55 protein-coding genes (2 of these 55 cut by a window edge) are annotated in these 57,671 nt (G+C 50.6%); 14 read left to right on the top strand and 41 right to left on the bottom strand.

The features are described 5' to 3' along the window. The 11 genes from AB8809_RS12445 to AB8809_RS12395 form a co-directional block, all read right to left on the bottom strand. Positions 1 to 1,208, bottom strand: partial view of an aminotransferase class V-fold PLP-dependent enzyme gene (locus AB8809_RS12445; RefSeq protein WP_369986517.1) — the start only. Its footprint begins 1,255 nt before the window's first position; only the first 1,208 of its 2,463 coding nucleotides appear in the window; the start codon lies at positions 1,206 to 1,208; its stop codon lies off the left edge, out of view. Between the two features lie 348 nt (positions 1,209 to 1,556). After that, positions 1,557 to 2,192: an endonuclease III gene (nth, locus tag AB8809_RS12440; RefSeq protein WP_349856691.1), complete on the bottom strand. Its 636-nt coding sequence runs from the start codon at positions 2,190 to 2,192 to the stop codon at positions 1,557 to 1,559. Next, positions 2,189 to 2,896 (bottom strand): electron transport complex subunit E, encoded by a 708-nt coding sequence (locus AB8809_RS12435; protein ID WP_182099699.1) that lies wholly within the window; start codon positions 2,894 to 2,896, stop codon positions 2,189 to 2,191. The genes nth and AB8809_RS12435 overlap by 4 nt, the downstream gene beginning before the upstream one ends. Then, positions 2,893 to 3,522 (bottom strand): electron transport complex subunit RsxG, encoded by a 630-nt coding sequence (gene rsxG, locus AB8809_RS12430; protein WP_349856690.1) that lies wholly within the window; start codon positions 3,520 to 3,522, stop codon positions 2,893 to 2,895. Before rsxG ends, AB8809_RS12435 begins: the two co-directional genes overlap by 4 nt. A 10-nt stretch (positions 3,523 to 3,532) precedes the next feature. Beyond that, positions 3,533 to 4,588 (bottom strand): electron transport complex subunit RsxD, encoded by a 1,056-nt coding sequence (gene rsxD, locus AB8809_RS12425; RefSeq protein WP_349856689.1) that lies wholly within the window; start codon positions 4,586 to 4,588, stop codon positions 3,533 to 3,535. Next, positions 4,589 to 6,988, bottom strand: coding sequence for an electron transport complex subunit RsxC (rsxC, locus tag AB8809_RS12420; protein WP_369986516.1), 2,400 nt, complete (start codon positions 6,986 to 6,988; stop codon positions 4,589 to 4,591). It abuts the gene before it with no gap. Beyond that, the gene (gene rsxB / locus AB8809_RS12415) at positions 6,981 to 7,559 is read right to left on the bottom strand and encodes an electron transport complex subunit RsxB (RefSeq protein ID WP_015840258.1); all 579 of its coding nucleotides are present in this window, start codon (positions 7,557 to 7,559) and stop codon (positions 6,981 to 6,983) included. The genes rsxC and rsxB overlap by 8 nt, the downstream gene beginning before the upstream one ends. After that, positions 7,559 to 8,140 carry an electron transport complex subunit RsxA gene (gene rsxA, locus AB8809_RS12410; protein ID WP_015840259.1) on the bottom strand — a complete coding sequence of 194 codons (582 nt, stop codon included), beginning with the start codon at positions 8,138 to 8,140 and terminating at the stop codon, positions 7,559 to 7,561. The genes rsxB and rsxA overlap by 1 nt, the downstream gene beginning before the upstream one ends. Before the next feature lie 226 nt (positions 8,141 to 8,366). After that, positions 8,367 to 8,582, bottom strand: coding sequence for a transcription modulator YdgT (ydgT, locus tag AB8809_RS12405; protein WP_015840260.1), 216 nt, complete (start codon positions 8,580 to 8,582; stop codon positions 8,367 to 8,369). Between the two features lie 252 nt (positions 8,583 to 8,834). Next, on the bottom strand, positions 8,835 to 10,340 hold the full coding sequence (gene araA, locus AB8809_RS12400; RefSeq protein ID WP_349855951.1) for an L-arabinose isomerase: 1,506 nt from the start codon (positions 10,338 to 10,340) through the stop codon (positions 8,835 to 8,837). A gap of 36 nt (positions 10,341 to 10,376) precedes the next feature. Beyond that, a complete protein-coding gene (locus tag AB8809_RS12395; RefSeq protein ID WP_182099703.1) occupies positions 10,377 to 12,077 on the bottom strand; it encodes a ribulokinase in 1,701 nt (566 codons plus the stop codon). A 372-nt stretch (positions 12,078 to 12,449) separates the two neighbouring features. Here AB8809_RS12395 and AB8809_RS12390 point away from each other — a divergent pair, with 372 nt between their 5' ends. The 7 genes from AB8809_RS12390 to AB8809_RS12360 all read left to right on the top strand — a co-directional run bounded on the left by AB8809_RS12390 (position 12,450) and on the right by AB8809_RS12360 (position 20,077). Then, complete coding sequence (locus tag AB8809_RS12390) at positions 12,450 to 13,433, top strand: arabinose ABC transporter substrate-binding protein (RefSeq protein WP_015840263.1); 984 nt, start codon at positions 12,450 to 12,452, stop codon at positions 13,431 to 13,433. Positions 13,434 to 13,543: 110 nt separating this feature from the next. After that, entirely contained in the window at positions 13,544 to 15,067 is a 1,524-nt protein-coding gene (gene araG, locus AB8809_RS12385; protein WP_349855950.1) for an L-arabinose ABC transporter ATP-binding protein AraG, read from the top strand. 18 nt (positions 15,068 to 15,085) lie between these two features. Beyond that, on the top strand, positions 15,086 to 16,072 hold the full coding sequence (gene araH / locus AB8809_RS12380) for an L-arabinose ABC transporter permease AraH (protein WP_015840265.1): 987 nt from the start codon (positions 15,086 to 15,088) through the stop codon (positions 16,070 to 16,072). A gap of 62 nt (positions 16,073 to 16,134) precedes the next feature. Then, a complete protein-coding gene (araC, locus tag AB8809_RS12375) occupies positions 16,135 to 17,067 on the top strand; it encodes an arabinose operon transcriptional regulator AraC (RefSeq protein WP_015840266.1) in 933 nt (310 codons plus the stop codon). A gap of 114 nt (positions 17,068 to 17,181) precedes the next feature. Then, complete coding sequence (locus tag AB8809_RS12370) at positions 17,182 to 18,228, top strand: oxidoreductase (RefSeq protein WP_320702238.1); 1,047 nt, start codon at positions 17,182 to 17,184, stop codon at positions 18,226 to 18,228. A 151-nt stretch (positions 18,229 to 18,379) separates the two neighbouring features. After that, positions 18,380 to 19,372 (top strand): bile acid:sodium symporter family protein, encoded by a 993-nt coding sequence (locus AB8809_RS12365; protein WP_015840268.1) that lies wholly within the window; start codon positions 18,380 to 18,382, stop codon positions 19,370 to 19,372. Positions 19,373 to 19,612: 240 nt separating this feature from the next. Continuing rightward, positions 19,613 to 20,077, top strand: a complete 465-nt coding sequence (locus tag AB8809_RS12360; RefSeq protein ID WP_349855955.1) for an SgcJ/EcaC family oxidoreductase — start codon at positions 19,613 to 19,615, stop codon at positions 20,075 to 20,077. Between the two features lie 96 nt (positions 20,078 to 20,173). On the opposite strand, the gene add is transcribed toward AB8809_RS12360, so the two are convergent. The 4 genes from add to manA form a co-directional block, all read right to left on the bottom strand. Beyond that, positions 20,174 to 21,187, bottom strand: coding sequence for an adenosine deaminase (add, locus tag AB8809_RS12355; RefSeq protein WP_015840270.1), 1,014 nt, complete (start codon positions 21,185 to 21,187; stop codon positions 20,174 to 20,176). Positions 21,188 to 21,307: 120 nt separating this feature from the next. Further along, positions 21,308 to 22,285 carry a bile acid:sodium symporter gene (locus AB8809_RS12350; RefSeq protein ID WP_349855949.1) on the bottom strand — a complete coding sequence of 326 codons (978 nt, stop codon included), beginning with the start codon at positions 22,283 to 22,285 and terminating at the stop codon, positions 21,308 to 21,310. Positions 22,286 to 22,385: 100 nt separating this feature from the next. Then, complete coding sequence (locus AB8809_RS12345) at positions 22,386 to 23,936, bottom strand: YdgA family protein (protein WP_349855948.1); 1,551 nt, start codon at positions 23,934 to 23,936, stop codon at positions 22,386 to 22,388. A gap of 88 nt (positions 23,937 to 24,024) precedes the next feature. Next, positions 24,025 to 25,197 (bottom strand): mannose-6-phosphate isomerase, encoded by a 1,173-nt coding sequence (gene manA, locus AB8809_RS12340; RefSeq protein WP_349855947.1) that lies wholly within the window; start codon positions 25,195 to 25,197, stop codon positions 24,025 to 24,027. Between the two features lie 239 nt (positions 25,198 to 25,436). Here manA and fumC point away from each other — a divergent pair, with 239 nt between their 5' ends. After that, complete coding sequence (fumC, locus tag AB8809_RS12335; protein WP_349855946.1) at positions 25,437 to 26,834, top strand: class II fumarate hydratase; 1,398 nt, start codon at positions 25,437 to 25,439, stop codon at positions 26,832 to 26,834. Positions 26,835 to 26,891: 57 nt separating this feature from the next. Here the strand turns inward: fumC and tus are convergent, their stop codons facing one another. Both tus and AB8809_RS12325 read right to left on the bottom strand, forming a co-directional pair. Next, complete coding sequence (gene tus / locus AB8809_RS12330; RefSeq protein ID WP_256553323.1) at positions 26,892 to 27,827, bottom strand: DNA replication terminus site-binding protein; 936 nt, start codon at positions 27,825 to 27,827, stop codon at positions 26,892 to 26,894. Positions 27,828 to 27,997: 170 nt separating this feature from the next. Beyond that, positions 27,998 to 29,266, bottom strand: a complete 1,269-nt coding sequence (locus tag AB8809_RS12325) for an MFS transporter (RefSeq protein ID WP_349855945.1) — start codon at positions 29,264 to 29,266, stop codon at positions 27,998 to 28,000. A 114-nt stretch (positions 29,267 to 29,380) separates the two neighbouring features. Here AB8809_RS12325 and AB8809_RS12320 point away from each other — a divergent pair, with 114 nt between their 5' ends. The 4 genes from AB8809_RS12320 to AB8809_RS12305 all read left to right on the top strand — a co-directional run bounded on the left by AB8809_RS12320 (position 29,381) and on the right by AB8809_RS12305 (position 34,065). Continuing rightward, positions 29,381 to 30,277 (top strand): LysR family transcriptional regulator, encoded by an 897-nt coding sequence (locus AB8809_RS12320; RefSeq protein WP_015840277.1) that lies wholly within the window; start codon positions 29,381 to 29,383, stop codon positions 30,275 to 30,277. 181 nt (positions 30,278 to 30,458) lie between these two features. Next, positions 30,459 to 31,676, top strand: a complete 1,218-nt coding sequence (locus tag AB8809_RS12315; protein ID WP_015840278.1) for an ROK family transcriptional regulator — start codon at positions 30,459 to 30,461, stop codon at positions 31,674 to 31,676. Between the two features lie 133 nt (positions 31,677 to 31,809). Further along, positions 31,810 to 32,475 (top strand): dethiobiotin synthase, encoded by a 666-nt coding sequence (gene bioD, locus AB8809_RS12310; RefSeq protein ID WP_015840279.1) that lies wholly within the window; start codon positions 31,810 to 31,812, stop codon positions 32,473 to 32,475. A gap of 102 nt (positions 32,476 to 32,577) precedes the next feature. Continuing rightward, on the top strand, positions 32,578 to 34,065 hold the full coding sequence (locus tag AB8809_RS12305; RefSeq protein WP_180776804.1) for an MDR family MFS transporter: 1,488 nt from the start codon (positions 32,578 to 32,580) through the stop codon (positions 34,063 to 34,065). Between the two features lie 63 nt (positions 34,066 to 34,128). Here AB8809_RS12305 and AB8809_RS12300 read toward each other — a convergent pair whose 3' ends face one another. The 10 genes from AB8809_RS12300 to AB8809_RS12255 all read right to left on the bottom strand — a co-directional run bounded on the left by AB8809_RS12300 (position 34,129) and on the right by AB8809_RS12255 (position 43,878). Beyond that, positions 34,129 to 34,428, bottom strand: coding sequence for a DUF1161 domain-containing protein (locus AB8809_RS12300; protein ID WP_181828530.1), 300 nt, complete (start codon positions 34,426 to 34,428; stop codon positions 34,129 to 34,131). Positions 34,429 to 34,531: 103 nt separating this feature from the next. Then, a complete protein-coding gene (locus AB8809_RS12295) occupies positions 34,532 to 35,149 on the bottom strand; it encodes a hypothetical protein (RefSeq protein WP_180776802.1) in 618 nt (205 codons plus the stop codon). Positions 35,150 to 35,306: 157 nt separating this feature from the next. Continuing rightward, the gene (locus AB8809_RS12290; protein WP_180776801.1) at positions 35,307 to 35,657 is read right to left on the bottom strand and encodes a DUF1283 family protein; all 351 of its coding nucleotides are present in this window, start codon (positions 35,655 to 35,657) and stop codon (positions 35,307 to 35,309) included. A gap of 272 nt (positions 35,658 to 35,929) precedes the next feature. Continuing rightward, positions 35,930 to 36,679 carry a bifunctional NADP-dependent 3-hydroxy acid dehydrogenase/3-hydroxypropionate dehydrogenase YdfG gene (gene ydfG, locus AB8809_RS12285; protein ID WP_015840284.1) on the bottom strand — a complete coding sequence of 250 codons (750 nt, stop codon included), beginning with the start codon at positions 36,677 to 36,679 and terminating at the stop codon, positions 35,930 to 35,932. A 208-nt stretch (positions 36,680 to 36,887) separates the two neighbouring features. Next, positions 36,888 to 38,072 (bottom strand): histidinol-phosphate transaminase, encoded by a 1,185-nt coding sequence (locus AB8809_RS12280; protein ID WP_349855944.1) that lies wholly within the window; start codon positions 38,070 to 38,072, stop codon positions 36,888 to 36,890. Positions 38,073 to 38,372: 300 nt separating this feature from the next. Further along, positions 38,373 to 39,590: a glycosyl transferase gene (locus tag AB8809_RS12275; RefSeq protein WP_349855943.1), complete on the bottom strand. Its 1,218-nt coding sequence runs from the start codon at positions 39,588 to 39,590 to the stop codon at positions 38,373 to 38,375. Positions 39,591 to 39,620: 30 nt separating this feature from the next. Further along, positions 39,621 to 40,445, bottom strand: coding sequence for a mannosyl-3-phosphoglycerate phosphatase-related protein (locus AB8809_RS12270; protein ID WP_349855942.1), 825 nt, complete (start codon positions 40,443 to 40,445; stop codon positions 39,621 to 39,623). A 348-nt stretch (positions 40,446 to 40,793) separates the two neighbouring features. Beyond that, positions 40,794 to 41,054: a hypothetical protein gene (locus tag AB8809_RS12265; protein ID WP_015840288.1), complete on the bottom strand. Its 261-nt coding sequence runs from the start codon at positions 41,052 to 41,054 to the stop codon at positions 40,794 to 40,796. A gap of 66 nt (positions 41,055 to 41,120) precedes the next feature. Further along, a complete protein-coding gene (locus tag AB8809_RS12260; RefSeq protein ID WP_349855941.1) occupies positions 41,121 to 42,959 on the bottom strand; it encodes a tyrosyl-tRNA deacylase in 1,839 nt (612 codons plus the stop codon). Positions 42,960 to 42,987: 28 nt separating this feature from the next. Further along, positions 42,988 to 43,878 (bottom strand): hypothetical protein, encoded by an 891-nt coding sequence (locus AB8809_RS12255; RefSeq protein WP_349855940.1) that lies wholly within the window; start codon positions 43,876 to 43,878, stop codon positions 42,988 to 42,990. Positions 43,879 to 44,103: 225 nt separating this feature from the next. On the opposite strand from AB8809_RS12255, the gene pptA reads away from it, so the two are divergent. Then, a complete protein-coding gene (gene pptA / locus AB8809_RS12250) occupies positions 44,104 to 44,334 on the top strand; it encodes a tautomerase PptA (RefSeq protein WP_015840291.1) in 231 nt (76 codons plus the stop codon). A 21-nt stretch (positions 44,335 to 44,355) separates the two neighbouring features. Here the strand turns inward: pptA and yddG are convergent, their stop codons facing one another. The 6 genes from yddG to AB8809_RS12220 form a co-directional block, all read right to left on the bottom strand. Next, the gene (gene yddG / locus AB8809_RS12245) at positions 44,356 to 45,267 is read right to left on the bottom strand and encodes an aromatic amino acid DMT transporter YddG (RefSeq protein ID WP_181828538.1); all 912 of its coding nucleotides are present in this window, start codon (positions 45,265 to 45,267) and stop codon (positions 44,356 to 44,358) included. Between the two features lie 298 nt (positions 45,268 to 45,565). Beyond that, complete coding sequence (locus tag AB8809_RS12240; RefSeq protein ID WP_181846761.1) at positions 45,566 to 47,062, bottom strand: aspartate aminotransferase family protein; 1,497 nt, start codon at positions 47,060 to 47,062, stop codon at positions 45,566 to 45,568. Between the two features lie 9 nt (positions 47,063 to 47,071). Continuing rightward, the gene (locus AB8809_RS12235; RefSeq protein WP_181828540.1) at positions 47,072 to 48,457 is read right to left on the bottom strand and encodes a diaminobutyrate--2-oxoglutarate transaminase; all 1,386 of its coding nucleotides are present in this window, start codon (positions 48,455 to 48,457) and stop codon (positions 47,072 to 47,074) included. Positions 48,458 to 48,852: 395 nt separating this feature from the next. Next, positions 48,853 to 50,148 carry a glycoside hydrolase family 10 protein gene (locus tag AB8809_RS12230; RefSeq protein ID WP_349855939.1) on the bottom strand — a complete coding sequence of 432 codons (1,296 nt, stop codon included), beginning with the start codon at positions 50,146 to 50,148 and terminating at the stop codon, positions 48,853 to 48,855. A 5-nt stretch (positions 50,149 to 50,153) separates the two neighbouring features. Beyond that, on the bottom strand, positions 50,154 to 50,441 hold the full coding sequence (locus AB8809_RS12225; RefSeq protein ID WP_181846763.1) for a VF530 family DNA-binding protein: 288 nt from the start codon (positions 50,439 to 50,441) through the stop codon (positions 50,154 to 50,156). Positions 50,442 to 50,746: 305 nt separating this feature from the next. Beyond that, a complete protein-coding gene (locus AB8809_RS12220) occupies positions 50,747 to 51,697 on the bottom strand; it encodes a hypothetical protein (protein ID WP_349855938.1) in 951 nt (316 codons plus the stop codon). Positions 51,698 to 52,117: 420 nt separating this feature from the next. Between AB8809_RS12220 and AB8809_RS12215 the strand changes: the two genes are divergently transcribed. Further along, positions 52,118 to 52,303 carry a hypothetical protein gene (locus AB8809_RS12215; protein WP_349855937.1) on the top strand — a complete coding sequence of 62 codons (186 nt, stop codon included), beginning with the start codon at positions 52,118 to 52,120 and terminating at the stop codon, positions 52,301 to 52,303. A 234-nt stretch (positions 52,304 to 52,537) separates the two neighbouring features. Here AB8809_RS12215 and AB8809_RS12210 read toward each other — a convergent pair whose 3' ends face one another. The 8 genes from AB8809_RS12210 to AB8809_RS12175 form a co-directional block, all read right to left on the bottom strand. After that, on the bottom strand, positions 52,538 to 53,794 hold the full coding sequence (locus AB8809_RS12210; protein WP_349855936.1) for a secretin N-terminal domain-containing protein: 1,257 nt from the start codon (positions 53,792 to 53,794) through the stop codon (positions 52,538 to 52,540). Between the two features lie 5 nt (positions 53,795 to 53,799). Beyond that, positions 53,800 to 54,879 (bottom strand): zonular occludens toxin domain-containing protein, encoded by a 1,080-nt coding sequence (locus AB8809_RS12205; protein WP_349855935.1) that lies wholly within the window; start codon positions 54,877 to 54,879, stop codon positions 53,800 to 53,802. Continuing rightward, positions 54,880 to 55,221: a DUF5455 family protein gene (locus AB8809_RS12200; RefSeq protein WP_104209363.1), complete on the bottom strand. Its 342-nt coding sequence runs from the start codon at positions 55,219 to 55,221 to the stop codon at positions 54,880 to 54,882. A gap of 3 nt (positions 55,222 to 55,224) precedes the next feature. Beyond that, positions 55,225 to 56,382, bottom strand: coding sequence for a hypothetical protein (locus tag AB8809_RS12195; protein WP_349855934.1), 1,158 nt, complete (start codon positions 56,380 to 56,382; stop codon positions 55,225 to 55,227). Between the two features lie 56 nt (positions 56,383 to 56,438). Continuing rightward, on the bottom strand, positions 56,439 to 56,672 hold the full coding sequence (locus AB8809_RS12190) for a major coat protein (protein WP_104209361.1): 234 nt from the start codon (positions 56,670 to 56,672) through the stop codon (positions 56,439 to 56,441). Positions 56,673 to 56,785: 113 nt separating this feature from the next. Next, positions 56,786 to 56,872 carry a tail virion protein G7P-2 gene (locus AB8809_RS12185; RefSeq protein ID WP_349855954.1) on the bottom strand — a complete coding sequence of 29 codons (87 nt, stop codon included), beginning with the start codon at positions 56,870 to 56,872 and terminating at the stop codon, positions 56,786 to 56,788. 9 nt (positions 56,873 to 56,881) lie between these two features. Then, positions 56,882 to 57,160 carry a single-stranded DNA-binding protein gene (locus AB8809_RS12180; protein WP_349855933.1) on the bottom strand — a complete coding sequence of 93 codons (279 nt, stop codon included), beginning with the start codon at positions 57,158 to 57,160 and terminating at the stop codon, positions 56,882 to 56,884. A gap of 19 nt (positions 57,161 to 57,179) precedes the next feature. Further along, positions 57,180 to 57,671, bottom strand: the end of a protein-coding gene (locus AB8809_RS12175) for a phage/plasmid replication protein, II/X family (RefSeq protein ID WP_349855932.1). It continues 561 nt past the right edge of the window; only the last 492 of its 1,053 coding nucleotides appear in the window; its start codon lies beyond the right edge, outside the window; the stop codon is at positions 57,180 to 57,182.

Here is a 57,671-nt window from a genome sequence, read left to right as displayed (position 1 = left end):
CCACTGTGTGGATTGCCCAGGATAGTGTTCCTGAGCATCTGGTAATTCCCTTCAATAAGACACAGTGGTGCCAGCGTGCCACCTACATGGTCCAGATAGGTCACCTTGCGAGAGTCCATACGTGAAAAGTTGCGTGCCCGAAGCGCTTCAACCTTGGCTTCAGGGTATGTGGGATATTCGGACAAGAATGCCTGCTTCATTGCCAGATACTGCTGTAGTGGTTGAGAATTTTGCAGCAAGGGCGGTAATGTCTTTCTCTTCCTGAATGCTTCTGGCGTTAGTTGATAAAACGCGGCCAACTCTGCAAATTCAGGACCCGGAGCCTTTTTAACAGACGTGTTGCCCGTTTTATCGACCTGTCCGCGTATCAGCCAGGCTTCGACCTGATAGTGTCGGTCCGGAACCTGCGCATTAAAAGCGCGGAGCATGGTATCCAGATGTTGCTCTCGCATGACGCTGTCACACTGGTTGAACTCTTCCAGAAGAATGCAGGCATTAAAGAGGAATTCACGCGTATCATCGTCACTAAGCTGAAAACTCATGGGGTACAGGGTCACGCTCTCATCGGTATTCTGACACAGTCCCTCAAGGGAGAAGGCCCGGGTGATGGGAGAGTGATCGCTCAGGCTAAGCGCTGCGTCCATAATTGCAGAGGGGATACCAAAATATTTCTGCGATTCACTCCGCGCCAGATCGAATAACTCGTTGTAATGAAAAACCGTGCCGTAAATTTTTCCACCGGAACGTAGCACCCGTTTAAACTCACGGGCGATCCGAACTTTGTCCGGCGGGAACATCAGCCCAAAGCCACACACGATAATGTCAAAACTGTTGTCTGCAAAAGGCATATCGGCCATGTCCACATCCGCCATGAAGGTGACATCCCGCCTCATCTCATCACTGACCACACGCTGTGCCATGTCAATTGCGATCTTCGACAAATCGGTCGCGGTGAGTTGGATATTTAGTGGCTTTGCCAGCCCCTCATAGATTGCAGTGGTGATTCGGCCTGTTCCACAAGCTACCTCCAGGATGCGGGTGGGCGGCGTCCTGGTATCAATATCTTTTCGAATCTCGTTGACAAGCAGTTCTCCATAGGGTTTGTAGAGTCTGGATCCTAGGACTCGCTCATAGAATTCCGTGAACGTACTCAATGACCATTGTTGATCTGACACAACCTTGCAGTGATGCTGTGCTGAATTATTCATTGTCGGGTATCCAAAATTATCGTGGTCAACGATAACAGACCACAGTTTTAGCATTGTTTCGGAATCTTTTTCCGATTCATCGGGCGTCACTCCGCTGGGGCCTGTGCATAATTTCAGGGTTCTATGAACCGTCTGATTCATACAGGCCTGTATACCGCTTCAAAACGTAGTTCATACTATTCTTTGTGCAAATCCCGTGAAAATGGACGGCTGAACGTTATGTCCATAATGAAAATAAACGAGGAAATGACAGGGTCATTCTGACTGTAGGATAACTAAAGACGAGGCGGAGTGAGGAATAACGGAGAAGGCGGTCTGGTGAGTGGGTTTCTACCAGACCACAAGAGATTAGGCGTCGATCTTCTCACCAAATTCGCACAAATCTTCAATCAGGCAGGAACCACAGCGTGGTTTGCGTGCGATGCAGGTGTAACGACCATGCAGAATTAGCCAGTGATGGCAGTCGACTTTAAATTCTGCTGGAACGACTTTCAGCAGTTTTTCCTCTACCTGCTCAACGTTTTTACCCAGCGCAAACCCTGTGCGGTTGCTGACACGAAATATGTGGGTATCAACAGCAATGGTCGGCCAGCCAAACGCGGTATTCAGAACCACGTTTGCGGTTTTCCGTCCAACACCCGGTAAGGCTTCCAGTGCCGCGCGATCTTCAGGAACCTGTCCCTGATGCTTTTCCAGCAATAGACGGCAGGTTTTGATGACGTTCTCCGCCTTGCTGTTAAACAGACCGATGGTCTTGATGTAGTCTTTCACGCCGTCCACACCGAGTGCGAGCAGGGTTTCCGGCGTATTCGCGACAGGGTAGAGTTTTGCCGTTGCCTTGTTGACGCTGACATCGGTTGCCTGCGCAGAAAGCAGAACGGCGATGAGCAGCTCAAACGGTGTACTGAACTGCAATTCAGTCGTGGGATGAGGATTGTTAGCGCGTAAACGCGTCAAGATCTCAATCCGTTTGGCTTTGTTCACAGCGATTCCCCTACGGTGCCGGTTGCCGGCGCGGCTTTCTCTTCGGTGACAGCAGCGCGAGCTCGACGTTGTTTCATTTTCTCATCGATCAAATATTTCGCAGCCAGCAACAGTCCCAGACCAATAAAGGCGCCCGGTGGTAGCATCGCCAGCAGGAACGGGGAGTCAAGGTGTACAACCTCGATACGGAGAGATTTAGCCCAACTACCCAACAGCAAATCCGCGCCGTCGAACAGCGTGCCGTTACCCAGAATTTCGCGTAAAGAACCGAGCACTACCAGCGCGCTGGTGGCTCCCAGCCCCATCGCCAGGCCGTCAATAGCCGAAGGGAAGACGGCATTCTTGGACGCGAAGGCTTCGGCGCGACCGATAACGATACAGTTCGTCACAATCAGAGGAATAAAGATCCCCAGCGACTGATATAAGCCGTAGGCATAGGCGTTGATCAACATCTGCACGGTGCTGACCACCGAGGCGATGATCATGACGTAAATAGGAATACGAATTTCCGCTGGCACCCAGCGGCGTAGCGCAGAGACGGCCATGTTGGTACAGGTGAGTACCAGCGTGGTTGCCAGTCCGAGCCCCAACGCGTTCGTTGCGGTGGATGACACGGCGAGCAGGGGGCAGAGACCCAACAATTGAACCAGTGCCGAGTTGTTCTTCCATAACCCTTCAATAAAAAGTGCTTTGGTCTGACTCATTGGTTCTCTCCACAGGCGGATAGCGTGTTGATTTGTGACGGCAGCGTTTGCAGGTAAAGCGCGCTGCGTTTTACGCTATTAATGACGGCGCGTGGCGTAATCGTAGCCCCGGTAAATTGATCAAACATTCCGCCTTCTTTCTTCACTGCCCAGCGGGCATCTTGCTCGCTCTGTACCGTTTGTCCGCTGAATCGGGTGATCCAGTCAGAGATGCGTACTTCGATTTTATCACCCAGCCCCGGCGTTTCATGATGCTCGGTTACACGAACGCCGAGTACCTTGCCATGAAAATCGGCGCCAACCAGCAGCTGAATAGCACCAGAATAGCCATCTGGCGCGGTACTTTCTAGTGCTGCGGCAACAGGTTCACCGTTTTGACGGGCAATAAACACGCGGTGCGGCGCTGACGATCCTAACGCTGGATTAGTGACAATGTAACACTCTTTTTGCATGTCACTGTTGTATAGCTCTGCCGGAACTACCTGATCCAACAGCATCTTTTGCTGCAACATTGCCTGATGCGAGATCGTGGGTTCCGTCAGCATATTCACCACGGCAGTGACTGCGGTAGTGAAGGCGGCAAACAGGGCCAGTGTTGTCGCGTGGCGACGCATTGTTGTTATCATGAACGTCCCCTCAGCGACGGTGGCCGTAAGCGCGCGGCTTGGTGTAATAGTCGATCAGCGGCACGGTGATATTCGCCAGCAAAACGGCAAACGCGACGCCGTCCGGATAGCCACCGTAAGTCCGAATTAACCAGACCAGTAACCCAATCAGCGCGCCAAAAATTAGACGGCCACGGTTTGTGGTCGAGGCGGTAACGGGATCGGTCGCAATGAAAAAGGCACCGAGCATGGTGGCACCGGACAGTAAATGCAGCATCGGCGGAGCGAATTTCTCCGGTGCGATAACCCAGCTTAGCGAAGCGCAGAACATCAGTGACAGCAGGAAACTGACCGGAATATGCCAGCGAATGGTGCCGCGCATTAGCAAAAACAGCCCGCCGATGAGAAAACCGATATTCACCCACTGCCAGCCAATGCCAGACAGCGATTGCGCAAACATCGGCTGTTGCAGAATGCTCTGCGGCGTTTGGCCGGATCGCAGACTGGTTTTAAAGGTATCCAGTGGGGTAGCCTGACTGATGCCGTCAACGTTATGCATCAGCTGCTGCATGGTGTATCCGTCAGGCGTATGTCCGGTAAAAATAATGATTAACGCATCATGGAAACCGACGGGGATGGTTTGCAGTGGCACAGGTGGCAGCCAGCTTGTCATCTGCACCGGGAAAGAGATCAGTAGCACCACATAGCCAATCATCGCGGGGTTAAAGGGGTTTTGCCCCAGTCCGCCATACAGCTGTTTGGCGATAATGATAGCGAAGACGGTTGCCATGACCACCATCCACCAGGGGGCAAGCGGCGGCAGGCTGATGCCGAGCAGCACGGCAGTCAATAGTGCAGAATTATCCGCCAGCGTCGTACGTACGGCAAACTTTCTGAGTGACAGTGTCACGCCTTCTGCGATGAGTGCCGTGGCTGACGCTAGCCCGACCTGAATCAGATTGCCGTAACCAAAGAAATAGACCTGTGCCAGCATGCCGGGCAGACAGGCCAGAATCACCAACAGCATGATGCGCTGTGTGCGCTGCTGGTTATGTGTAAACGGTGAACTCGCAATTCTAAAAGCCATTTATTCCTCTTGATGTGACGATGCCTGCGCGGCTTTACGGGCTTTAACGCGAGCGATAGCGGCAGCAACAGCAGCCTTGCGGGGATCTTCCGGCTCTTGTGTTTCAACGACCGCAACAGGTTCTGCAACTATGTCAGGGGCAACCGATGAAACGGATCCCTCGACGTTTGTCGCCGTCTGCTGGGCAGCCTTACGGGCTTTAACGCGAGCGATGGCAGCGGCAACAGCAGCCTTGCGGGGATCTTCCGGCTCTTGTGTCTCAACGACCGCAACAGGTTCTGCAACTACGTCAGAGGCAACCGATGAAACGGGAGCTTCTGCGTTTGTCGCCATCTGCTGTGCAGCCTTACGCGCTTTAACGCGAGCGATGGCGGCAGCAACAGCAGCTTTGCGCGGATCGTCCGGCTCTTGTGTTTCAGCGGCCGCGACAGGTTCTGCAACTACGTCAGAGGTAACCGATGACACGGGAGCTTCTGCGTTTGTCGCCATCTGCTGTGCAGCCTTACGCGCTTTAACGCGAGCGATGGCGGCAGCAACAGCAGCTTTGCGCGGATCGTCCGGCTCTTGTGTTTCAGCGGCCGCGACAGGTTCTGCAACTACGTCAGAGGTAACCGATGACACGGGAGCTTCTGCGTTTGTCGCCGTCTGCTGTGCAGCCTTACGCGCTTTAACGCGTGCAAGAGCGGCGGCGACTGCTGCTTTGCGAGGATCATCAAGCTCGGTGGAAGGCACGTCGACCGTTGGTGTTTCCTGTTGCGCCTGGTTTTCACGCGCTCGCTCTTCACGAACTAATGCCTTCCGTGCCGCGCGTGCGGCGATGGCTGCACTGTTATCCGGCTGCGCATCAGGCATAACCGCGATTGGTGCCCCAATCTCTGTTGTGGCGCTTTGCTTGCGACGCACGCGTTCCAGTGCTGCCTGGACGGCATCTTTATCGCTAGTGGATACGCCAGCCGCTGCCTGTTTATGGCGCAGTTCGCGCGCGGCTTTTTCCCGTTCCAGACGCGCCTGTTTAGCATCAAAGCGCACTTTAGCCTGCGCGGCACGCTGTGCGTCTTCGTCGATTGCCCGAATTTCGGCTTTTTCCTGACGGTAATACTGAACAAGTGGGATGTTGCTGGGGCAGACGTAAGCGCAGGCACCGCATTCGATGCAGTCAAACAGATGGTGATTGCGCGCTTTTTCGTGTTCCTGCCCGCGGCTGAACCAGTAAAGCTGCTGTGGCAAAAGGCCTGCCGGACAGGCATCGGCACATTGGCTACAGCGAATACAGGACTGCTCTTCGGCAACGGGCTCCATTTCCGTATGTGACGGTGCAAGCAGGCAGTTGCTGATTTTGACGATCGGCACATCCAGTGACGGCAGGGTAAAGCCCATCAGCGGACCGCCCATCACTACCATCGGCTGCTTATTGACATGGAAGCCGCCCTGTTTAAGTAGGTGACGCACTGGCGTCCCCAGCCGCGCCCACACGTTACCGGGTTGGCGTAAGGCTTCACCAGTGAGCGTCACCACGCGTTCGGTGAGCGGCTCGCCGTCGATCACCGCACGTTTGATGGCGAAGGCCGTACCGACGTTCTGCATTAGCACGCCAATCGCGGCGGAGTGTTTCCCGAACGGGACTTCTTTGCCCGTCAGAATCTTGGTGAGCTGCTTGGCGCCGCCTGATGGATACTTGGTGGGGATGACGCGCAACTGCATATCGCTGCGTTTACCCAACGCCAGCCGCAGGGCGCTGATGGCTTCCGGTTTGTTATCTTCGATCCCGATCAGAATACGTTTCGGCTGCAACAGGAATGACAGAATCTCGACGCCCTGAATTATCTCGTCGGCGCACTCCTGCATGAGTCGATCGTCGGCGGTGATATAGGGTTCACATTCTGCGCCGTTGATGATCAGGGTTTCAATCCCACGAATCCCACCCTGTAACTTGGCGGCGGTAGGGAACCCTGCGCCGCCCAGTCCTGCAATCCCCGCCTGATGCAGGTGGGCAAGCAGTGTGTCGGTGCTCTGTGTTTGATAATCCGCCAAAGTCTGGCGATCGCACCAGCGATCTTCACCATCCGGCACGATAATGATGCTGAGTTCGGACAAGCCAGAAGGATGTGCCGTCGTGTGCTGACGGATTGCGTTCACCGTTCCCGACGTTGGTGCGTGAACGGGCAAGGTGCGGCCTCTGCCTCGGGTGAGCGGTTGGCCGCGCAGCACTTTATCGCCGACGCTGACGCAGATCTCTCCTTCCGGCCCAAGATGCTGCTTGAGTGGAATAATGAACTGTTCTGGCAGAGGAATCTGGCGCAGTGGCGTCCGGCTGGACTGCGTCTTCATTTCCGGCGGATGGATGCCGCCGTCGAAATCCCAAATCCTGTCTTTTTTAAAGGCGGAAAACAGCTTAAGCATGTCGTTCTACTTGAATAACGCGTACTGGAATCGTATCGAGATCCCATTTCCAGTTAGCGGGAGTCGGAGCGATAGGACGTAATTCGATACAGTCCGTAGGGCAAGGGGCGACGCAGAGATCGCAGCCAGTACATAAATCGCTCACGACGGTGTGTACCGCTTTGGTACTGCCGATGATGGCATCAACCGGGCAGGCCTGAATGCACTTGGTGCAACCGATGCAGTTGCTTTCGTCGATCCAGGCAACCTGACGCGCAGGCGCTTGCACGTCGGCATCGCCTTCCAGCGGCTGAGGATCGACGTTAAGTTTTTCAGCCAGCTTCAACATCATCGCTTCGCCGCCGGGGCCGCACTTATTAATATTTTCCCCATTCAGCGCGACGGCTTCGGCGTAAGGCCGGCAGCCAGGGTAACCGCACTGGCCGCACTGGCTTTGTGGCAGCATCGCTTCCACTTCTTCTACGATCGGATCATTTTCGACTTCAAACCGACGGGAGGCGTAACCGAGCACCAGACCGAATGCCAGCGCGAGGGCGCTTAATGCCGCAATGGCAATCCAGATAGTGCTCATCAGAATTTCACCAGTCCGGTAAAGCCCATAAACGCCAATGACATGAGGCCTGCGGTGATCAGCGCGATAGAAGAACCCCTGAACGGCGCGGGAATATCCGACACGGCGAGGCGTTCGCGAATGGCGGCAAAAAGCACCATGACCAGCGAGAAGCCCGCAGCACCGCCGAAGCCATAAATCGTCGATTTCAGGAAACCGTGCGATAGATTGATGTTAAGCAGGACGACACCAAGCACCGCACAGTTGGTGGTAATCAGCGGCAGGAAAATCCCCAGCAGACGATACAACTCCGGGCTGACTTTGCGTACGAACATCTCGGAGAATTGCACCACAACGGCGAGCACCAGAATAAACGCCATGGTGCGTAGATAGAGAATATCGAGCGGAACAAGAATAAACTCGTTAACCAGCCAAGAAAACATGGAGCCGACGGTCATGACGAACGTGGTCGCCATTCCCATGCCAATCGCCGTCTCCAGCTTTTTGGACACGCCCATAAAGGGGCACAGCCCAAGAAACTTCACTAAGACGAAATTATTTACCAGAAGGATGCTAACAAAGAGCAATGCGTATTCGGTCATTACGGTGCCTACAAAACAAAACCGGACTATTATCAGGCATTGTCGGGTTTTCGACAACATACCCAAAGTAGGGTTATCGACGTCCCCTGCAAGGGACTAAAGGTTAGTTGTTCTGAATAAGAGAAACGCCGGGCTGTCAGACGGTCACGCAAGGTGCGTTCTGAGCAATAGCCCGGGAGGAAATTATTGCATAATTATTCTTTTTATCGCTGATGACTATTTATCATTACAGGACGTGGTACCAGACGGATTTCGGCACGCAGCCGATATCGAATAAGCGCCCGCCAGACACCAGTTCAGCCCGCCGATGATCCGCGGCACGATACATGTTGATGATTTCCTGACTGTCTGTCAGAGAGTAATTGAGGTGATCAAAGAGTTTTTCCAGACTTTCTGTTGAGCTGACTTTTCTGAATTTAAGCAAATAGTCATGAACGGTCATGGTGATTGGTCTAATAGTTATGTGATTGAGATGACTAAGTATATGCAAGCGAGAAAGCCTGTCTAGAGGGCGATGTAATAAAGTACGCTTATTTTTCAACAACAAACAAATGAAAATGAAAAATAATGAATTGACACGAAAAGATGCTGAATGCTAAGTCGAGATGCTAAATAGCGAGTGGGAAGGGTGAATGCCTATAAAGGGGCAGATTGTGTGGGAATCTGCCCCTGATGTTTGCTTCTAACGATGCTTCTAGCGACTACACAGCTTGTAGTACACCTCGTTCCAGCGCAGCGCATCTTTGAATTCGTGGAGTCGGGTTTCGTTGTCGATCACCAACAGTTCAATGTTCTGCATCTCGGCGTAGAGCCGCATGTGTTCGAGATCTAACGCCTGACTAAAGACGGTGTGATGCGCACCGCCAGCCAGAATCCAGGCTTCGGCCGCCACGTCCAGCGACGGTTGCGCTTTCCAGATGGCGCGGGCAACCGGCAATTTCGGCAATGGGTGCGGCTGTTCGATCGTATCGACCAGATTAACCAGCATTCTGAAACGGTCGCCCATGTCGATCACACTGGCATTCAGTGACGGCCCGGCTGGCGTGGAGAAAATCAACCGAGCAGGGTCGGCTTTTCCACCAATGCCAAGGTATTGCGCATCCAGAATCGGTTTCTGTTCTTTCGCAATGGTGGGGCAGACTTCCAGCATATGGGAGCCAACGACCAGATCGTTACCATTCTGGAAGTTATAGGTGTAATCCTCCATGAAGGACGTTCCGCCCGACAAACCGCTGGCCATCACTTTCATGATGCGCAGTAGCGCGGCGGTTTTCCAGTCGCCTTCGCCACCGAAACCATAGCCCTGTTGCATTAGACGCTGCACCGCCAGCCCCGGCAGTTGTTTCAGGCCATACAGGTTTTCAAAATCGGTAGTGAACGCATGGTAGCCGCCTTGTTCCAGAAAGCGTTTCATCCCGAGTTCGATCTGTGCTGCATCCAGCAGGTTCTGGCGGTTAGCGCCGTTGAGTTTCACCGCATCCGTTAACTGGTAGCTGGCTTCGTATTCGTCGACCAGCGCATTGATATCGCCTTTGGATACGGCATCAACCACGGTAGTTAAATCACCCAGTCCCCAGGCGCTGACGGAATAACCGAACTGGATCTGCGCGCCGACTTTATCGCCTTCGGTGACGGCGACTTCACGCATGTTGTCGCCAAAGCGCGCGACCTTCAGCTGTTTACTTTCCTGAATGGCGGCAGCTACCCGCATCCATTTTCCGATACGGGCATGGGCGTTTTTATCCTGCCAGTGGCCGACGACGACCTGATGCGCCTGCCGCATCCGGGCGCCGATAAAGCCAAATTCGCGTCCGCCGTGCGCGGTCTGGTTCAGGTTCATGAAATCCATGTCCATGGTGTCCCACGGCACTTCGGCATTGAACTGGGTGTGGAATTGCAGCAGCGGTTTACTGAGGATACTCAGGCCGCCAATCCACATTTTGGCTGGAGAGAACGTATGCAGCCAGGTCAGCAGGCCGATACAGTTATCCTGGTAGTTGGCATCGCGACACAGCGCCAGAATTTCGTCCGGTGTTTTCACCAGCGGTTTCAGCACCAGCTTAACCGGCAGGTTCGCCTGTTGATTCAACCCGGCGACGACCTTTTCCGCGTTCTCTTTTACCTGACGCAACGTTTCCGGCCCGTAGAGGTGCTGGCTACCGATGACGAACCAGACTTCAAGCTGCTTAAAATGATCCATGATGACTCCTGTAACGTGATCCCCAGAGGGATAAAATTAGTTTTTTGCCGTAGACGTTGGGCTATAGGCCGGTTCCGCGAGGCGACACCACTGCTGATAGCGCGCATAAAGCTGCTGATAACGGGCAACGCGCTGGCTGTCCGGCATTAAGGTGCGTTCGATGCCGCTGGCCATATGCTGCTGTGCTGTTGGAATATCTCCGTGAACGCCGGCGGCGACGGCGGCAAAGATTGCCGCGCCGAGCGCACAACACTGATCGGAAGCGACGATCTGCAAAGGACGATTCATCACGTCGGTACAGACTTGCATGATGACGGGAGATTTTCGCGCGATGCCGCCCAGTGCCAGCACGTTCTCGACGGGGACACCCTGATCTTCAAAGCATTCCATAATCGCGCGCGCGCCAAAGGCGGTCGCCGCAATAAAGCCGCCGAACAGCGTGGGGGCGTCGGTACCCAGATTGAGATCGGTAATCACGCCTTTTAGGCGCTGATTGGCGAACGGCGTTCTACGGCCGTTAAACCAGTCCAGCACGACAGGCAGGTGATCCAGCGTGGGATTTTCCGCCCAACAGCGGGTAAGCCGTTCCAGCAGCTTGGCTTCCATCGCCTGTAAGGACGTTTTGAGTTCGGGATGACCTTGTTCGGCATAGTCTTTTGCCGCTTCCTGCAATGACCAGCCCAGCAGTCGCCCAAACCAGGCGTACATATCGCCGAAGGCGGACTGTCCTGCTTCGAGACCGATATAGCCGGGGATGACGCTGCCGTCGACCTGCCCGCAGATACCGGCGATGGTGCGATCGGCTATGCGTGCGTCGTCGGCAATCAGAATGTCGCAGGTAGACGTACCAATCACTTTAACCAGCGTATACGGCTGTGCGCCTGCACCAACGGTACCGACGTGGCAGTCAAATGCACCGCCTGCCAGAATAACCGTCTCGGGAATGCCGAGCCGCTGCGCCCATTCGGCGGTAATCGTGCCCACCGGCTGTTCGGCGGTCCAGGTATCGGTAAACAGCGGGTACTGTAATGTCTCGGTCAGGCAGGGATCGAGTGCGTGTAGGAAGTCTTTTGGCGGCAGTCCACCCCAGCTAGGGTGCCAGAGTGATTTATGTCCGGCACTGCATCGACCACGGCGGATATCGGCAGGCGCCTGCGTACCGGAAAGCAGGGCGGGCACCCAGTCGCACAGTTCTATCCAGGAGACCGCAGCCTGACGCACGGCGGCATCTTCACGCGAGACATGCAGGATTTTGGCCCAGAACCATTCGGACGAATAAACGCCACCGATATAACGGGTGTAATCCGGAAATTGGCCGCTCCGGCACAGCGTATTAATCGCTTCCGCTTCTTCTATTGCCGTGTGGTCTTTCCACAGCACAAACATCGCATTGGGGTTGTCAGCAAATTCGGGGCGCAGCGCGAGGATCTGACCGTGTTCATCAATCGGTGCGGGGGTGGATCCGGTCGAATCCACGCCGATGCCGATGATGTGTTGTCGCTGTTCGTTCGTCAGGCGGGAAACTACCACCTTAATCGCCTGTTCCAGCGATTCGATATAGTCCAGTGGATGGTGTCGGAACTGGTTGTTGGCAGGCTGACAATATTTACCCTCGCGCCAGCGGGGGTAGTAGACCACTTCTGTTTCCAGCTCTTGCCCGCTTTGGCAGTCAACGGCTAAGGCGCGTACCGAATCACTGCCGAAGTCGAGGCCAATCGTAATAGCGCCCGCACTCATGCTTTGCTCCTCATTAATCCCAGATCGTTGGTGTTTACGATAGGCAGGGAGACGAAGAGGCGGTTAGGAGCGGTTAGCTGGAAGTATGTATTTTTCTGTCGCCAGCAGCCATTTTGTGAAGCCCGTCAAAGGTTAATGATTGGTTAAAATCGCTAAATGTATGTACAAACCTGCCATTGTTCCGGGATGTGATAAAGCTCTATATTCGGACCGAAAATAACGACTAAAACATAAAGCGTCTGAATGCTACTGAGTAAAGGATTGCGCTAAGTCTGTGTTTTTCCTTTATCCAGACCGGAAATACCTTACCCACAACGTGAACGCGTTTCGGCGTTGCTGGCGAACGAAAAGATAATTACACCGGAGAACATCATGCATAAATTCACTAAGGCGCTGGCAGCAATCGGGTTGGCTGCGGTTATGTCACAATCAGCTATGGCAGAGAACTTAAAGCTGGGATTTCTGGTTAAACAACCGGAAGAACCCTGGTTCCAGACCGAATGGAAATTCGCGGATAAAGCAGGAAAAGATCTCGGTTTTGACGTGATAAAAATTGCGGTTCCCGATGGGGAAAAGACCCTGAACGCGATTGACAGCCTAGCGGCCAGTGGAGCAAAAGGTTTCGTTATCTGTACGCCCGATCCGAAATTAGGGCCTGCCATTATGGCGAAAGCGCGCAGCTACGATCTGAAAGTGATCGCGGTTGACGATCAGTTTGTGAATGCCAAAGGCCAGCCGATGGATACCGTGCCGCTGGTGATGATGGCCGCTACCAAGATCGGTGAGCGTCAGGGGCAGGAACTGTATAAAGAAATGAACAAACGCGGCTGGAAAGTGGACGAAACGGCCGTGATGGCGATTACCGCGAACGAACTGGACACCGCGCGCCGCCGTACCTCGGGTTCTATGGATGCGCTGAAGGCCGCGGGCTTCCCGGAAAAACAGATCTATCAGGTGCCGACCAAATCTAACGATATCCCCGGTGCGTTTGATGCCGCTAACTCCATGCTGGTGCAGCACCCCGGTGTGAAAAACTGGCTGATTATCGGTATGAACGACAATACCGTGCTGGGCGGCGTGCGTGCGACGGAAGGTCAGGGCTTTAAAGCGGAAAACGTGATTGGTATCGGTATCAACGGCGTGGATGCGGTCAGCGAGCTGTCCAAAGGTCAGGCGACAGGCTTCTTTGGTTCACTGCTGCCAAGCCCAGATATTCACGGCTACAAGAGTATCCAGATGCTGAATGACTGGGTCACCAAAGGCGTAGAGCCCGAGAAATTTACCGAAGTGACCGATGTAGTGCTGATCACTCGTGACAACTTTAAGGTCGAACTGGAGAAAAAAGGCCTGATGTAATCACGCCTGATTTCGTAAAGACGCGGATAACGCCGATCGGCATACGCTGGTCGACGTTATCCTGATCGAAGTTATCCGCGCTCTACCTGCATCGTTATGAGGAAACAGACATGACAGCACAGTCACCCTATTTGTCGTTTCATGGGATTGGCAAAGAATTTCCCGGTGTTAAGGCACTTTCGGATATCAGTTTTGCCTGCCATGCCGGCCAGATCCATGCATTGATGGGGGAAAACGGGGCGGGCAAATCGACACTGTTAAAGATCCTGAGCGGCAACTATTCTCCGTCAGCGGGTGAAATCCATATTCAGGGCAAACCCGTGCAGTTTACTAACACGATGGATGCCCTGAATGCGGGTGTTGCCATCATTTATCAGGAACTGCACCTGGTGCCGGAAATGACGGTCGCCGAGAACATCTATCTGGGGCAACTGCCACATAAATACGGCATGGTGAATTATTCGCTGCTGCGCTATGAAGCCAAGCTCCAGTTACAGCATCTGGGATTGGATATCGATCCTGATACCCCGCTGAAATACCTGTCTATCGGGCAATGGCAGATGGTGGAAATCGCCAAGGCGCTGGCCCGTAACGCCAAAATTATTGCTTTTGATGAACCGACCAGTTCGCTGTCTGCCCGTGAGATCGAGCAGCTGTTCCGCGTGATTACGGAATTGCGCAGCGAAGGCCGGGTCATTTTGTACGTTTCGCACCGGATGGAAGAAATTTTTGCGCTGAGCGATGCCATTACCGTGTTTAAAGATGGCCGCTATGTGCGCACGTTTGACGATATGCTGCAGGTAAACCATGAATCGCTGGTTCAGGCGATGGTAGGGCGTAACCTGGGGGATATCTATGGCTATGCGCCGCGTCCGCACGGTGAAGAACGTTTGACGCTGAAAGACGTGAAAGCGCCGGGCGTGAAATCTACCGTTTCCCTGAACGTGAAGCAGGGGGAAATTGTCGGGCTATTTGGTCTGGTTGGCGCTGGCCGCAGCGAGCTGATGAAAGGGCTGTTTGGCGCGACCAAAATCACTGGCGGTCAGGTGCTGCTGGATGGCAAGCCGCTGGTGGTGAATTCCCCCATCGACGCGATTCGCCAGGGCGTGATGCTCTGCCCAGAAGATCGTAAAGCGGACGGTATCATTCCTGTCCACTCGGTGCGTGACAACATCAATATCAGTGCGCGGCGTAAGAGCCTGAAAGCCGGTTTTATTATTAATAACCAGTGGGAAGCGGATAACGCCTCGAAACGGATTGCGGCGCTGAATATCAAAACGCCGTCCGATGAACAGCTGATTATGAATCTTTCCGGCGGTAACCAGCAGAAAGCCATTCTTGGCCGCTGGCTGTCCGAAGAGATGAAGGTCATTTTGCTCGATGAGCCCACGCGCGGCATTGACGTCGGCGCGAAGCACGAAATTTATCATGTCATCTATGAACTGGCGAATCAGGGGATCGCGGTGCTGTTTGCTTCCAGCGATTTACCAGAAGTGCTTGGGCTGGCCGACCGGATTATCGTCATGCGCGAAGGGGCTATCTCCGGCGAGCTGCTGCATGCCGATGCCACAGAGCAGAAGGTGCTCAGTCTGGCTATGTTACGAACCCCCGATATCGAATCTGCGGTTGCCTGACCGCGAAGGAGCAAAATAATGTCAACGGTTACGTCTGCAACCTCAGAAAAGAAGACCGGCAGTTCGGGGTTGTCCCGGATTTGGGATAACTACGGCATGCTGGTGGTGTTTGCCGTGCTGTTTCTTGGCTGTGCGATTTTCGTCCCGAATTTCGCGACGTTTATCAATATGAAAGGGCTGGGGCTAGCAATCTCCATGTCCGGTATGGTGGCCTGCGGGATGCTGTTCTGTCTGGCATCTGGCGATTTTGACCTGTCGGTGGCCTCCATCATCGCTTGCGCTGGGGTGGCCACGGCAGTGGTGATCAATATCAGTGAAAGCCTGTGGATCGGTGTCAGTGCCGGGCTGTTGCTGGGCGTGGCGTTCGGTTTGCTCAACGGTTTTGTGATTGCCCGTTTGAAGATCAACGCGTTGATCACCACGCTGGCGACGATGCAGATTGCGCGTGGTCTGGCGTACATCATTTCCGATGGTAAAGCGGTAGGGATTGAAGATGAGCGCTTCTTCGCACTGGGTTATGCCAATTGGCTGGGTTTGCCCGCACCAATCTGGATCACCATCGGCTGCATGATTCTGTTTGGGCTGCTGCTGAACAAAACCACATTTGGCCGCAATACGCTGGCGATTGGGGGCAATGAAGAAGCGGCGCGTCTGGCTGGGGTGCCAGTGGTGCGTACCAAGATCATCATTTTCGCTTTGTCTGGCCTGGTGTCAGCCGCTGCGGGGATCATTTTGGCCTCGCGCATGACCAGCGGCCAGCCGATGACCTCTATCGGGTATGAGTTGATCGTGATTTCTGCCTGTGTGCTGGGTGGTGTGTCGCTGAAAGGTGGGATCGGTAAAATTTCTTACGTGGTGGCCGGCGTACTGATTTTGGGTACGGTGGAAAACGCGATGAACCTGCTGAACATCTCTCCATTTGCCCAGTATGTAGTGCGCGGTCTGATTCTGCTGGCGGCGGTTATCTTCGACCGCTACAAACAGTTGGCGAAGAAAACGGTGTAAATGCCTGTGCGGCAGGTAAGAGCCTGCCGCTTTCTTTCTTATTAGCGTGTACCGGAGGCTCGATGTATCACCGTATGGCGCATGAATCTCAGCCTAATCCGCTGCTGCCGGGATATTCGTTCAACGCTTACCTCGTGGCAGGCCTGACGCCGATTCTGGCAGAAGGACCGCTCGATTTCTTTATCGATCGTCCCGATGGTATGAAAGGCTACATCATTAACCTCACCATGAAAGGACAGGGTCAGGTCTTTGATGGCGATGAGACCTTTTTCTGCAATCCTGGCGATCTGCTGTTGTTCCCGCCGAAATCGAAACATTTTTATGGTCGTTCGCCGAGCAGCGACTGCTGGTATCACCGCTGGGTCTATTTTCGCCCGCGCGCCTACTGGGCGGATTGGTTGGAATGGCATACTAAAAGTAGCGGCATTGGCCGCATGAGCCTGCCAAATAACCAATTGCTGCTGGAGTTCGACAGGCTGTTTGCCAATATCGAGCAGACGCAGCGTTCCGGGCGGCGTTTTTCAGAAGAGTTGGGCATGAATTTGCTGGAGCGCCTGTTGCTTCGGGCGATGGAGGAAGATCCGCAGAGTCCGCAGAAGATTATGGATCCGCGCGTGATAGAAGCCTGCCAGTTCATTACCAGCAATCTGGCTGGGGAGCTGCGTATTGACGAAGTGGCGCGTCACGTTTGTCTGTCGCCGTCGCGGCTGGCGCATCTGTTCCGTGAGCAGGTGGGCATTAATATTCTGCGCTGGCGTGAAGATCAGCGCGTGATTCGCGCCAAACTGTTGTTGCAGACGACGCAGGAGTCTATCGCCAATATTGGCCGCGTGGTGGGGTATGACGATCAGCTTTATTTCTCACGCGTATTCCGTAAGCGAGTCGGCGTTAGCCCCAGTGATTTCCGCCGCCGTAGCAGTGAAATCAATTATCCGGCGGCCAAAACGCTGCCTATGGCGTGGGGAGAGCGAATGCCCAATGTCGTAAGCGGTTAATATTCCGAAACGAGTCAGATTCCCCTGACTATTATCCCTCTCTGCACTCTGGCGGATGACGGGTATATACTGAGTGAGAAATCACAAAGTCAAAATAAGTTAAGGGGAATCGTCATGAGTGAGACCGTTCGTGTTGGGTTGCTGGGCTACGGTTATGCCAGTAAGACATTCCACGCGCCGTTGATTGCAGGTACGGCTGGCATGGAACTGGTCGCGGTATCCAGCAGTAATGCTGAAAAAGTGCATGCGGATTGGGCAAATCTGCGAGTAGAGAAAGACCCTCAGGCGTTGTTTAACGATCCCGATATTGACCTCATTGTTATTCCTACCCCCAATGACACGCACTTCCCGCTGGCAAAACAGGCGCTGGAAGCGGGCAAGCATGTCGTCGTCGACAAACCTTTCACCGTGACGTTGTCACAAGCATACGACTTAGGCGCGATTGCCGAACACGTCGGAAAAGTGCTTTCTGTGTTCCATAACCGCCGCTGGGACAGCGATTTTCTGACGCTGAAACAGCTGCTGTCAGCGGGAACGTTAGGAAATGTGGTGTATATGGAATCGCATTTCGATCGCTTCCGTCCTGAAGTGCGTCAGCGCTGGCGCGAAGATGGCAGCGAAGGCAGTGGGATTTGGTACGATCTGGGGCCGCACTTGCTGGATCAAGCATTAGAGCTGTTTGGTTTGCCGGTCGCGATTCAGGTGGATATGGCGCAACTGAGGCCGGGGAGTAAGGCAACGGATTATTTCCATGCGACGCTGATTTACCCGCAGCGCCGGGTGGTCCTGCACGCCAGTATGCTGGTGGCGGCGGCTTCTGCACGCTATACCGTGCACGGCACGCGTGGCAGTTTCGTCAAATACGGGCTCGATCCACAGGAAGATCGCCTGAAAGCGGGCGAACGTCCACCGTTAGCCGACTGGGGACAGGATAAGCACGATGGTGTGCTGACGTTGTCTCGCGATGGCATAACGGCAGAGCAAACGATCGCCACGATTCCAGGTAACTATCCCGCTTACTATGCGGCGGTGCGCGATGCGCTGCTCGGTAAAGGGGAAAACCCCGTCAGCGTGCATCAGGCGATTCAGGTGATGGAGTTGATCGAGCTGGGACTGCTTTCCCATGAGCAGAAAAAAGCCGTCACGCTGAAAAATAGCTAGATTTACTGCACTTTATTCCAGATAGTTAACGGTTTGTTTATACAGGCGGTCTTAGGATCGCCGTAGACTGCCATTTTGGGCGATCTTCGGATCGCCCGTCTTGTTAGGGTGTTCATCAGATAAATAACAGGCTAGAGGAAAGGTGTCAGGCATGGGGTGGTTACAACGGTTACGCATTGATAAGTTTTTATTGGTTCTGATTCTGGTTGTGCTGACGGCGTCGATTCTTCCAGCTGAAGGCGGCGTGAAGGTCTTCTTTGAGTATCTGACAACGGCGGCGATTGCTCTCCTGTTCTTTATGCATGGCGCAAAGCTCTCGCGTGAAGCGATTACTGCAGGGATGGGACACTGGCGTTTACATCTGGTGGTGTTTGCCAGCACGTTTATTCTGTTCCCGCTGCTGGGCATCGGTATGAGCCTGCTGTCGCCGGTTGTGCTGACGCCAACATTGTATCTTGGTTTTCTCTATCTGTGTGCGCTGCCTGCGACGGTGCAGTCGGCGATTGCGTATACCTCAATGGCTGGCGGTAACGTAGCGGCTGCTATCTGTAGCGCATCGGCATCCAGTATTTTGGGCGTGTTTCTTTCGCCGATTCTGGTTGGTTTGCTGATGCACACGCAGGGCGGAGAAACGGATACGCTGCATGCTATCGGTTCCATTATTATGCAGCTGATGGTGCCTTTCGTGATTGGGCATCTGTCTCGTCCGTTGATTGCTGGCTGGGTCGATCGCCACCGTAAGCTGATTAATATCACTGACCGGTCATCGATTCTTTTAGTGGTGTACGTCGCTTTCAGCGAGGCGGTTGTGCAGGGGATCTGGGGACAAATCAACGGCTGGTCATTGCTCGCCGTCGTCGGCTGTTCGATGGTGCTGTTAGCGATTGTGCTGGTGGTGAATACGCTGGCCGCGCGCAAGCTGGGCTTTAACACCGCCGATGAAATCACTATTGTCTTCTGTGGTTCGAAGAAGAGTCTGGCGAATGGGATCCCGATGGCAAACGTGCTATTTCCTGCCGCAGCGGTAGGGGCGATGGTGTTGCCGCTGATGATTTTCCACCAAATTCAGTTGATGGTGTGTGCGGCTCTGGCTCAGCGTTATGCCAAGCGGCTACACAAGGAACAGAATACGCCTAACCAGTAAGCGGTGATCGTTCTTTCAACATGGTAAACGCCCCCGGTCTTACACAGGCCGGGGGCGTTGTTATTTTCCGCTATCACTTGTAACTACGCGGAAATACAATAAATAATCTATTACAGTGATAGTAACGTATATTTATTACTTTTTCGATCCGTTACGTTATAACGAGTGTGGCTCATCGAGAGACGTTATCGATAGAGCAGGACGCAGTTAACGATAATTATTAGTTGAGATCGAATGAATATGTTAAAAAAAACGGTGTTAACTTTCGCGATGTTAGGGACGTTGGCCTCCGCATCTGTGCAGGCGGCTCAGAGTACCGAGTGTGTGAAAACCAGTAAAAAAGAGATTGCATCGCTATTTGACCGTTGGAATACATCGTTACAAACAGGGGATGCGAAGAAAGTTAATAAAAACTATGCGTCGGATGCCGTTTTGTTGCCGACCCTATCGGGTAAACCGCGTACAACTGACGCGGAGCGCATTGATTACTTCGAGCACTTTCTGGCGAAAAAGCCGGTAGGTAAGATTGATACCAGCACGATCCGTATTGGCTGTAATGACGCTGTCGATACCGGAACATACACGTTCAGGTTTGGTGATGGGAGTGAAGCGAAGGCACGTTACACTTATACCTACATCTGGGACGTGAAGCAGAAACAGTGGCTGATTAGTTCACACCATTCCTCGGCGACCCCGAACGACTGATATCTGTGACTCGTTGGAAACAAAATCATGTCAAACGGCTAACAAAAGTTAGCCGTTTTTTCGTGCGTTTTGACTCAGCGTGACGATACGACGCTATCAGGCTGTGCCGCGTTTACGCAGTACCTTTTCACGCAGTTGCTGCTTTTCCTGCTCGCTGATAAACGCAATGTTCAGGCCGTTTTCCTGTGCTTTACGCGTTTCTACCGCTGTCAGGCCAGCAAGTGGGGCGGCAATCTCATATTCATGGCGGATTTCTATGCCTTGAACCGCTGGATCGTCCGTATTGATGGTGGCGGGGATTTCATAGCGCAGGAAGTGGACGAGCGGATGTTTATCCAGAGATTCCACCGTGCTGGTCTGAATGTTGGAGGTCAGGCAAGATTCAATCCCGATCCCGTTTTCTGCCATATGCGTCATCAGGCGAGGATCGATAATGGCAGTCACACCGTGTCCGATACGCTCGGCACCCAGATGAGTAATCGCCTGCCAGATACTTTCCGGACCGGCTGCTTCACCGGCGTGAACCGTGATGTGCCAGCCGGCATCGCGCGCCTGTCGGAAATGAGAAGTGAATAGCGCACCAGGGTGCCCCAGTTCATCGCCAGCCAGATCGAGTGCGACGATGCGGTCACGCTGGGACAGCAACGCGTCCAGCTCTTGTTGGCACGCCTCGGTGCCGAAGGTGCGGCTCATGATACCAATCAGACGAATGTCGGTATCGAAATCACGGCAGCCGGCGGTAATGCCGTCGATCACCGCTTCCACCACGCCAGCAACCGGAAGCTTATGGTTCATCGCCATATAGTAGGGAGAGAAACGCAGTTCGGCGTAATCCAGCCCGGCTTTCACGGCATCTTCAACGTTCTCGTAAGCGACGCGGCGACAGGCGTCCAGTGAACCGAGCACGGACACGCCCCAGTCGAGTTTTTGTAAAAAACTCACCAGATCAGGTTCATTTTTGGTGACCTGAACGTGAGGGCGAAGCGCCTCAAGATCGCGGGCGGGTAACGTTACATTGTACTGGTGTCCTAGCTCCAGAATACTCTGGGCGCGGATATTGCCATCCAAATGGCGGTGGATATCCGTCAATGGCAGGAGTAAATCGATCATAATATTATTGTCTGATTACTGTTTTTCATACGACAAAGTATAAAAAGAAAACGTGGTAAATAGCCAATTGTTACCGCCGAAACGCGACTCCCTGAGCAATCATTGAGCAAAAACAAACGCCTATCGCTTTTCCTGCCTAGAGTTACAAGCGTCCAGCTTAGGAATAACCCGGATATAAATAAGCTCGCTGAGTAGCTCCACTAACGTTTGGCTGACGATGACCGCAGGAAGTAGCGGTAGCGCACCGGGTATAGCCAGCGCTAATGGCAAGATAACCAGAGAATTACGCGTGCTGGCGCTAAAGGCTACGGCGCGTCCGCCAGTGGAGTCCAACCGGAAAACGCGGCCAGTGAACCAGCCGAGTAGCGGTGCCAGCAGCGCGAAGAGTAGATAAAATGGCACTGCGAGCAACACCGATGCCCAAGTGGCGCGCAGTTGTGGAATCACCGCAGCCACTACGACAAACAGTACCAGCGCGGTAGCCGGAACGGGGAGATAGCCCAATGCATCCGCAAAGGCTGTCATCGTACGTTGGCGTGCTGCCAGCCATTGCAGAATCGCCGCCAGTGCTAAAGGCACGGCAATCAACCAGATAAACGCATCGATAAAAGGCGCGAAGACGATGAGTCCGGCGGCATCATGGCCGAGAAACAGCGTCAGGTAGAAGGGCAAGGCCAACATTTGCAGCAACAGTAAAATAGGCGTTGCGGCCAACAGACGGGCGGCATCGGCACGGCCCAGATGCGCGAATGTTACGACGTAGTCAATACACGGCGCGAGTAACACCAGTATGATGCCCAGCTTGACCAGCGGTTCGGCAGGAAGAAAGGGTAACAGCGCCGCAACGAGCAAGGGGATCACGATGAAGTTGGCAACGAGCAGTGCGCCGATGAATCTGACCTGAGTGAGGCTTTTCCCGATCGTAGTCAGCGGAACTTGCAGAAACGTGACAAACAGCATCAGCGCCAGCGCCGGATTAATCACGACATCCCACTGCTCCGTTCCTGGCAGCATCATGGCCGTTGCTACCGCTGCAATCACGGCAACAAAGTAGATTGCCGCCTGATGAGATTCCAAAAAGGGTTTTAACGCAGACATGGTGTCATCTCGACATCAAACTGAATAAGCGGGCAGAAAAAACGGTGGCTGCAAGTGCGGCCACCGTGTGTTTTAGCACGTAGTCTTACCGTGTACGGGCTTATTGTGCCGGTGGCGTGACGGGTTCTTCCTGTGCGCCAGGCAGTGATTCTTCACCTTGTTCCGTTGGAACGGAGAAATAAGGGGCGATGAAATCGGCCAGTGCTATTTTGTTGCCGTTGAAGTCAATTTGACCTTCGGCATAGTGCAGCGAACTGGTAATCGCGTTGTCTTTGGTGACGCTCAGTTGGTTCATTTGACCGATGTCTGCCATCATCTTCGCTTGTTGCTGCGCCATTTCTGTCGCCTGTTTTTGCTCTTCATCGTTAGCTGGTTTTGGTCCTGCCTGTACCATTAATTCTGTCAGCATATCCAAAGGCACATTGAGCTTGGCATCAAGTTTTTTGACGGACTGACGAATGATTTTTTCTTCGTCAGATACCGCTGATTCAGCGGCTTTATCCGTGCTTTGCAAGGGATCGGTTAAATCCAGCGCCAGTGTGAACGTTCCTTCACCTTTGCTGTTTTTCCAACTGATCGGGGAGATAGCAATGTTCGGATTGCCTTTCAACAGCTGCGGCAGGTATTGCAGAACAGACATGACAACTTCGTGCTGATACGTGTCGGGATCCATGGCGGCCGGATCCTGCAACAGCTTCTGCACTTTTTCCTGATAGGCGGTGAGGAATTGCTTGGTGCCCGCGCCATCAAGCTGTGAGATAGACATGTTTACGTTACCCGACCCCAGATTGCGGTCGCCGATGATTAACGAGCCTAGTGTCACAGCCATGCTGCCCGCCAGATTTTTGTCATCTTCCGTTGCGCTACTTTTTAAAGAAAAATCGTTCAACGTAACGGGTTCGCCACCTTCTACGGTAAACGTCATCGCTTTAAGAGACAGTGCGCCATCGCCTAAATCAAGATCGAATTTGCCTTTTTGATTGGTTCCTTTGATGGAGAAATCGGTGACATCCACATTCTCTGTCTGGCCCCAGGCATTTTTCCTTTCCATCTTCACGCTGCTGATGGTGGTATCCAGCTTGCTGCTACGCAAATCGTGCCCGATATCCAGTAGCGCTTCCGCACCGCTGAAAGAAAACTTTTGTTCTGGTGACTGATGGTCGATAGGAGCCAACGTAATGAGTGACTGAGTATCCCCGCTGTAGGCGACGCGAGTTTCGGACGTAAAGAACGGTTTATCTTTAGTCAAATCAAACCATGCTTTGACGGCCGGCGTGTTGGCTAACTCGGTATGGACAGAGGCCATTGCCGGAATGAGGTTGAATTTCTTGAGCTGTGCCAGCGGGAACGGTCCGTGAGACACGGTTTCGTTGAAAACGAGTTCTTCACCGGGCACCAGGAACTGTGCGCCTTTTGCCGTGCCGTCTGCCTGCAAAACATAGGCCAGAGTACTAGTGAATACGCCGCCCTGATAGTCGCGATAGACTACTTTCAATCCGGCGTTCGGGTAGTTTTGCTTGAGTTTAGTATTCAGCATATCGGTAAAACCATCAATCTGCTGAGCTACCTGCTTGCCGGTGTACCAGGATGCGCCGGTCCAGACGGCACCCAGAGCAACAATAACGCCTACGGCGACTAACGACTTTTTCATTTTTATTCATCCTTTAGTAAAAAAATGCGCGTTTTCAACGCGAAACGCTGGCAGCTTACCCATAGGTAACCGCCGCGTATAGAACAAGTTATCGGTTAAATACGCGAGCGAGACGCCCCTGTCCCTCAACCGTTATCGGTGACTCACTGGCGGAAATAAAGCAGGATTCTCCCGGACGTAGCGAGAGTTGCTGCTCATTTTTTTGCAGGACGGCGTGGCCGTCAACACAAAATACAATCGCGGCACTGTTCTGGCTGAGCGTTTGCGGGCTCTGCGTCAGTTCGTGCAGCGAAAAAGCAAAATCCTCAACAGGGATCGGGAAGCTGAATTCATGGCCTTGGCGGAGTGGCGTCGTCAGCAATTGGTTGGCGGGTTTGGCCTCAAACACGACATTATCCAGCAGTTCTGGAATATCAATGTATTTCGGCGTTAGCCCAGCGCGTAGCACGTTATCCGAGTTTGCCATGACTTCTAATGCCACGCCTTTCAGATAGGCATGTGGCGTTTGAGCAAACAGGAACATGGCTTCGCCAGGCTGAAGCGTGATGACGTTTAGCAACAGCGGGGAGAATAACCCGCTGTCATCGGAATAGTATTGGGTAATCGCGCGAATGGTCGCCCAGGGTTCGTCATTCTGGCTGTTTAGCGCAGCCTTCAACACGCCGAGCGCCCGCGATTTTTGCTCACCTTCCATGCTTAGCAGATTGGTGAACAGCATGGCGAGGTTCTTCGCGTCGGGCTGTTGTAAAAATGCAGTGATTGACGGATGTGCGCTGGCAACTGGCTCCAGCAAGCGTACAATTTCAGATAATTCTCGGAACCCGTTCATCGCTTGAAAAGGCGTTAATGCATAGACCAGTTCCGGTTTGTGATTGGCATCTTTGTAGTTTCTTTCGGCCGCATCTAACGGGGTACCTGCTGCATTTTCTTTCGCAAACCCTTGTTCTGCTGATGTTTTACTTGGGTGAACTTGAATTGAAAGCGGCTGTTCCGCGCACAAAACCTTAAACAAAAAGGGCAGTTCGCCGAAACGTTGTGCAATCGTTGCACCAAGATGCGTCGTTGCGTCTTCGGCAATCACGTCCCGCAGGTTACGGGTGTTGCCTTTTTCATCAATAATCGCAGAGCTACTTTTAGGATGGGCGCCCATCCACAGTTCTGCCATCGGTAAATTATTAGGGTTATCAATGCCGTATAGCTCAGTTAAAGCGTTTTTGCTGCCCCAGGCGTAGTGCTGGATACAGTTAAGCATTTTTTGCATGTCGGCTTCCTGCTATTACATTAATTGTTAATTTCTGTGATGCTGACTGTTAATTACCTGAGTGATTATGAATACACTGCATCTTCTTCGCTTCATGGTAATGTTTTATGTAGCGTGATACCAGACAGTGTTAGTAGACCAATAAGTGTTATCAGGCCAGTGAGTGTTATCAGAATAGGCCCAGCGATGTGATCCAATGTCTTCTACTAGTTGAATGTGTTTTTTAAGGAGGAAAGGTAATGAGCACGACGCGTAGTGAAAAAGACTCAATGGGACCGATTGATGTTCCTGCTGAACGTTTGTGGGGCGCACAAACGCAGCGCTCGCTGGAACACTTCCGTATTTCTGAAGAGAAAATGCCACGTGCGCTGATTTATGCGCTGGCGCAAACCAAGCGTGCGGCGGCCCGCGTCAACATGGATCTCACGCTTCTGCCTGCCGAACGGGGAAATGCGATTATTCAGGCGGCGGACGAAGTGTTGGCAGGCAAGCATGCCGGGGAATTCCCGTTAGCGATTTGGCAGACGGGGTCGGGCACGCAAAGCAATATGAATATGAACGAGGTGTTGGCTAACCGCGCCAGTGAACTGCTGGGAGGAGAGCGGGGCAACAATCGACTGGTGCATCCCAATGATGATGTCAACAAAAGTCAGAGTTCTAACGACGTATTCCCCACGGCGATGCATGTCGCGGCCGTGGTCGCGCTCAACGAACATCTGATTCCTGAATTGGAGGCGCTGCACGCCACGCTGGCGTCGAAGGCTGAGCAGTTTAAGGATATCGTCAAGATTGGCCGTACGCATTTACAGGATGCGACGCCGCTGACGCTGGGGCAGGAAATCTCCGGCTGGGCCGCGATGTTGCAACATAACCTGAAACATATCGAAAATAGCGTGCCGCACATTTGCGAGCTGGCGCTGGGCGGTACTGCCGTCGGTACGGGGCTCAACACGCACCCGGAATATGCGGTGCGTGTGGCGGCGGAACTGGCGAAACTCACCGGTCAGCCGTTTGTGACGTCACCGAATAAATTCGAAGCGCTGGCGACCTGCGATGCGTTGGTTCACGGGCACGGAGCCTTGAAGGGGCTTGCTGCTTCGTTGATGAAGATTGCCAACGATGTTCGCTGGCTGGCTTCTGGCCCGCGCTGTGGTATCGGCGAACTGAGTATTCCTGAAAACGAGCCAGGCAGTTCCATCATGCCTGGCAAGGTCAATCCAACCCAGTGTGAAGCGCTGACGATGCTGTGTTGTCAGGTGATGGGCAATGACGTTGCGGTGAATATCGGTGGGGCATCCGGCAATTTTGAGCTGAACGTGTATCGCCCTATGGTGATTCATAACTTCCTGCAATCGATCCGCCTGCTGGCTGATGGCATGAAGAGCTTTGATGAGCACTGTGCGGTAGGTATCGAACCGAATCGCGATCGCATCAATCAGTTGTTGAACGAATCGTTAATGCTGGTAACCGCGCTGAATACGCACATTGGCTATGACAAAGCGGCAGAAATTGCCAAAAAAGCGCACAAAGAAGGGCTGACGCTGAAGGCCGCTGCGCTCAAACTGAACTACCTAACCGAAGCGCAGTTTGATGAGTGGGTCCGGCCGGAAGATATGGTCGGCAGCCTGAAAAAGTAATGTAGTTCGCGCGTTATCCTGTAGCCTGCTGGTGTGGATCAGCAGGCTTTTTCTTTTTCATTCCGGCGCATCGGTATACAGATGCAAACGCGGAATGAGCAGACGAAGTTCGGCCGCTTTGGGTTTGTGCTTATGTTTGATGTTGTTGGCGTCATAAGGATTGAGCTCGCCGATAATTGGTACGTCGCCACCGGACTCCTGCTGGCAAAGCACAAGCAGAGGGGACGGGCAGGGATGCTGAACCTGCTTCTGCTGTTCGGGATACCACACGCGAGCGATGGGCTGCACTTTGACCGGCCGTTTGATCTTCAAGACGGCGTCTTCCGGCAGCGGCAATACCGCGTCAATCTCCTGCTCGATATGCTCAATCCACTGCGCTTTGGTGTATGGCGCTGTATGTTTTGCTGCATTCCGACTTTTTGTCAGTTGTTCCAGCAGTTCCCCACGTGTCATATTTTTGATGACGTGCTTATTCGCCCAGCCAAAACGGACTGAAGCAGGGTTCGTTAGGAGCGTCAACGAACGGTAAGCACTCAGCGTAATTAAGCCTTTCAAATGCGTGTGGACGAACTCAAAGCGCTGTTCCGGCTCCAGACCAGACTCGACGGTGATGATCTGCTCCAGCTCTTTTTTCAGCGCGTTGATTTCTGTGATAAGCGATTGTGCCTGCTGATATTGTGTGGCGTTGACGGCAAAACAGAGTGCGCCTGGTAAGCGAATCGCGCTTTTACTGCTGAGCGTTTCTGGATAGTGGTGAATGAACAAACGCTGAAAGTGCGCTAACCCTTTATCACGCGCGTCTTGCCCGACGTACTGTGTTACGGCGATATGCTCGATAGGATCGTGCTCCGTTCCTTTTTCCACAGGGGGAAGGGAATAGACGCGACCTGCCAGCAGTCGATAGTCGGCAAACTGTTGTTGCATTACGGCAAGTTTCTTTTCTAACGTTTGGAAACAGCGGTTCATGCGATCGATTAGCGTGTAGCGATTCATCAATAAACTCATTTTAGTTACAACATACTTATATTTATACTAACAAACATACACATCAGCAACTGTGGAGACCATCATTTTTAGCAGGGTTGGTGGGGCTATATAAGGGAAGTGAGCAGGAGCAGTCCGGAGTTTACCCAGATTCGGGTAAACTCCAGTAAGAAAGGTGTTTAAAGCCGTTTTTTGAGTATCAGGCTGACTCCCAGCGCGAGCAGTAAGAGTGCGCTCAGAAATACGGTGATGCCCGTCCAGCCAAATGAATGCCAGAAGAATCCCCCGAGCGTACCAGCCAGACTCGAGCCAAGATAGTAAGAAAAGAGATACATGGATGACGCCTGACCTTTCGCGCGCCGTGCCCGTTGGCCAATCCAACTGCTTGCCACCGAGTGTGCAGCGAAGAAGCCAGCGGTAAAGAGCATCATCCCACCAAAGATAGCAAATACCGGCGTCAGTGCCGTTATTCCCAGACCTGTCAGCATCAGGAGGATAGAAATGCTGAGTACGGGGCCGCGTCCGTAGCGAGCCGTTAATGCTCCGGCTTTTGGCGAGCTGTAACTTCCGGTGAGATAAACCACGGAAAGTAAGCCAACTACCGCCTGACTGAGTAAATACGGTGGGGCTAACAGCCGATACCCAATGTAATTAAACAGAGTAACGAACGCGCCCATCAGTAAAAATCCCTGAAGGAACAGCAGCGGTAATCCCGCATCGCGCCAGTGTAATTTGCTATTCAGCAGCAGCGTTTTCGGTCGTAGCGATCCGGGGCGGAAATGGCGGGATTCGGGCAGAATACGCCAGAATGTTATCGCCGCAATGAGTGCCAGTACGCCGATCGTGCCGATGGCAACCCGCCACGGGAAATAGTCCGTCAAGACGCCGCTCACCAGACGTCCGCTCATACCGCCAATCGAGTTGCCGCTGATATATAACCCCATCGAGAACGCCAGCACGCTGGGATGAATTTCTTCACTCAGGTAGCTCATGGCGACCGCCGCGACGCCGCTTAGCGACAGGCCAATCATCGCCCGCATGGTCAATATACCGTTCCAACTGGTCATAAATGCGCAAATCACGGTACAGAGCGCGGCCAGCATTAAAGAGACGACCATGACATTCTTACGACCGATGGTGTCGGAGAGCGGGCCGGTGAACAGTAGCCCAAACGCCAGCATTACCGTCGATACGGAAAGCGACAAGCTACTGGTAGCCGGCGAAATACCGAAATCCTGAGAGAGCACAGGCAGCAAGGGCTGTACACAATACAGCAGCGCAAACGTCGCTAATCCGGCTGAAAACAGCGCCAGCGTGACGCGCATAAATTGTGGCGTACCACGAGCAATATAAGGCGTTTTTCCCGAAGTTCTCAGGGTAATATCATCCGCATCGTCGGCCGTAGAAAGGGGCCAGTCGTTCGGTGCAGAAGATGGCAGGTTACTCACAATAATTCCTTACCGGAAAAGGTAAATCAGGCGTAAAACAACAGTAGGACGATCATAGAAGAGTGATATTATTTTGTATAATATATTAATAATTATGATTGATACGTTTAAAGTATGAGTATCGAACTACGTCACCTTCGCTATTTTATTGCGGTCGCTGAAGAGCTGCATTTTGGTCGAGCCGCAGAAAGATTACGCATTTCACAGCCGCCACTGAGCCAGCAGATTCAAATTCTGGAGGAGCAGGTGGGAGCGAAACTGCTGGCGCGCAATAACCGTAATGTCCAGCTTACTCCGGCGGGCGAGATGTTCCTGAAAGAAGCCTGGTCGATTATCAGCCAGGTTGATCAAGCGGCTGAGCGAGCGTCCCGCATTCAACGCGGCGAAATTGGGGAATTAACGATTGGTTTTACCTCGTCCGCGCCGTTTATCAAAAAGATCTCCAGCAGCCTGCTGCGCTTTCGTCAAACGTACCCGGAAGTGCATATTCAGATGATGGAGCTCAACACCAAGCAGCAAATTGAACCGCTGCTGAACGGTAAGCTCGATATCGGCATTATGCGCAATAACCCGCTGCCGGACGCGCTGGATCATCAGTTGTTATTACGTGAACCGCTGATTGCCGTCGTGCAGGAATCCCATCCCTTAGCTCAGCAGGCCGCTGGGCGGGCAATCAATATCACACAGTTGGCGAATGAACCGTTCGTTTTCTTCTCTCGTGCGGTGGGAACCGCACTGTATGACGACACGCTGACGCTGCTGAAACGCTATGGCATCAGCCCCTACATTACGCAAGAAGTGGGTGAGGCGATGACTATCGTCGGGCTGGTGTCGGCGGGGTTAGGCGTATCCATTTTGCCGGCATCGTTTTTGCGTATTCGGGTCGATGGCGTGAAATATTTGCTGCTGGAAGAAGAGGACGCCACAACGGAAGTCTGGCTGGTTACCGCGCGGCATCATCCGCAAAGCGCGGCGGCGAAAATGTTAATGTCGCTGATGTTGGGCGGATAATCGTTAAAATATGCGGGCTAAATCACATAACGAATCAAATATTTGACGAGTTTAGTGAAAAGCCCCACCATACCCGCAGTTTTTTTATTTTGCAGCGTGAAAAATAGTCATACCGCAATAATAAAGATAAATTTTTCAACAGCAGTGCCAGATATAACGCGAATGAGTAGGAGCCAGGTTTGTGATATCCGACGGTCAACCAGGACACATCGATCAAATCAAACAAATGAATGCCGGCGCGGTGTATCGGCTGATCGATAAGTACGGCCCGATATCACGTATCGAACTGTCCAAACGCGCTCAGCTCGCGCCCGCCAGTATTACCAAAATCGTCCGCGAACTGCTGGAAGCCCATCTGGTGCAGGAAACCGAATACCAGGATGTGGGTAGCAGGGGACGTCCTGCTATCGGGCTGATCCTGGATACCGAAGCCTGGCACTATCTTTCCGCCCGCATCAGCCACAATAGTATTTCCTTGGCGTTGCGCGATCTCAGCAGCAAGCTGGTTGTAGAAGAAGATATCCCGCTTCCCGCAGAAGCGCCGCAACCGCTGCTTGATCGTATTCTGAATGAAATCGACCAGTTTTTTATTCGTCACCAGAAACGACTGGAGCGATTAACCGCAATCGCGATTACCGCGCCGGGCATGATTGACGCCAACAAGGGCGTTATTCACCGCATGCCGTTCTATGACGTTGAGGAAATGGCGATTGGCCCGGCGCTGGAACAGCGTACGGGGCTACCCGTGTATTTGCAGCACGATATTTGTGCCTGGACGATGGCTGAAGCGTTATACGGCGCGGCGCGCGATTGTCAAAATGTCATTCAGGTGGTAATCGACCATAACGTCGGCGCGGGCGTGATTACTGGCGGACGCATCCTGCACGCGAGAAGCCGAAATCTGGTTGAAATCGGGCATACGCAGGTCGATCCCTATGGTAAACGTTGCTATTGCGGCAATCACGGCTGTTTGGAAACGGTCGCCAGCACGGAAAATATGCTGGAGTTAGCGCAGCAGCGCATGAATACATCCATGAGTTCGCTCCTGCATGGTTCACCACTTAACGTTGAGAACCTGTGTGATGCGGCGCTCAAAGGCGATCAATTAGCCAAAGATATCATCAACGATGTCGGCAATAACGTAGGCCGAATTGTTGCCATCATGGTGAATCTCTTCAACCCCGATAAAATTCTGGTGGGTTCCCCCCTGAATAAAGCGGCCAGCATTTTGCACCCCGCCATTTTAGGCTGCATTCAACAGCAGTCATTCCCGCCCTATAGCCATAACATTCAGGTAGAAGCGACCCAGTTCTACAATCAGGGGACAATGCCCGGTGCGGCATTGGTAAAAGACGCTCTCTATAACGGATCGCTGCTGGTTAAACTACTTCAGGGATAACCAGAAAGGCGTAGAGCAACAAAACATTGCGCTAACGCAAACCGCCCGAATGAGGCATAGCCTAGACTTTCACGCTTGGAAAGCATTTTAGCTGTGCTTGTTTTTTGGTATTCAGGTGGTCTGGAGTTATCCCATGTTGAAACGTATTTTTGTCACTGGTACTGATACCGCCGTTGGCAAAACAGTGGTATCCAAGGCGCTACTGCAAAAACTAGCGCTGGCAGGCAAATCGGTTGCGGGCTACAAACCGATAGCGAAAGGGTGCGAAGAGACGGAAGCGGGCCTGCGTAATAAAGATGCACTGCTGCTACAGGCGGCTTCCACACTGGAATTGCCCTATAACATGGTTAACCCCATCGCTCTGCGAGAGGATGAAATCAGCGCCAGTGAAGGAACGATTGATTACTGCACGATGACGCAGGGTTTGCGCCACATGAGCGAGGCGGCGGATATCGTGGTGGTCGAAGGCACGGGCGGATGGCGAACTGTCATGAACGATCTGCGTCCGTATTCCGAATGGGTCGTACAGGAACAACTGCCCGTTGTGCTGGTTGTTGGCATCAAACTGGGCTGTATCAGCCATGCGTTGCTGACGGCGCAGGCAATCATCAACGATGGTTTGCCGCTGGTTGGCTGGGTTGCTAACCGTATTAACCCCGGTCTGGCGAATTACGCCGAAATCATTCACGTTCTGCGGAAAAAAATTCCGGCACCGCAACTGGGCGAGCTGCCTTACTTACCGCGTGCCGAACAGCGGGATCTCTCGCCTTATATCGATCTTTCTGCCGTCAGTAATTAATTTCTGTCGTCTTCTATTCCCGCTGCTCTGCGGGAATAAATTTTCTCCGCCACGCCACCTGTTATACTCACAGGCAGTTTTTCTTCTTATCCTGAAAATATAATGAAAACAGAGAATAACCAGAAACAAACGCCTGTTCCGCATCGCCACTGGATTTTGATTGCCTGTATGCTGGCCATGTTTACGGCGGCGATTGAAGTGACGATTGTCGCCACGGCGCTGCCCACCATCATCGCGGATTTAGGCGGATTCTCCCTATTAGGATGGGTTTTTGCGGGTTATTTGCTGACACAATCAATCAGCATTCCGATTTATGGCCGCCTTGCCGATCTCTATGGCCGCAAAAAGATTTTCTTCTTCGGCATGATGGTATTCCTGCTGGGATCGGTTCTGTGCGGATTTTCGACACAGATGGGCTGGCTGATTGTCTTCCGTACCTTGCAAGGGTTGGGCGCAGGCGCGATAACCCCGATTGCATTCACCATTGTTGCCGATGTATACAGCTCGACCGAACGCCCGAAAATACAGGGTTATCTATCCAGCGTGTGGGGTGTTTCCGCGATTATCGGCCCGCTGTTGGGCGCGTTTATCGTCCAACACTTCAACTGGGCACTGGTTTTCTGGGTCAATGTGCCGATTGGGCTATTTTCCATCTTCCTGCTGGCTCGTTACCTGCCGACGATCAACGCCGTGCGCCAGCACCAGTTGGACTGGGTGGGGGCGTTCTATCTGGTTGTGTCCGTCGCCAGCCTGCTGATGGCACTGCTACAGGCTGAGGTGTTTGGCTACTGGGTAATCCCGCTGCTTGCGATTTCTGCGGTGGGCTGCATCCTGCTGGTTCGACAGGAAAAACGTACGGCTGAGCCGCTGTTCCCGCTGGCACTCTGGCGCAATCGGGTCATTATCGCCGGTAATCTCGGGGGATTAGTCGTCGGGGCTGCGATGATGGGCGTGAGCGCTTTTCTGCCGACGTTTATTCAGGGTGTGATGGGTAAAACGCCGCTGGAAGCAGGCAGTATATTGGCGATGATGTCGATTGGCTGGCCGCTGGCCAGTACGCTGAGCGGACGCTTAATGCTGTGGACGTCTTATCGCTTTACGGCAATGCTCGGCGGTATCGTGCTGATTATCGGCAGTCTGACGCTGTTAACCGTTCAACCAGACAGCAATCTCATGTGGGCGAGGCTAGCGGCATTTCTGATCGGTTCGGGAATGGGGCTGAGCAGCACCACGTTTCTGGTATCGATACAAAACTCGGTGGATTACTCTATCCGCGGCATTGCGACGGCTTCCGCCATGTTTACCCGCATGCTGGGTTCCGCGTTGGGAACCGCAATTCTTGGCGCCACGCTGAACATCAATCTACACTGGCGATTGCCGGACGTGAGCGATCCACTCCAGACGCTCATGGATCCGGCCAAGCGTATCCTACTGAGCGTAAACCAGCTCGATACACTGGCCTCGCAAGTCGCCTCGTCAATTCACGGCGTATTTATCGTTTCCGCACTCATCGCTGCTATCACACTGCTTTCCGCCAGAATGATTCCCGCAAGCCAGCGCCCAGGGCAGGTTGAAACCAGAGAGAAATGACGGCAAAAGAAAAGGCGCGAAAGCGCCTTTTGAACATTTATTTTGAACATCCAGAGGAAGAGATTACGGTGTTGTGGTCGGCTGGCCTTCTGCGGGTGCAGATGCATTTCCCGTATTGGCGTCGCCTTCAGCATGGCGAGTGTAAACAATCTTGTGCGAATCATTTTCACAGTGACCCACCACCAGACCACCGGCTTGATTCACCTGATCGTTCGGGACAATATCCAGCGTAAAACCGGATTCTGGCACGCCATTGGCGATGATTTTCTGAGCAATATCTGCTTTCACGCTCTCGCAAGATGCCAGTGCAGCCAATGGAGCGACCAGGAATAACGCGGTACCCAAAATGACGGTTTTTTTCATCTTTTGATCCTTTTCTCTGAAAAAAGTCTCTTTGAGTATATCAAACGATAAAAATAACGCGAAAAAGCCGCGGAATTAGGCCATCAATGATGGCCCAAACCGATTAAACACAAGGCCCGGTGGCGCAGCCGTACATCATAAACAGCGGGAAAAGGACGACAGCCGGAATCATGAGAGGGGCAAGCAGTACCTCTTTGCCAGAGTTATCGCTGCTATTGATGACTACGGGAATAGGCTGCGGCAGACGCCCATTTTGGGTCGGGCTGACCAGTGAGCCTTCTTTCTTACTGAATGTGCCGCTTGCGCTAAAGGTGACTTCACCTTTTCCCATTGTAGTGGGAATGTTCGCCGCGAAGAGTTCGCGTAAATCGACTTTCTGCTCTTTGGTCAATCGGCGAGTATCAATCACGTTTTTATATCTCGCGTAGACCTGACCATTTCGGAGAGAAAAGTCGACCCTCACGCCAAGGATAATGTCTTTGTAATCACGATAAAACGCGTAATAGTCCTGATACTCTTTTTGTGCTCTGGCGTCGGAGAATTTATAAACGTAGGTATCGGACTCGGCAACAATCGTTCCGTTGTTATTGGTGATAGCCGTGATGTTGTCCGTCTCCGGGTACGAGCTTGCGCACGAGCTGACCAGTAGGCACATGATGAACACGCCCCACAGTTTGATGTGAAAAGCGCGTGAAAATAATCGTGCTAAATCCATATTCATCCTGATGCACTCCATTTTCTGGATAAACCCCATGTTGCAACGTTATAGAATGATAATCGTTGAATTGAAAGGGAATGTCATCTTTTGAGAGTAAGGGAATGTGCCGTAATACGAAGGGAAAAGGGGAAAACCCACGCCAGAAGGCGTGGGTGAAGAATCAAGGGGTAACCGGGCGACCAGTACGACGATCGAGACAGCGATCGGTCGTGTTTTCCCAGTAAGCATTGACGTTGTAGCTGGCGTTGCATTTTTCACGCCCATCAATGGCTTTTTCCGTTTTATCGAATTCTTTCTCAACGCGGCTATTCACTTTATTACGCAGTGAGCGGGTTGAGTCCCATTGCTCTTTGCTTTGACGCGCCGCTTCTTTCGACAAGGTGCTGTCGCCGGAGTCGACAATGATATGGCGCGTATCTGCCAGAGCGGCAGGCTGCCAGGCAGCGGAAACGATAACCAGAGAAAGCGGGATGAAGGCCCGAATCAAAGAAGAAAAAGAGTAGTGGTTCATGTTTCACCTTGACAGAACAAATGATAAAAACAAACGCCGATGCCGTAAAACGATAAAGCGCACGGCAAGCGATAGACAACAAAAGGCGACCGGCGTTCCCTGTAACCTTCGCGCGTCGTGCAAAACGAAAGGTTGCCTATAACAAGAAGTATACATCCTTCGCTTCAACGGCACTATAACCATGCAGTATCTGGCAAACGTCTGGCGTGTGAAGCTATAGAAAAGGGCATGAAACCGTGTTCATGCCCTCAATACTGGTGTGCCGAAAATTATTAACCTTCGCGGTGTACACTTAACCCAGCAAAAGACTGGCTGACCGGCATCATTTCCAGCGTGTTGATGTTGACGTGCGCTGGCAGGGTAGCCACCCAGAAAACGGCCTCAGACACATCTTCAGCTGTCAGCGGCGTAGTGTTGTCATAGGTTTTACTGACTTTTTCATCATTGCCTTTGAAGCGTACGGCAGAGAACTCGGTTCCACCGACCAGACCCGGTTCGATATTCGTTACGCGAATTCGGGTGCCAGACAGATCAGCACGCAATCCCAGGCTAAACTGCTGCACGAACGCCTTGCTGGCGCCGTACACGTTACCGCCTGCGTATGGCCAGTTTCCTGCGGTAGAGCCGATGTTAATGACGTGACCGATATTACGTTCCACCATCGCTGGCAGCAGCGCGCGCGTCATGAACACTAGCCCTTTGTTATTGGTATCGATCATATTTTCCCAATCGTCTACCGACGCTTTATGCGCAGGTTCCAGACCCAGCGCCAGTCCAGCGTTGTTCACCAGCACATCAATCGCCCGCCATTCAGCCGGCAGGGCGGCAACGGCTTGTTCAATCGCCTGACGATCGCGCACGTCCAGTTTTACCGTATACAGCGCATCGCCCAGTTCTGCCTTCAGCGCATCCAGACGTTCCTGACGGCGGCCCGTCGCAATCACTTTATGGCCCGCACTAATAAATTTACGCGTAATTGACTCACCAAACCCAGCCGTTGCACCGGTAACAAAAATAATCATGCTCTTATTTCTCCCTGACCGTTTTCATATTCTGCTTGTGCCTGATATCAATATAAATAATGAAAGGCATGGGGTCATTTAGCCGCGCAATTCCCCGCGGGTCAAGCGTTACTCAGGTTTCAACGGTATGGTTCAGGAATAATCACCCCTCAGAAAGAGGGGCGGATGTCTTACCCTTTCGGTGCGACAAGAGCGGTATAACGAAGGATTAAATCCAGTTCTTGTTACGGAATTCGCGCATGGTATCGGCTACCCATTGCATTTCCTGCGGGGTCCCTAATGAGATACGGCACCAGTTATCCGCAGGAGGGAACGCGCGACCAATCAGTACACCTGCATCTGCCATATGCTTTTGGTAATCCTTGAGCGGCACGACTAACTGGTGGAAAACAAAGTTTCCTTCTGACGGTAAGTAAGGCAGCTTCAGGTCATCCAGCGCCTTCAGCAGGATTTGACGCGACACATCATTACTCTTTTTGCTGTAGGTAATGAACGCCGAGTCGTCCAGAGACGCCAATGCTGCATCCACGCCGCTAAAGTTAATTTTCTCACCTGCAACATACCGACCCATTAACGCGATGACTTTAGGATGTGCAACGGCATAGCCAACGCGCATACCGGCCATTGCATGTATTTTAGAGAACGTTTTGAGCAAAATAATGTTCTCTGCGCCCTGGGTAATCATCGGCGAAATAGAACGAAAACGCGGATCGTTGACGAACTCGGCGTAGGCTTCATCGACGATAAACATCGTATTGGCAGGTTTGCTGGCAATCCACGGTTCAATTAAATCCGCCGGCGTAATCGTGCCCGTGGGGTTATTGGGATTGACCAGATAAACGATGGAAGGGCCGCTATAACCGGCAACCGCGGCTTTTAACCCTTCAATATCGAATGCCCAGTTATCGAGCATCTTGACTTTCGTCACCCTGATTCCGGCAATTTTGGCGAAGTGCTCGCCATCGCCGTAGGTTAATTCAGGAATAACCAGTTGTGCATCCAGCGACGCGTAGGCTTCAATCGCCGCCCGGATGCCTTCAGACGATCCAGCCGTCAACAAGACGGAAGATGCTTCAACCTGATGGTGTGCGGCCAGCTTATTGCCAAGCATTAAGATTTCATCCTTTGCATAGCGATTGGCTTTCACGACAGCGTCACGTGCGGCGGCTTGTGCCTTCGGTGACATACCCAGTGGATTTTCGTTGAAATTAATGCGGATCGGGTTATCGGCCGAAGGCGCGGTAAATGCTGCGCTCTCAGGTTGTGTCTCGGCAAAAACGCGAGAACTTAATCCGGTTGTTACCGCAGCCGTCCCCAGCAGGGCGCCAGAAAGTTTTAATAATGCTCTGCGTTTCGGGTTTAACACGTCGCTTTCATTGATTAAAAAATTCATCTAAACACTCTCCTTAGTTACATAATGGCAGGAGAGCTAAAGCATAAATCGCGCCAGTTTTTCTTATCGATTAATCGCTAATTCCTTGTCAGATAGAAGAAATAATATTTTCTTACGACACGATTGCCCGCATGGCGGGAGATTTCACCTTTTCTTTCTCATCCAGTAAAGGTAAAAAAAATTGATTTATTCATTGAGTGATTAATGCAAAAGATATGAGTTACTTATGCAAGGGATCCATCATGACGCATAAAATGATGCATCATGATGCGCTTGCCCTATGAGGTCGCGAGGAAGGCGTTATGTTTCCTGATTGTCGGCTTCTACCGCAGCGTACAGTCGTTCGAGGATATCGGGAAAAGCCGACTGCACGCGGTTCCAGCTAGGGACAAAGGGTTTATCGCCTGGGCTATCACTATAAACATGGCCAGCATGGGTGATCACATCAGAGAAGAGCTCCACAGCGGATTCCTCTTTATGACGATCGAAACTCAGGCCGTTCATGCGCGCGTCATGTTCGAAAGCATCGATCATATCAAGAGCGGTACGATAGTAGGTCGCCCGCAGGACGCGGAAAGAATCCGAGGTGATATTCACGCCGAGAATCGCCAGCTTGCGATACAGCGCTTTGGTGATATCCGCTGCCATGCGCTGTAACCCTGCGTTCGGGTCATCTTCAGACATCGGCTGATGTTTATGGTCGTAGCGATCCGCGATATCTACCTGACAAATACGGCGGGTAGCGGTGCCGCGATGAATTTCTGACAGCACGCCAATTTCCAGCCCCCAATCACTCGGAATACGCAGGTTGTTCAGAATGGTGGTGCGCATCGCAAACTCGCCAGAAAGCGGATAGCGATAACTGCGCATGTAATCCAGATAGTCGGAATTGCCATAAACCTTTTGCAGCGATTTCAGTAACGGATAAACCAGCAGACGTCCCACACGGCCATTCAGTTTTCCTTCAGCGACGCGGGCGTAATAGCCTTTGCAGAAATCATAATTAAAGTGCGGATTCGCTACGGGATAGAGCAGGCGAGCCAGCATTGCCCGATCATACGTGACAACGTCACAGTCATGTAGGGCAACACAGGCTGAACGGCGCGATGCCAACGTATAGCCGACGCAAAACCAGACATTGCGGCCTTTACCGGGCTCCTGTGGTGCCAGCGATTTCTCTGCCAGTTCATCGCTGAGCGCTTTCAGGCGTGGGCCATCGTTCCACAGAATACGGTGCCGGTGTGGCAGGCGAGAGAAAAACTGTCGTGCGTAAAGAAATTGCTCCCGATCGGCGCGATCCAACCCAATCACAATTTCACCAAGGTAAGAAACCTGAGAGAGCTGGTCGATAATGTGGCTCAGCGCGGGACCTTCCAGCTCAGAATACAGCGAAGGCAGAATCAACCCCATGCTGCTTTGTCCGGAAAATACCTGAAGTTCATACTCCAGCTCTTCCGTCTTTCTCTGGGTGAGATTGTGAAAATTGGTAATGATGCCATCTTGATAAAATTCGCTCATCACATGCTCCCATACCATCTTGCGGCTGTTTTATGCCGAGAAATGACCCTTGCCGATAAAATGTGCCAGTCCTTCACTCCAGCCCTGAGGCCCTGGCGCTTGCGTGTAATAGTGCTTTCCGCTATGCGATTCCGGCAGGGTAACAATCTGATTTCCCTTACCTTTAATTAACACGGCGTAGTCCATCGCACATAGCAGGGATACATCGTTCGGACCATCTCCCAGACCAAGCGTTTTGATATCAGTACCGTACTTCTCGGTATACTGTTTTTTTATCCAGTTAACCATAAATCCCTTACTCGTTTGGGCGCTCATGACGTGATAGAAGCGCCCCCCTTGTGTCAGAGCCAGACCGGCCTCTGCCAGTAACTGGCTGAAACGCGATAGCGCAGTGGGATCATCCAGCCACACCAGCGGTTCAGATCCTTCACGCTGTTGCGCTCGTTGGGCATCTTGCTCGTTTAACCCTGTCACTTCTGCTATCTCCGCGCTGCTCATATCGCCAAAGCCTTTGAAGCGAAAACCGGACGTGCGCAACTGCGCTAACTGAGTACGGATGACGGAATATTTCACGCCGCTCCTCTTGCGTGGGTAATCGGGATGCGTTTGCCATGTCGGAGGGAGTACGGCAATAGCGCCGTTTTCCGCAATATAGGGATAATGATCCAGCCCGAGCGCCTGCCGTAAGGGGGCAACTTCGGCCGCCGTTTTACTGGTGGTGATAATCAGTGGAATTGCCTCGTTTGCCAGTCGCGTCAGCCACGGCTGCGCGGCGTCCCACCGATAAGTCTCATGATCGAGCAACGATCCGTCGAGATCGCTGAAAATAATCAGCTTCGTGTTACACGTTTGCATGGGTTCTCCATGTTTTATCGTGGATAAACTGAGTGTCACGATGGACGATTAACGTTAGTCAGAAAGGGCGCGTGTTTGTCAGTGAGGTGTTGTATTCGTGGTGGCAATGACTGTGATCATCATCACATTTTAAGCGTAGGCGACGATTTGTATCTTCACCAATAACATAATGATCTCGCTACTTTCCTGTTCGCGATGAAAACGAGCGGACGCTGCTTTTATCCTGAAACGTTTTACGCCAGTCGGTCGGGCTAACGCTAAAACGCGGTTTGAACGGCTAACTGAAATACCTGCCTCAGGATGAGGCAGGTATAAGGGCAATGGTTTTGCATCTTCACATTCGCCTAACTACCAACCCTGAATACCCATTTGTTGGGCGGCAGCATGAATCGCATTGTAATGAGCCTGCGTCATTTCCGACTGAAGATTAGGTTTGCCTCTATCTGCAGTACGAAATTCATCTCGTGAGCCTCTCAACAGACTCTGCCCGTGGCCATCGGGAGAGCCTGTACCTTGCGTGTGTTTTTCGTGTGAAGCTCGCGCCGAATTACTTCCCGCAGCGATGAGGATCGCGCGAGCCCGGTTGTAGTCATTATCGCTAATTGCCATTGATGAACTCCTTCATATTGATATAGATACCGTGTGGACGTACCGTTATCTATCCACTCGGTTGATTTACGCTTTCGACTGTATGCGATCGCGATACCGGTTTAGTTCTTCCAGCTTGGCCGATGCGGCCTGCTTACGTTTAAAGGCGATGTCCTCGATCTTGCTTGCCGAGGTACTGAGATAGGATTTAAGCTCATCACCCGTCAGGTATGTGCCGCTCAATTTATTCAGCTTGCTCCAACCGTCTTTAAAGTTATCCACAAACTTGGCTGACACGATGCCAACGGCCTGCCATTCAGCCGTTTGAGTGATGAAGAAATCATTTGTGTTCCGTTTGATGCGCTTAGTGAAACTTTTCGTCGGTTGATTCCGATCGAGCGCTTTCTGGAGCAGATCTGACTGCTCGGTCGAACTGTCTACGACGCTCTGCATGAAATTCGCAAACGTTTTGAAGAAAAAAGAGATTTCGACAATAATTTCACGCATCCGCTTCAGCGCTTTGAGGCTCAGTCCCAGAGACTGGATCGCCAGTTGAATGGTTTCTTCTTCGGTTCGTTGTCCCTTTAGCAAGGCGTTGATTTTTACCAGCTCTGCCGCTTGGGTACGTTTCTCTTTTTCATAAGCCTCGACCTTTTCCAGCATTTTCATCTGCATGTCGCGGAGACCCGTCGCCTGTTTTTCTTGTTTCTCTGCCATTTTCCCCATGTTATCGCCAAGGGATTCCAGCGCGGCATTTAAGGCTTTCAGCGCGGTTTCTGCCGCCGAAATCTTGCTGACCTTTTCTTTGATTTCTGCACTGTTGTCTTTGATTCTATTATCGAGAGATTCCAGCTGTACCGCTTTCGCGTCTGCATCGATCTGTGCGTCCTCTTCAATTTTTTCCTTTTCGGCCGTCAGCTCCTGATTCTTCTTCTCCAGCTCAGCTTTTTCACGCTCAGCGGTCGTTTTTTCTGTACGTTTGTCAGCAATTTTTCCCTTAGTTTCTATTGCCTTCGCTGTTGTGTCGTTATCTTCTGTCGCAGTTTCCGCATTGATCAACTGCCGTGCCGTAGAGTTGACTGAGGCGGCAACCAGCGATGCGCCTCCCGTGGCGACCCCTGTGATGCCAGCGGTAATTGCCGGAACCATGGATGAAATCATCTGTGCGCCGACGCTCACGATAGACATGATAAAAGCGCGGTCCTCGGCCGTTTCTGCTTGCGATTTATATTCGTTCGCCATTTTTTCATACTTGGCGATATCGTTTTGCAGGTCTTGTACCAGGCTGTCCAGTTTTTCGCGTTGTGCGTTGTTCTCAGCAATTTCTTTTTCTATCTTTTCCTTATTTTTCAAACGCGCAGATAGCGCCAGCTCTCCCTGCTGTGTCGTCTTGGTGGTATCGTCAATAATGCTATCGTAGGTATTCGCGATCTTTGTCAAATCGGCACTGACCCGCTCAGCCCGTTTCTTGATTTCTTTGGCCAGATCCACTAAATCCTCGCCAATGAAATCTTGCAGGTCCTGAGGATCATTGCTGTCACGGGCCTCCACCCAGTCACCGAACAGGGAGCGTAATAATTTGAGAATCCGTTCAGCATCCGTCGACGCGTCGCGCATTTTCTGTTCGCTTTCCTGCTGAGCCGCAATCAGGCGACTCATCAACTTATCAATCTCAACCCTGATCTTTCCTTCTTCCTGGGGCGTTGTGTTGTAGGCGATATAAAGCAAATCGATAGCGTTATCGGTGTCTTCTTTGGATCGGGAAACGTCATAGGTGCCCTCAATCCTCCTGATGTAATCCTCAACCAGAGGGTGGTTAACATCAGGCAACGCCACATTATTACTGTCCAGAATTTCCTCGACTTGGGCATCAATACGTTTATTGACATCGAACTCGATACTGATGATTTTATTTTCAGCAGCCATGTTTCTCTCCTCAGATTCAGCAAAAAGGTTAGTTTGTGCAGATACGCTCGCCATCCGGAAGTTGCAGGCCGTTTATGTCGAGCAATTCTTGAGACTTAAGCAGTAAAACATTCAACGATTCAGATTCTTGGTGCAGGCGATTCACAATAAACCGCCGGTCTGAGGCCGGGTCGAGACCGTTAAGTTCCGCAATAGAGTCGGTAAACCTGGCGAGTAGGGTGGCGTTATCCTGTTTGAGTTTTCTGATCTCGGCTAATGAGACTTTGAGCATGCCGATCTTGTTTTCGACTGCCGCAATATCAGCGCTGTTTTGCTCAGACTTCGTCTGGTTTTCATGTAATCGTGCTTCAGCCTGATTATTTTCATTGCGTGCTGCCTCGTACCGTTCTTTGGCTGCAGAGGCCCGAATGTCGATTTCTCTCCTTGCGCCGTCCAGCCGGCGCAAATCCCCGTTCAGGCCCGTAATTTCTCCGGCAAAATCACACATGAAATCCAAAAAACCAAACTGACGTTTGCAATTGTTAAGTGCAGCCTCTCTGGCATTAATTTGATGCTTGATTTCCTGCATCTTGTTTTCCAGATCATGCCGTTCCCTCGATGCCATTTCGAAACGGTTGGAAAACTCCTTAGCGGCAAATGCTGCACGCTCTAACTCGGTAGCTAATTTCTGTTTCTGGGCGTGCAGTTCACCCGCCGTTTCCTGTAATCCATTACTATTAGTCTGAAATTCTGCTTCCTTGTCGGTGTAGCACTGTCCTTTGATGGCGAGAGTTGCATCAATACGCTGCGCGTTAGTAATCTGCGCATTGAATGCTTCAATTTCGGATGGCGTCAGCGTTTGAGTTGCAGCGGACAGAGAAAGGGATGTAGTAAAAGATATGGCGAGAAAAGCAGCCCAAAGATAGTTCAAACACCGCATGTTGGATTCTCCCTATTGATGTTACCCGTGAGGGGGCGTCATTCTACGGGCTACGGTAACAATAGGGCGCAATGCTGCCTATACGGCATTTAGCCGGTGGTTTGGCGAATGTCGTACGCGTTGGAGGTAATATCTGAGAACATGATGTTATTTGTGCGCGGTGCCGTCTTCATACACAATGACTAGCTTATCAACGTGCTGTTGCATCACTGAAAAGGACTACCTATGCCACATATTGATGTCAAACACTTCCCAAGAAACCTGTCTGAAGAAGAGAAGAAAGTCATTGCTGAAGATCTTGCTGCGGTTCTGAAGAAGCACTTCGGTTCTTCTGACGATTCGCTTTCTGTCGCGTTCAACGAAATTCAGCCCGATCGCTGGAAGGATGAGGTTTACGATCCGATCATCAAACCGCATTTGGATACGTTGGCGAAAAAACCGGGATACTCATATTAATTCGCCTCGCATCCTGACATGTTAGTTTGCCTGCTCCGAGACTTTTTTTAATGTAGCGGAGCGGGTTGACCACCAACACAGTAGCGATCCCAGACTAACCATCGCCGCGCCTTGCCAAAAGGCAACGGTTAACGTCGAGTTAAGAATAAATGCCGCAAGCGCTGCGGAAATGACGGGAATGAAATAAGACGCGGTCGCCAGAACGGTGACGTTGCCGTGAAGAATACCCACGTTCCACGCGGCGTAACCAAAAGCCATGGCGCCGGCGGCAAGAAACAGGCTGATGATAACGGGCGTGCTGATAATAAACGCAGGTTGAGGGGCAAGCAGATAGTTAACCCACAGCGTTAACGCCGTTAGCATAAAGAAGAGGGTAATACCGTTCGCGCCATTAGCGATTTTCTTGGTCACCGCGCAGTAAATCGCCCAGATAATCGCGCCGCCAAAAGCCAGCCCATAACTTAATGGATTGCTATACAGGTTAGCAATAATGCTGCTTAAGGATAATCCTTCATCACCGCCTAATACCCAGCCAATCCCCGTGATAGCCAGTAATATACCGGGGATAATCACCAGGCTGGTTTTTTGCCGATTGACCAATACGGATAACAAGATTGTCAGGCTGGGCCAGAGGTAGTTAACCATGCCGACTTCTATTGCCTGAGTGCTGTTGTTGGCATAGCCAAGAGATAAGGAGAGACACAGTTCGTAGCAGACAAACAGAACGCTGCCGATGATGAGATAAGACCTCGGAAAGGTGTTAATTTTAGGAAAGCCCACCGTAATGAATAACATCACCGAGCTTAACGTATAGACCATCGCCGCACCGCCAACCGCGCCGAATCCTTCACTCACACTCCGAATTAGCCCGACGATAGTGCTCCAAAGCACGACCGCGATTAACCCGATTAGCGTTGCTTTTTGTGATGTCATGTCTTCATCTATCCCAGAATTTCTATTTATTCCGTAGCCACGGCATCAGGCGCTTGCGAAATAATACGGCCAGAAAACCCAATATGATGAAGTATGAGACGGTATGGGTTCAACTACTCTGATGAGAAACATCGTGTCATCACGCATCCCCGCTTGACGGTGGGCAATAAAAACATCAGGAGCGTTTTTCAACGTTGTGCAGCAACGGCCTGTAGGGGGGCGAGCAGGAAGCTCATCATAAAAAAGCCGATAACCTGTTATTGTTATCGGCTTTTCACGATGCGGTGAAGCAGGGGGATTACGCAGTCAACAGCGGCTGTGCGGTGCTTTCAACCAGCGCCAGCAGAACTTTAACATCGTCCAGACTAACGGTTGGGTTCAGTAACGTCAGCTTCAGACAAGTAACGCCATTAAACTCGGTTACCCCTACGTTGGCGCGGCCCGATTCCAACAGAGCATCGCCAATGCGCTGGTTAAGCAATGCGATAGTCGCATCATTCGCTGTCGCCAGCTGTTGCGGACGGAAACGGAACAATACGCTCGCCAGCTGTGGCTGCATCACCAACTCCAGCGAAGCGTGTTCAGCGACATACTGTGCAACCTGCTGCGCCAGCGTGACGCCATGATCGATGATCGCGGCGTACTGCTGTTGGCCTAACGCTTCCAGACCCATCCACAGTTTCAGCGCATCAAAACGACGCGTCGTCTGTAGTGATTTCGACACCAGGTTAGGAACGCCCTGTGCTTCATCAAACTCAGAGTTCAGATAAGCCGCCTGATAGCGCATCAGCTCATAATGGCGAGCTTCTTTCAGCAAGAATGCGCCACAGCTGATGGTTTGGAAGAACTGCTTGTGGAAATCCAACGTAATGGAATCCACCAGTTCAATGCCATCCAGATAATCGCGATACTTCTCGGACAGCAGCAGTGCGCCGCCCCAGGCTGCATCGACGTGAACCCAAATCTGATGTTCCGCAGCCAGTGTCGCAATCGCCCGCAGAGGATCGATCGCCCCCGCATCCGTGGTTCCTGCCGTTGCGACAATCGCCAGAATCTGCTCGCCGTTAGCCTTGGCCTGCGCCACTTTCTCTGCTAAATCGTTCAGATCCATCCGCGCGAAGCGATCGGTTTTCACCAGCGTCACGCATTGATAACCCAGCCCCAGTAAAGCCATGTTCTTTTGCACCGAGAAATGGGCATTTTCAGAACAGAACACTTTAATTTTCTTCAGGTTACCAACTAATCCATCTTGCTGGATTGAATGTCCCTGACGGGCAAAGAAAGCATCACGCGCCAGCATCAGCCCCATCAGGTTACTCTGGGTGCCGCCGCTAGTGAATACGCCAGCGTCGCCAGATTGATAGCCAACCTGAGTACGCAGCCATTCAATCAGCTTCATCTCAATGATGGTCGCTGACGGGCTTTGATCCCAAGAGTCCATGCTCTGGTTCGTGGCATTAATCAAGACTTCAGCCGCCTGGCTGACCACCAGACTCGGGCAGTGCAGATGAGCGACGCACTGTGGGTGATGCACCGACAGGCTGTCTTTCAAAAAGTACTCAATTGCACGCTCAATAGCGGCCTGGTTGCCCAGGCCCTGAGGATTAAAATCCAGCGTGATGCGTTCACGCAGTTCAGCAACGGTTTTTCCCTGATACATCTCAGGCTGTTGCAGCCACTGCATAACGGCTTGGCTACTCTGCGTAATCGCTTCCTGATAGGCTTCGATACTCTGCGCAGAAGAGGCCAAAATCGGGTTAACTGCTGTTTCTACTAATTGGGACATCGTGGTCATTCGCTCCACTCAGACTGGCTTCACGCCAGCAGACAGCAGGGCGTTTTCAAATTTATCCAGGAAGATTTCCAATTCAGCATTGCTGATCAGCAGGGAAGGCAGCAGACGCAGAACGCAGCCGTTACGGCCACCGCGCTCCAGAATCAGGCCTGATTCAAAGCATTTTTTCTGCAACAGGGCAGATAGTTCGCCGTCAGCCGGGTAGCAACCCATGTGATCCTGCGCTTCGCCAGGTTTAACAATCTCAATCCCGATCATTAATCCCAGACCGCGAATATGACCGATCACCGGATAACGTTTTTGCAGCTCAGCCAGTTTGGCTTTCAGCCATTCACCTTGCTCGGCGACTTTGTTTGCCACCTGATTATCTTTCAGGTGCTTCAGCGTCGTCAGGCCGGTTGCCATCGCCAGTTGGTTACCACGGAAGGTCCCCGTGTGGTGACCCGGTGCCCAGGCATCGAACTGCTTCTTGATACCCAGTACGGCTAATGGCAAACCGCCACCAACGGCTTTGGACATCACGATGATATCTGGCTCAATGCCGGCGTGTTCAAAGGCGAAGAATTTACCGGTACGAGCAAAGCCCGCCTGAACTTCGTCGATGATCAGCAGAATACCGTGTTCCTGCGTCACTTTACGGATACGCTGTAACCACTCGGCAGGTGCCGGGTTAACGCCGCCTTCACCCTGAACGGCTTCCAGAATGACAGCCGCCGGTTTGCGTACGCCACTCTCAACGTCGTTGATCAGGTTTTCGAAATAGTAGGTTAATGCTTTAACGCCAGCTTCACCGCCAATGCCCAGCGGGCAGCGGTATTGATGCGGGTAAGGCATAAACTGGACTTCAGGCATCATGCCGTCGACGGCTTCTTTCGGAGACAGGTTACCGGTTACGGACAGCGCGCCATGCGTCATGCCGTGATAGCCGCCGGAGAAGCTGATCACACCAGAACGGCCAGTGTATTTTTTTGCCAGTTTCAGCGCGGCTTCAACCGCATCGGCGCCAGACGGGCCCGTAAACTGGAGGCAGTACTCTTTGCCTTGGCCAGGCAATAAGGAAAGCAGGTATTCGGAGAACTGATCTTTCAACGGCGTTGTCAGATCAAGTGTATGTAACGGCAAGCCGCTAGTAATGACACTTTGGATGCTTTGCAGCACGTCAGGATGGTTGTGTCCCAGCGCGAGCGTACCCGCACCCGCCAGACAATCAAGATATTGATTATTCTCAACATCAGTGATCCACACGCCTTCAGCTTTCGCAATTGCCAGAGGCAATTTGCGTGGATAACTCCTCACGTTCGATTCAAATTCAGCTTGTCTTGCCAAATAGGTTTCATTGTTTCCGGTTAATGAATTCGCACCTAAACTGTCAATACGGACTTTATCCGTCATCATATCTCTCCTACAACCGTGTGCTCGCAGGCAACCACAGTTGAATAAATGAATTAAACACGTAACTGCTATAAGAAAAACGCGGCCAATATAGGTTTTTTCAGTCACCGACTCAATAATTTATTTCGTTTCGAAACTTTTATTTTTTTACATAAAAATCAATTGGTTGATTGCATTACTGCGAATTATGATGCCATGGGTATCTTACATGCTTATTAAATAAGCAAAAAAAATCCTCCAACAGCAGGATTCCTGAACCGAAAACGTGGCAACAACAGAGGAAAACAGCACGTTTAGCTAGCGCGTTCAGGGGGGAACCACACGTTTGGGAGAGGGGATTTCAGGCGTGAGCCAGCATCAAAGGAAAGTGCAGAGGTTTTGGCAACCTCCACAACTCGTTAAATAGGATTCCAACGGTTCCTGAGGTAATTCACGGCTTCCTGCGTCTGTGGTTGATTGAGATAGTTTTCTCTGAACAGAATCGTACCGTTAATATTTGGCATAGACTCGTTCAAATCGAGCTGCTTTTTCAGTTCCGGCACGCCGCCATTGATCGTCCAGTCTGGCTCACTCTTTGACGGTTCACCCACTTTATACAGTGCAATGCCAATATAGAGGCGTGTGTTCGTAGGCTTCACCACATCCGCCCACCATTTTGCCAATACATCGTAGCGAGCCGCGTCGCGCGCGAACGGCCAGTATAGCTGCGGTGCAATGTAATCCAGCAGCCCTTGCTGTACCCACAGACGGGTATCGGCATACGCTTCATCATAGGCGGCTGCCCCTCGCGTGTCGGAACCCGCCGTATCGTGTGATCGGTTGCGCCATACGCCAGCGGGGCTAACGCCGAATTCAACATCAGGTTTCAACTGCTTGATGGTGTGGGAAACCTGCTCAATCAACTGCTGAGTATTGTGCCGCCGCCAGTCCGCTTTTGAGATAAACCCTTGACCATACTTTTTAAAGCTCTCGCTATCGTTAAGAACGGAGCTGGATGATTCCGCATAGAAGTAATCATCGAATTGCACACCGTCAATAGCGTAACGGGCAACGACTTCGGCCACGATACTGGTGATCCAGCTTCGTGCTTCCGGGATACCAGGGTCGAGCACAAAGCGATCGCCTGCTGTACGGATCCAGTCTCGATGCAAGACAAATACGCTGGCCGGATTCTGCGACAGCGTGCGATTTAATTCCGTCACGGTTGCAGCTTTGGTGTTAACGGAGACGCGATAGGGATTAAACCAGGCATGAACTTTCATACCGCGCTTGTGCGATTCATCCAGCATGAACTGGAGCGGATCGTAGCCAGGATCTTCACCAATATGGCCTGTCAGCATATCTGACCAGGGCAATATTTTAGAGGGCCAGAGCGCGGTGCCATCAGGCTTAACCTGGAAAAAGACGGTATTGATACCGAGGCTTTTCAACTTATCCAGCTTACCTTTCAGCGCTTCCTGCTGCTGAGTAATACGGAGAGCGGGACTACTGGCATTGACGGATGCCACTGGCGGCCAATCGAGGCGGGAGACCGTTGCCAGCCAAACCCCGCGCATCGGTTCCTGACTTTGCTGCGGTTTCGTCGGGAGCGGTTGTTGAACAGGGGGAAGCGGGGTAACCAGCGAGCTCGGTGGTTTCGACGCGCAACTGATAAGTAGAAGCGCAGCAGCAATCAGTACGACTGGCTTTTTCACGTTAATTAGCTCTTATTTCTGCGGCTATTGGCCCAGGGGTCAACGACGCTATCATCTGGTTTTACGGTAGAGTTTCCATCCAGAGAATCAAGATACAGCGCTTCAACTTCAGCGCGAGCCCAGGGCGTCCGACGCAAGAACTTTAAGCTGGACTTGACGCTCGGATCGTTTTTAAAGCAATTGATGTTGACCAACTTGCCCAGTTGAACCCAACCAAAACGCGCAACCAGCGCATTAACTTGCATTTCAAGCGTTACGCCATGCAAAGGATCTTTAGAAGTATGAGCGGTCATGTAGTCGAAGTCCGGTAGTTTCAGATGTTGTGTTCAGAATTGGGCTGTTAACAAGGGAAGGGTACAAGAAAGCAGGGCGAGCGACAATGTTATGCGGAAATGACATTTAAATCGGTGTTGGTACAAATGCAGGCTCATCATTTTCCATCCTGCACGATGTTTACTCATCCATGAGTATGACTTACTAGCCATATCTCAATAAGTTCATAAGTTGCAGATATGAATCATAAATATCATTACTATTTCAAGTTGCCAGGGCCATATTCACACAAATATGGCCCTGATTACATTGTGATTTGTAAATTCTAACCCTTATTTATTGGGCAATTCCACTCTGTTGTATTATCTGGCATAAACACCATCAGGCACCCTGGACGAGGCGGTTTATTGTCCGGGGTGGGTGGCAATCTTTCTGTCGGTTGAGGTTTTTTTGGTACTGATTTAATGTCCTTTGAACATTCCGCCGCACTTATTTTGTAACCATCATAGGCCGTTTTAATTCGTTGTATGGCGGATGCCATCTTTTGCGGATCATTCGGGGCGGGGTCGTGAGCAAACCTAATTTGCTCACTCCACCATTCATGTGCTCTAAATCCTACCATTAGGCAAGAGCTATAGGGCTGAATGACATCCTGAGTTAAAAAGCGTTTTCCCTCACCCGCTATATATCCGAATTGTCGTCCATAATTTGGGACATCGTAGCCAGCCAAATTGCCTTTTTGCTGGGCGCTTTCAATAGTTTTAGCCACCTTATTGAGATAATTTTTTGCTATATCAATGCGTTCCGCATTAGACATGTTAGCGAAATCATGCGGCGGATATGTCAAGTCATTTGGATAGAAATATACCCAGTAATCGCTGTTGATCTGAACACTCTGGCGATCAAATAAGGTGGCCAGACAGGCGCTTTGGGAGATTTTCATGCCTGTCCGATCATCATTGATTTCAATGAAGCAGTTATGACCAGCGGCTACATATTCAGCAGGAATGCTAGCATTATCAGGGATATGGAATTTGATGGTTAAAAATCGGTTATGCTCAATAGTCTTTTCTTGAAATTGCTCTGAGTATTTATCAAGACCGGGCAGTAAATGGCGGATGGCGGGTAGCAATCGATTGATATCAGGATCATCGGTTGTTATTGAGAACGTTGGGGCTGGAGCCTTTTCTGGTTCAAGTTGAACACTGTTTTCTTGTTCATCGCCACACCCAGCTAACATCAGCACCATAGGGATAGCAAATCTTAGTTTGTGCATAGCCAATATCCTTATCTAAAATCAGCACCATAGGGATAGCAAATCTTAGTTTGTGCATAGCCAATATCCTTATCTAAATAAAAAAGACGTCAAAAATCCCAGAAAAAAATACCGATAAATACTTTAGGATAGTTTTTATGAGTTCTTGCCAATCCACTGCTCGATCTTATGAGGTGAAGTAAATGTACGACAGACCTAATGCAATAAAAGAGGGTATCTCAAAATTCACAACATGCTGATTTCTATGGTAGCACCAGAGAACCATGAAGTAATAGACCTATGGAGGTTATTTAACATAATATACATTATGCGAACCAAAGGTGGCGCTCGCTGGAACTGGCCGTTCCACTGAGCAAATCCCCACATCCGGCAAAACGCTTTTTGCCTATACTGCGCTGAACGACACGATGAGTTTAAACCATGACGATGGCAATTCTACAAACTGAACAGGAATATCTGGCAGCACTCTCAGAAGTTGAGCCGCTGTTCGACCTCGACCTGCCTGTAGGTTCGGCTGAAGAAAACCGATTTCTATCGCTATGCACAGCTATTCATGAATACGAAAAACTACATTTTCCTGAGTGCTACAAAAACCAGCTCAGCTAATCTGCCGCGCCGCAATCAGTACACAGAATAAGCTCAGGAACTATTGCGGCTTGGCCAACGGCGGTCAGCAACAAAAGCAAGTTTTGTTACTGTCCGTCGTTACGATTAAAAAACAGAAAGCTATGTTGGTAAATCTGTACCTGCTTGCATAAAATTCAATAAAAACAGTAACTAAAAACCTCAAACAACGTTATGACAGTGTACTGACGGGGCTCCGCACCCATCAGCACACTATCATAACGCCCGAATAACATGCGCAGTCAGCAACACGTACATGATGCGCTGATTATTGCTGTCAGAGTGACTTTGGAATAACCAGCCGATGATGGGGATCTGGCTGATAAATGGCACTGAGCGTTCTCCCTCTGTCTGCGCAGTATCAATTAACCCGCCTAGCAAAAGAGTCTGGCCATCCTTAATCTGAACGGTAGTCTGTATCTGGCGTTGGTTCGTAACGATATCGGAAGCCTGTTCATCATTATTGATTGAGTCAGCTCGGGTGTCGATCGTTAGAACTAACTGACTGTTACCCATGACAACAGGTGTAACCTTTAATGAAATCCCAACGTCATGGCGTTCGATTGTCTGGAAAGGATTGTTGACCCCAGCTGCTTCCCCCGTTACGCGTCCTGTGATGAAAGGTACATTTTTACCAACGGAAATATACCCTGTCTGGCCTGACTGCGTAAGAATGCGCGGAGTTGATATCACTTTTGAATTAGCATTGCTTTGAACCGCGCGAAGCGATAATGCCAGCACATTTCCGTCAAATATACCGAAAGAGCCGCCTGCTGTAGAAAGTGCGTTACCCAGCACAGAAGTATTAAAGCCCCCCGCTACCTTATGTCCTGATGCAGATCCCGCAGCAAAAGATAAATCGACACCATCAGAAAGGCTGGTTTCAAACATCAATGACTGAATAAGCACCTGGTCACGGGCAACATCCACTGACTGAATAAATTCAGCCAACATCGGTAAGATTGATTCCGGTGCAGAAACGATGAGTGCATTATTTCCGGGATAATCAACAACATTACCGCCGCCGTTAGACTGCAAAAAAATCTTAATCAGCTCCTGAACATCGGAAGATCGGACCTGATGCAGTTTGAAGTTACGAATAGCCAGTTCAACCGTTTCTGGCATGGGTGTTGACTGATATGCATCATAACTAACTGATTCATAGCCACTATCCTCAGCGATTTGAGATGGAAGCTTAGACGGCAATGACACAATAGCGGGATCGCCGGCGATCATAATAAAGCCGTTGGCATTTAAGACGGATTTAAAAAAATTGTCGACATTATCCTGATTAACATCTGCATTGAATACGGTGACATTCCCTCTGACGTCAGGATTAATAATAACCGCCCTCCCCGTTTTTTCTGAATACCATTGAACAAAGGATCTAATCGGAGAATTATTAAGGCTAACAGGTTCAGCATACACATGAACAGAGAAAATAAGAATAAGTAAAGTGAGTAATCTACACATAGATATCATTCCTGACAGGTTATTGTCTGAACGTAATTATTTCTCTTAACGATAATTCGACATGGATTTTTTATTTCTATCACATGCCCTTTCTTTATCAGGTCGAAACTATGATATAAGTTTCCTTTTTCATCTCGAAATGTAACTGATGCATCAAGACCAAACTGAGAAAATGAGAAAACAGATAACCTAGGTAAAGCCTCATCTTTTTCTGTAGATAACGATGGGGTTGTTTTGACAGTGACTGACTCACCTGCATTTTTATACTGTTGATAATACATCCCAGAGGCAATACCGAGAGCAAGAAATGAAGCCATCATAAAAATACGATTTCCACGTCTAAACCAGATTTTAGTGATTCTCATGTAATAACTCATTCCTTTATTAACTGAAAACTGCCCATGTGTGATATAGGGTGGAAGATAACAGAATGCCCCATTTGGATAACCATCTGAGAAAGCTTGTTTTGTATTATATGCAGCATAAAGACTGGCACCTGTATAAACCCACTTATCTACAGTTATAGAATTAATATTATCTCCGTATTTTACAATACCAAAATGGACCTTTGGAAAGCTAAATCTGGAATTGGCAATAATGGATAATAACGTCCCCAAAAAGGGTATAGCTAACTTATCTGTCCGTCGACAATAAACCACATGTTCAGCCAATGCCAATCTGGCTTGCTTATCCATGATGCTAATATCCTGAATAAGAAAAATGATATCCCACCCAAATTTACGGGCGTGTAAAAACCAGTTAATAACATCCTGACGCTCTTTATCTGCCCAAGAGCGGCTATTAAACCATGTGCCGCATTCATCAAGAACCAACAGGCCATTATCTGACTCATCGTAAGATGTATTTCCATAACCTAATGATTGCAAGTCAAAAATGTTCGGTTTGTCAGGTATTCTTATTACTCTCGTTCTCTTTGCATTACGACCAACATCAGGCATGTTATGCAACTTTAAGTCTAAATTAGTGGCAACGAGACATCCTTGAACCAGTTTTTCTTGAATTTTTGACACGCTGACAAGTGTTTTTCCTGAACCTAGTTTTCCTGTAACAACATAAACAGCCATTCATATAACCTTATTAGCAATAGATATAAAGCGTTCTTTAAGGTCAAAAACAAAAATAGATATCCTTGTTATCATTAAAGTATTAACACATTTCTGAAAATGATCGGGGAGTATTGATGATATTAAATTTGAAAAATCAGGAGGCATCACCCCACCAATAACTGAGGAAAGGTGTTCTGTCAGTAGACCAACGGTTGCTGAAATCATAGCAACGAAAACGAAAGCAATAATTCCCCCTCTGGTTACAAGACGAGAAAAAAACTTGGCTATATAGCCTAAAGCCAGAGGGACAAATCCAATAAGAATACGGAATAAAACAGGAAGACCGAGAAGAACTGGCATTAGTTACTCTCCTTTCCGAAGTAAAGAGGTAAATGATATAAACACATACCAGAAAGTTAATGCATAAAACACCCAAGATAATGTTTGTTTAATAACCATCAGTTTATTACAGTCAATTTTTATCTGATATATCTCACCAGAAAACATAATAAAATCAGAGCACCCATTCCCATTAGGCAGCGTTGGAAGTAATGCACCCTGACTTAAAAAAGTCTCCCAAGTGGATCCATATGAATTTTTATCAACTCCATAAAGAGAATCAGCCAAATCTGTCGCGTGATCTAACTCAGAGTACTCTGTACCATATTGAGCTGCACGATTAGGATCAGCATAACGTGCCGCACCACGTACTAAATTATCCAGTGAAGCGCCGATTGACGTTACATAAGTCTGAGACTGTTTATCAGAATCAGCGGTGAATTTTGTAATGTCACCCTTTTCTGTCAATTGTGAAGCAATGGCGTCGGATTGCAGAACATTGTTTTCTTTCAGAGATTCACTAACCGCTGATTTAACGTCACTTTTAGTTAAAGTCGAACCAGAAGGCTCTGATGGTTCGTCAGTGGATGAGTTATCACTTATAACGGATGATGAGGGATAAGAATCATTAGTTAATTGCCCTGTAGATATCCAGCTTGCTGTACATGTTGAACCATCCGAACGACAAACGACGACCCCTCCTGCCTCATACTGACAATTATTATAGTTAATATAACGGTTATCTTTATCGGAGTAGACATTATTAAAAACACCATCAATAGCTGGCCGAGACAGACATTCTTTTTGCTGTGATGATGTTGCATTAATATCTTCATCTGTCACCGTGTAAGTAATGTTTATTTTTATATTAGCGGTGTCAGCGATTGGTTTTGATGACGGTATACCGGTAACTGCAATAGTTCCACAACGAGAAAAAACATAGGATGAATCAACTTTTTTCCCAAAAGACGATTGCAAATTTGCTATAAAATATTCTTTCTGTGCCAACGCATTATCTTGTGCCAACTGGCAAAGGCTTTGCTGGTCTTCAGGTGATGCCACATATTTCCCATTACTGTTTTTTGTTTCATATGCTGTTGTGGCTTCACCTCTAAATACCTGCGTATCTGCTGCATAACTAAAAACTGGCACAAGAAATAAAGTAAAGATCGTTTTCTTCATATAACGCCCTATAAAAAAGGGCGCACAGCGCCCCTAATAAAAGTGATAATACGTTATCAAACGGCTTTGGAAGAAAACTTCTTAAAGAGTCGAATCGCAAGACCTGCGCCAACAACAGCAACCACAACAGGCCATACTTTAGCAATAAGATCATTTGCCTGAGTCAGCAAAGAGTCCATCGCCTGCCCTGCATAATCTGTTGAGCTGTCAGCAGCAAAAGAACTTGCGGAGAAAAAAATTGCAAAAGATGCGGTGGTAATTTTTGATTTAATAGCTGTAATTAATTTCATGAAAGCACCATTTTTACGTTAAATTAAACGATCGGTTATCGACTTAAAAGAACCTATCGCATAGAAAAGGGCAAAGCCCATTACATATGCTCCGAAAAAATAAGCAATATACATTATCGGAGAACTCCTGCTGTTATTGCGCCCAGACCAAAAGAAATAACAATGCCAGACGCGATAAGAATCTGAATGATATCCCCCATGAAATAAATTTATTTAGATTGATCTTGATAAGGGACAAGTACTATTTTTCCTACCCTTAATTTCTGAAAATCTCCGACATAAATACTGGACTCGTGAAGAGAGTAGATCCCAGCAGGATATGGCGGCTGTCCATTCTCAAGATTTATCTTGAACATCTGAGGGTAATCGCCACCGAGAAAAATATATGCCGATTGCTCAGAAATAGTATAAGGTTTACCTGTTGACTTAGAAACACCACTGCGTGTATCGGCAACTGCTTGTGAGGGCTTTATTTCAATTTTAATCATTTATAATCTCTCCATTACCTTATCGCCAGTTACTGGCATGTGAAATACGGTTGTAATCAAAAATCAATCCTTTTTCATGAACCCATGCAGGAATTTGAGCTGATTTGGCTTCCAATGTTCTGACGAGCGGTACGACATTATTCGAGTCTGGCGATTCACAATAAAAATTTATATCTATTCCAAATGAAAGTAACTCTTTGCGATGACGATAGAAAGTTGGCTTAGGGAGCATTTCCCTCATATTAGCCCCCTGCTTCCATAACAAATAAGTAGATTGAATTTTTCTTGGTAATCGAGTTATTTTCTCATCATTTAAAATTGTGTTCTGATTCATTTCTATCCTCCCTATATAGTCAGAGAATAATTTATGGGGAGTCTCAATATCCCACTTAGCACCAATTGTAAGATTTAAATCAATTAACTCAGTTGTTCTGACTGTTAATTCAATACGTAGTTTATCTTTAGACCAGTCGAGTAATCCCACCTGTACAAATTCATCTGCAATTTGATG

This window comes from Pectobacterium aroidearum (assembly GCF_041228105.1).
GTDB lineage: Bacteria > Pseudomonadota > Gammaproteobacteria > Enterobacterales > Enterobacteriaceae > Pectobacterium > Pectobacterium aroidearum.
Note: the sequence above shows the minus strand (reverse complement) of the source record. Positions and strands in the feature narration are given on the sequence as shown.

Bases quoted from the DNA above. Each gene is read 5' to 3' on its own strand.
- manA (WP_349855947.1), bottom strand. From the start codon at position 25,197: ATGCAAAAAATGCTTAACTGTATCCAGCACTACGCCTGGGGCAGCAAA.
- rsxB (WP_015840258.1), bottom strand. From the start codon at position 7,559: ATGAGCACTATCTGGATTGCCATTGCGGCATTAAGCGCCCTCGCGCTG.
- AB8809_RS12275 (WP_349855943.1), bottom strand. From the start codon at position 39,590: ATGAGCGAATTTTATCAAGATGGCATCATTACCAATTTTCACAATCTC.
- araG (WP_349855950.1), top strand. From the start codon at position 13,544: ATGACAGCACAGTCACCCTATTTGTCGTTTCATGGGATTGGCAAAGAA.
- fumC (WP_349855946.1), top strand. From the start codon at position 25,437: ATGAGCACGACGCGTAGTGAAAAAGACTCAATGGGACCGATTGATGTT.
- rsxC (WP_369986516.1), bottom strand. From the start codon at position 6,988: ATGCTTAAGCTGTTTTCCGCCTTTAAAAAAGACAGGATTTGGGATTTC.
- AB8809_RS12195 (WP_349855934.1), bottom strand. From the start codon at position 56,382: ATGAAGAAAACGATCTTTACTTTATTTCTTGTGCCAGTTTTTAGTTAT.
- AB8809_RS12215 (WP_349855937.1), top strand. From the start codon at position 52,118: ATGACGATGGCAATTCTACAAACTGAACAGGAATATCTGGCAGCACTC.
- AB8809_RS12225 (WP_181846763.1), bottom strand. From the start codon at position 50,441: ATGACCGCTCATACTTCTAAAGATCCTTTGCATGGCGTAACGCTTGAA.
- AB8809_RS12390 (WP_015840263.1), top strand. From the start codon at position 12,450: ATGCATAAATTCACTAAGGCGCTGGCAGCAATCGGGTTGGCTGCGGTT.
- araA (WP_349855951.1), bottom strand. From the start codon at position 10,340: ATGGATCATTTTAAGCAGCTTGAAGTCTGGTTCGTCATCGGTAGCCAG.
- AB8809_RS12220 (WP_349855938.1), bottom strand. From the start codon at position 51,697: ATGCACAAACTAAGATTTGCTATCCCTATGGTGCTGATGTTAGCTGGG.
- add (WP_015840270.1), bottom strand. From the start codon at position 21,187: ATGATCGATTTACTCCTGCCATTGACGGATATCCACCGCCATTTGGAT.
- AB8809_RS12200 (WP_104209363.1), bottom strand. From the start codon at position 55,221: ATGCCAGTTCTTCTCGGTCTTCCTGTTTTATTCCGTATTCTTATTGGA.
- AB8809_RS12185 (WP_349855954.1), bottom strand. From the start codon at position 56,872: ATGGGGGATATCATTCAGATTCTTATCGCGTCTGGCATTGTTATTTCT.
- pptA (WP_015840291.1), top strand. From the start codon at position 44,104: ATGCCACATATTGATGTCAAACACTTCCCAAGAAACCTGTCTGAAGAA.
- AB8809_RS12295 (WP_180776802.1), bottom strand. From the start codon at position 35,149: ATGAATATGGATTTAGCACGATTATTTTCACGCGCTTTTCACATCAAA.
- AB8809_RS12180 (WP_349855933.1), bottom strand. From the start codon at position 57,160: ATGATTAAAATTGAAATAAAGCCCTCACAAGCAGTTGCCGATACACGC.
- ydfG (WP_015840284.1), bottom strand. From the start codon at position 36,679: ATGATTATTTTTGTTACCGGTGCAACGGCTGGGTTTGGTGAGTCAATT.
- AB8809_RS12395 (WP_182099703.1), bottom strand. From the start codon at position 12,077: ATGAGTGCGGGCGCTATTACGATTGGCCTCGACTTCGGCAGTGATTCG.
- araC (WP_015840266.1), top strand. From the start codon at position 16,135: ATGTATCACCGTATGGCGCATGAATCTCAGCCTAATCCGCTGCTGCCG.
- AB8809_RS12290 (WP_180776801.1), bottom strand. From the start codon at position 35,657: ATGAACCACTACTCTTTTTCTTCTTTGATTCGGGCCTTCATCCCGCTT.
- AB8809_RS12300 (WP_181828530.1), bottom strand. From the start codon at position 34,428: ATGAAAAAAACCGTCATTTTGGGTACCGCGTTATTCCTGGTCGCTCCA.
- rsxA (WP_015840259.1), bottom strand. From the start codon at position 8,140: ATGACCGAATACGCATTGCTCTTTGTTAGCATCCTTCTGGTAAATAAT.
- AB8809_RS12270 (WP_349855942.1), bottom strand. From the start codon at position 40,445: ATGCAAACGTGTAACACGAAGCTGATTATTTTCAGCGATCTCGACGGA.
- AB8809_RS12190 (WP_104209361.1), bottom strand. From the start codon at position 56,672: ATGAAATTAATTACAGCTATTAAATCAAAAATTACCACCGCATCTTTT.
- AB8809_RS12235 (WP_181828540.1), bottom strand. From the start codon at position 48,457: ATGATGACGGATAAAGTCCGTATTGACAGTTTAGGTGCGAATTCATTA.
- tus (WP_256553323.1), bottom strand. From the start codon at position 27,827: ATGAATCGCTACACGCTAATCGATCGCATGAACCGCTGTTTCCAAACG.
- AB8809_RS12240 (WP_181846761.1), bottom strand. From the start codon at position 47,062: ATGACCACGATGTCCCAATTAGTAGAAACAGCAGTTAACCCGATTTTG.
- AB8809_RS12350 (WP_349855949.1), bottom strand. From the start codon at position 22,285: ATGTCTGCGTTAAAACCCTTTTTGGAATCTCATCAGGCGGCAATCTAC.
- yddG (WP_181828538.1), bottom strand. From the start codon at position 45,267: ATGACATCACAAAAAGCAACGCTAATCGGGTTAATCGCGGTCGTGCTT.
- AB8809_RS12360 (WP_349855955.1), top strand. From the start codon at position 19,613: ATGTTAAAAAAAACGGTGTTAACTTTCGCGATGTTAGGGACGTTGGCC.
- rsxG (WP_349856690.1), bottom strand. From the start codon at position 3,522: ATGATAACAACAATGCGTCGCCACGCGACAACACTGGCCCTGTTTGCC.
- AB8809_RS12265 (WP_015840288.1), bottom strand. From the start codon at position 41,054: ATGGCAATTAGCGATAATGACTACAACCGGGCTCGCGCGATCCTCATC.
- AB8809_RS12435 (WP_182099699.1), bottom strand. From the start codon at position 2,896: ATGAGTCAGACCAAAGCACTTTTTATTGAAGGGTTATGGAAGAACAAC.
- AB8809_RS12365 (WP_015840268.1), top strand. From the start codon at position 18,380: ATGGGGTGGTTACAACGGTTACGCATTGATAAGTTTTTATTGGTTCTG.
- ydgT (WP_015840260.1), bottom strand. From the start codon at position 8,582: ATGACCGTTCATGACTATTTGCTTAAATTCAGAAAAGTCAGCTCAACA.
- AB8809_RS12345 (WP_349855948.1), bottom strand. From the start codon at position 23,936: ATGAAAAAGTCGTTAGTCGCCGTAGGCGTTATTGTTGCTCTGGGTGCC.
- AB8809_RS12305 (WP_180776804.1), top strand. From the start codon at position 32,578: ATGAAAACAGAGAATAACCAGAAACAAACGCCTGTTCCGCATCGCCAC.
- AB8809_RS12210 (WP_349855936.1), bottom strand. From the start codon at position 53,794: ATGTGTAGATTACTCACTTTACTTATTCTTATTTTCTCTGTTCATGTG.
- AB8809_RS12370 (WP_320702238.1), top strand. From the start codon at position 17,182: ATGAGTGAGACCGTTCGTGTTGGGTTGCTGGGCTACGGTTATGCCAGT.
- AB8809_RS12320 (WP_015840277.1), top strand. From the start codon at position 29,381: ATGAGTATCGAACTACGTCACCTTCGCTATTTTATTGCGGTCGCTGAA.
- araH (WP_015840265.1), top strand. From the start codon at position 15,086: ATGTCAACGGTTACGTCTGCAACCTCAGAAAAGAAGACCGGCAGTTCG.
- AB8809_RS12255 (WP_349855940.1), bottom strand. From the start codon at position 43,878: ATGCGGTGTTTGAACTATCTTTGGGCTGCTTTTCTCGCCATATCTTTT.
- bioD (WP_015840279.1), top strand. From the start codon at position 31,810: ATGTTGAAACGTATTTTTGTCACTGGTACTGATACCGCCGTTGGCAAA.
- AB8809_RS12205 (WP_349855935.1), bottom strand. From the start codon at position 54,879: ATGGCTGTTTATGTTGTTACAGGAAAACTAGGTTCAGGAAAAACACTT.
- AB8809_RS12280 (WP_349855944.1), bottom strand. From the start codon at position 38,072: ATGAATTTTTTAATCAATGAAAGCGACGTGTTAAACCCGAAACGCAGA.
- rsxD (WP_349856689.1), bottom strand. From the start codon at position 4,588: ATGGCTTTTAGAATTGCGAGTTCACCGTTTACACATAACCAGCAGCGC.
- AB8809_RS12260 (WP_349855941.1), bottom strand. From the start codon at position 42,959: ATGGCTGCTGAAAATAAAATCATCAGTATCGAGTTCGATGTCAATAAA.